We start from the raw sequence: 57,671 nt of genomic DNA on the forward strand, positions 1-57,671 counted from the left end.
ACTTTTTACCAACACATTTTGTCCACCCTCTAAGTTTATCAAAAGAACTTAAAATGGCGATGGAAGCAGTAATTTACTGGCTCCATCCCCTATAAAACCAACACGTTTTGTCCTATAACCCATATTTTGTTTATTTTTAGAAAGTCAATAGAGAGTTTAAACTATAAAACCACCTACCAAAGATAATAAATGTATCTTCGATAGGTGGTTTATTTTATTCACCCTTAGCAATACGGTCTAAGAGTTCAATATAGCTTTGTTTATTTAATGCTGGTGTAAAGTTGTCTAATACGTCTTTAGCACCTGCTGCATCATCGTATAATAAGTCTACGATAGTCATAGCCAATGCTTGTGCTGTTTTGATGTATGCTACATCAGGTACAGAGATTTCGTATTCTGCGCTGTGCAGTACACCATTAATACAGCCAACCCAAGGATGGATAACCGGCATCAAGTGAGATACGTCGCCCATATCTGTACTAGCAGTCATGTGATCGCCTTGGAATACATTTTCTTCACCAAATAATGGATTAGAGTTTTGGCGTAACATTTCATTCATACGAGCATCGTTTCTCATCGGTAAGTAACCTGGCAAATCCTTAATTACACAAGTGGCCCCAACTGCATCGCCACCAGCTTTTAAGGCGCGGTTAACACGATGATTGCCATTCACGATAGCATCGATATTAGAGGCGCGAACGTAACTTTCAACTTGAACATAATCAGGCACACAGTTAACCAATGTACCACCTTGGTTGATAATCGGATGGAATCTAAAATAGTCGCTTTCTTTGAAAGTTTCACGAATGGAGTTAACCCCCATTACGCCCATCAAGGCAGCATTAAGAGCATTGATACCTTCGTGAGGCGCCGCCGCTGCATGAGCTACTTTACCATGGTATTCAATCAATTTAGCTACAAAACCATTTGATGTACTACCTAACCCCATTTCCCCTGCCGGAGTTTTAGCAGTTTCTACATGCATTTGCATAGCCATGTCGATATCGTCAAAAGCACCTTCGTAAATGAGTTGTTGTTTACCGCCCATGTATTTAATCTTGCCTTGTTCACGCAATTTATTGCGGTAATCAACTTCAATCATTTCTTCGGCTGGAACAGCAAATAAAACTACATCGCCAGCAAGTTCATCCATAACTGATTGCAAGCCCATAGCTACAGCAAACATATTCGTAATTTGAATATTGTGACCACAGCAATGTGCTGCACCCGTTAAATCATCAGCACGAGGATGGCGCGGACAAAGAATGGCATCTAGTTCACCGATCATAGCAACTGTATATTTGCTATCACGGCCTTTCATACGACCTTTTACGCCAGTAAGAGCGTGTTCAGTAGTATAGGGAATGCCGAGCTCATCAAACATATCCCGTACTTTCTTAGAGGTCTTTATCTCTTTGTAACCGAGTTCAGGCTCAGCCATAATAGACTCAGCTATTTCGCGTAAACGTGGTTGTGCCGCAACGATAGCCTCACAAACCCTTTGTTTTACTTCTTCCTTTGTCATACGGCTCATCAGCTCCTAAATTAAACCTTCTAAGTGAAGTACTAATTGTGCTAATGCTGTGGCACAGATGAAAGTACCTGCAGTTACAGCTAGTGCAACTGGGATAATTCGCCAAGATAATCGACGGAAGGCACCAAGGTCTTTACCTAAGGATAGACCTGCATAAGCAAGTACAGGTGTTGTAGTAGCAAGGAATGTTACTTGGCTAGTTTTAGCGATAATCCATTCTTGGCCAGGCATACCTGGTAAGGATGCGACAACACCGACTAAGGAAACCCAGAATACCATAGGCAATTTATTTGCATATGGCAAGTAAGAGATCAAAGCACCAATAGTAGCAAGACATGCTAATACGGCAACGCCGATTAAGCTGTCCCCAAATAGATGTTTACCGTCCATTACATTACCTACTGCAGTAATGATAGCAGCAATACAAATAACGATGACAAATTGTGTAATTTTTTCGCTTTTACTCATGATTTGCTGCCTCCTCTGCTAAATCTTGTTCACGGGTACGACCAGTGAAGAAGTTGTAAGCTTTTTCCATTACCGGTAAGGAAATAAATAGGCCGAAGTATACGCCTAATACTGTAGTCAACAAGTTTGCAGCCCCTGCAAGAGCCATAATTTGTTGTTCAAACTCAGGGTATACCGCAACGATAGGCGCTGTAGCAGCTGCCATCATACTAGCACTACCTACGCCAGCGCCCATGGCAAGTGCTAACGGATGGAACCAACCAGATTGAGCTAACATACCTGCTAATACGGAGGACCACATAGCACCAATTAAAACGCCACAGATGTACATACCCATAACGCCACGGCCCTCTGGAGAGCTAAAACCGAATTTATCGATGATAATCGCTACGTTTGGCTCGCGGTCTACAGAGTAACAAGCACCTACTGCTTCACGGCGCATGCCAACTAATAAAGCCACCGGTAAACCGAAGATGATAGTGCCGAAGAAGTGGCCAAGTTCTTGTAATAATAATGCCCAACCAGCACTTGTTAGAATACCAAGATTTGGACCGATACCAAGTCCTACTTTTACCATCAAGATCATAACGGCAATACCGATATAATCAGCGGATTTTTCCATTTGTTCAATCGTAAGAATCTTGAACTTAGGAATCGAAATTAATAAACCTAGAATCAATGTGTACAATAATGGTAAAAGTACAACAGGACCTAGTTTCTTGATGCCCACATATTCAGCGGCTACGGTTAATACGAGCGCTAAAAAGTGGATTTTGAGATTACCCAAAAGCTGCATAATGACCTCCCATAAAACATATAATATAAATATTATTTCATTATAAATAATATTTATTTATATAGTCAACTGTAAATGTACATTTGTCTATTACTATTATATTTTTTCATATGTGACCATAGATACAGAAAAAGCACCAATACTATGATTGGTGCTATTTAACTTAAATTATAGAGTTCAAAAACTTTACGCTTTGTAATGGTTTACCTATTTCTTGCTCACAGTATGCAAATAGTAGTTTTTCTAGTTCCTTCCATATTGTTTTAGGAAGTTCTATAGGCATATCTTCTCCCCACTGGTAACCAAGAATTTGCGGTAATCCAGCTTTTACAGAAGGAGAAATACTAAGATTCGTCGTTTCTCGTACCTGCAACCAGAATGGATCGATACCATCTTGATGAGTAAAAGCATTAGCACTTGGCACAATACCGGCAAGAGATAATAGTTGCCACCCAAGCATGATCGTTCCCAATTGTACATTGCGGCGGCGAATTTGCTTGGAGTAATTAACAACGGTATCAAAGACCTTACGGTCTACATCATACATAGCAAATAGCTCTTGAATAAGCTCGCTCGCTACGGCAGCATAAGCGATGTTATCGAGATTTACGTCTAACGATTCCACCACATAGGAACCATCGATTTGCGTAACATTTACATATTCTCCATCAGGTACGACTGTAATATACATAGCGCTAAAAGGACGTAGATATGAACTGTTGCGCATGGTCATCATTCGCTTATGTGGTATTGATGCTCTAATAATCCCCAAACTAGGGGTAATAAACGTAAATACGGAGTATAACTTATACTTTTTTCGACTGATTACGATGGCCGGTGTATTGAAGCCACCATTAAGCTTCTTCATTTTCTTCTTCCGTTGATTCCTCTACTGGTATAGGTGTTACTTTAATGCGAGAAATACGATAGCCTTGCATTTGTGTAACTTCAAAGGTATAACCATGAGCATCCACCGTATCACCAACGATTGGTGTACGTTGTAACAATCCAAATACATAGCCCCCGATCGTATCAGAGTCGGAATTATCTATTTCAATATCCATAATCTCTGCTACTTCGTCTACGAGGACCTTCCCATCAAATTCGAAGGAACCATCTGCATAGGACATGGTAGCCGGTAAATGCGGCTCATGCTCGTCTTGAATATCCCCAACTAATTCTTCGATAATATCTTCTAAGCCTACGAGACCAACCATGCCACCATATTCATCTACTACAACAGCTAGATAAATACGGCGCGTTCTCATATATTGCAACAAGGTAGATAATTTCATTACTTCTGGCACAGTAAGGATATCTCGTTTAATATTGCGCAAATCTTTACGTGCTTGGTTAGGACGTTCCATTAAATCTTTAATGTGAACGAGACCGATGATATGATCCTTATCCTCTACGCAGAGTGGATAACGTGTATGTACTTTAGAGCGAATAACCTTCATCGCTTCATCGTAACCGTCCTCAACGAATACGCAGTCTACGTCTTGACGAGGCACCATAACCTCTTTCGCCATGCGATCAACGAAGTTAAAAACATTATCGATTAACTCAGACTCTACTTGGTCTAACTGGCCTTCCTCGTGACTTCGAGAAATCATCATTCGAATTTCTTCCTCAGAGTACACAAGGTCTAGCTCTGTTAAATATTTTGTTTTGTAAAAGCCTAAAATAACATTGGAGATCTTACTAGCAATCCAAATAAATGGATATACTAATTTACCTGCTGCTACTACGATACGGCTATAGGTGTTTACGTACTTTGTTGGGAACGATAAGCCCAAAGCTTTAGGTACGATTTCACCAAAGATTAAAACGATTAAGCTAATTAATAGCAATAATACGATATCTAGTACAAGATGCATCCACTTGCTATGTACATTAAGAACAGCAGCTAGCTGATCCACGATATTATCGAATACAAATGTACCAGTGCCAGCAAGGGCTAAGATAAAGAATAGAATCAAAAACTGTGTAGTATTCAAGAAATACTCAGGGTTTTGATATAGCTTTAATAAAAACTCTCTATCCTTTTCTAAGAGAATATCCATATCCTCTACATGTTCTTTACGAAGACGGGCAAAGGAGAACTTTGCGACCACAAAAAAGTTGATTAAAAAAATACATAAAAGACCAAACCCTATGGGTAACAGGCCATCTACACTATCCATTACTATTCCTTTCATCTAACTATGGAAATACCTTATTTCTATATTATATCAAATTATTTACGATACCCCAGTTCGGATAACATACCAGATTTATTGCGCCAATCCTTTTTAACTTTAACCCAAAGATCTAAGTATACCTTTGTAGCTAATAGCTTTTGAATATCTGCACGCGCCTCAGCACCTAGTTGTTTCAATAGAGCACCTTTTTTACCAATAATGATACCCTTTTGAGAGTCTCGTTCGCAATAAATGGTAGCCCGAATATAAGTCGTACCATCATCGCGTGTTTTCATTTCATCTACGTCTACAGCGATAGCATGAGGAATTTCATCACGAGTAGCTAACAAGATTTTTTCTCGAACGATGTCAGAAATAATAAGGCGTTCTGGTTGGTCAGTAATCATGTCCTCTGGGAAGTATTGTGGACCTTCAGGCAAGGTTTCTTCTAGTACCTTAAGAATCTCAGGTAAGTTTTCTTTATCTTTTGCAGAAATAGGAATGACCCCTGCAAAAGGATATGCATTTTGATAAGACACGATGGCTTCTAAAAGCTCTTCTTTTTTAAGAGTATCGATCTTATTAACTACCAAGAATACAGGAACCTTTACGCGTTGTAATTGTTCAATAATAAAGTTGTCCCCAGGACCGCGTTTTTCATTGCCTGCTACTACAAATAAAACGGCTTCTGTTTCTTTTAAGGACTCGATAGCAGCATCTACCATGAATTCACCAAGCTTATGTTTTGGTTTATGCACACCAGGTGTATCCATGAATACGATTTGTTTTCTTTCATCTGTATATACGCAGATGATACGGTTACGAGTTGTTTGAGCCTTATCGGATACGATAGCGATTTTATCACCAATAAGAGCATTAATTAAGGTAGATTTACCAACATTTGGTCGACCTACAACGGCTACAAAGCCAGATTTAAAATGTTCGTTGTTATTCATTATATGGTGCATCCTCCCGCACATAACCGAGATTGCCAAGGATAAATTCTTCCTCTGTACGCATCTCTTTTTTATCTTCGTCATTCATATGGTCATAGCCTAAAATATGTAAACAACTATGAGTCGTTAAGTACGCTAATTCACGTTCAAAACTATGTCCATATTCAATAGCCTGTTCACGAGTGCGTTCCAAGGAAATAATCATATCACCTAGTAAATGATGTTCCTCTTCACTACCTTCGTAATCGTCCCCTTCATTGAGTGCAAAGGACAATACATCTGTAGGTCTATCGATACCGCGATATGCTTTATTAAGCTCGTGAATCTTTGCATTATTACAGAGTAAAATACTCATTTCATCTTCTTCTAGGCCATATACGCGACTCACTTCGTCACAAACTTTACGGATAATGGCCTCTATATTAGAATCCTCTTGAATTCCTTCATCATAGCTAATATGTATGTACATACTTACCCTTTCGCTACATTCTCTGCAGATGCATCAGTTGTTGTTTTAGTATCACCTGCTAATTTACGCTCATGATACGCATCGTATGCTTTTACAATGCGGCCTACTAAATCATGACGCACCACGTCTTGATCGCTAAAGTAAACCATATTAATGCCCGATACATGACGCAATACCTTTTCAGCCTCACCAAGACCTGATACAACTCGTGGCGGCAAGTCAATTTGCGTTTTATCGCCATTTACGACCATTTTAGAGTTGTTACCTAAGCGAGTTAAAAACATTTTCATCTGTTCAGCTGTCGTATTTTGCGCCTCATCGAGAATGACAAAAGCATTTTCTAAGGTACGACCACGCATATACGCTAGTGGTGCTACCTCGATAGTACCGCGCTCCATAAAGCGTTGTACTTGCTCGATGCCAAACATTTCATGTAACGCATCATAAAGAGGTCTTAAATATGGATCTACCTTATCTTGTAATTCACCAGGTAAAAAACCTAAGCGTTCCCCAGCCTCTACAGCAGGACGAGTCAAAATAATTTTATCTACATTTCTGTTCTTCAAATAGAAAGCTGCCAATGCTACTGCTAAGAAGGTTTTACCAGTACCTGCAGGACCGATACCAAAGGTTATGGTATTTTTACGAATGCTATCTACATAGTACTTCTGACCTTCCGTTTTAGGCGTAATATTTTTACCCCGCATATTAACGGATAGCGTATCTTCGAACATATTATGTACCGCATCGGCTTTACCATTAGCTACGAGTTTTGCGGCAATGCGCACTTGAGACTCTGTAATAGTACTGCCCTCGCGGTAGAGGAATACTAATTCTTCAAGAGTACGATAGAGGGCATTAACTTGGTCCTCATCACCCTTAATGACTACCGTATCTCCCCGAGCCACTACATCAGCAGAGATGACCTCAAGCATCATATGTAAATAACGATTATGTTGACCTAGTATTGATTGTGCTAGGTCATATGTAGGAAATGTAAATACTTGTTCGCTCATACAACCTCCTAATCTATAAACTTACGAACTGCTTTACCATTTAGGTAATCGCAAAGATCACCTTGATGTGCATCTAGTTCGTCTAACTTATCATCAATTAAATCTTGTACACGCCACCACCCCATAGACCAATTTGTAAAGAGCGTATTATCTTCAGGTGCGCGCCCCACAAGACGCTGCAAAACAATATCAGGGTGTAAATGACGGACAAAGTTGACTACCCGGTCAGCATATTCTTCTGCGCTGATTAAGGTGAACTGACCTTCTTGGTACCACTTGGCCATCAATGTATTTTTAACAATATATAAGGCATGTAATTTAACTTGATCAACACCAAGAGCTGATAAGATACGGGCCCCTTCGATGGTATCTTTCATGGTATCCCATGGAAGATTAACAATCATATGTGTGGTAACGTTAAATCCGTATCGTTTGATACGCAGTACGGCATCAATAAACTGTGCTAAATCATGACCGCGATTAATTTTCTCTAACGTATCATAATTAACCGTTTGTAGGCCTAATTCAATATAAATATCTTTTTGAAAACGATCACGAATATCCGCCAAGATTTCTAGGTATTCATCGGCAATACAATCTGGTCTCGTTGCAATGGCGATACCTACAGCTTCGTCGATACAACCTTGCTCCATATAACTTTTAAAATCATCAAGACTCAAGTAAGTATTACTGAAGTTTTGATAATAAGGTATAAATTTTTTCGCCTTATATTTGGGACCTATGTGGGCAATATTTTCCTCTAATTGCATACGCACTGTCATCCACGCAGGACGATTTTCATAACCGGCACCAATTTCTCCGCAGAAGGTGCAGCCCCCTATGCCAGCCGAACCGTCCCGATTAGGACAAGTCAGGGGCAACGCAACAGGCAGTTTATAAACCTTTTCCCCATAGGTTTTTTTATAATATTTAGATACCATACGGTATCGTTTTGGTCTCGTTGTATCGGTCATAACACTCCTATTTAACTAACCAATCATCGCTTGTAATATTTAACAAGCCTCTATTTCAGGACGTATAAAGGGTTTTACCTCTTTATTAACATCGATAACTACTGTAAATGGTGTATTAGGTACATTTTCTATGCCTAATACATGTGCCGTGTCCTCAGACATTGGCATTTCCACATATTGTTGGCGAATCTTACGCCATTCTTTAAATGTATAGTTTGGAATATACTGAGATGCAATTTCTTCGTTGCGCCAGAATGCTTCTCCTTCTTGTAAAAGTTCTTTTGTCTGTTTCGGCAAACCAACGGCTTCGCTCCGAACCTTACCACGATAGCTAACAAGTGTATCATACTGTAGTAATTCAGCCGCAACAGTATCGCCCTTAGACAAGAAGAAATTATATAAGAACTCGATCTGGTCGATATCTTTTAAATTAACCTTGTGATGACTAGCGTCAAGCCAAGCCTGTGTCATTTCACAGAAATAAGAAAAGGCATCTTTTTTAGGTTCTACTTTAGAAGGATTATACTTTTTCATAGGTGGTACATGATTTGTTGCTGTATCTTCGCCAGTTATGGATGTATCAGTATGTTCCTTTATAAGCTTGCTACCAATATAGCCAAAGACAGTTCTAAAACGCTCACTATTATAGAAGCGTTCAAATACATCTTCAAAGTACTTTAGGAAGCGTATATCTTTATACGGTAATACATGAGTGGTTAATACCTCATATGGCGCTAAAGGATCACTAATATATTGGTATTCCTCCATGCGGCGCACACCAGATCCTTTTAATAGTTTCAAGAAACCTATTTGTAGCGCATGAGGTTGTAAGCTAAATAAATCGTTAAAGGATAATCCAAATCGCGCTTTATTTTCGTAAGGTAAGCCTACAATTAAATCCATATGAACATGTGTGCGTCCCGCCTCAATAATTGGACGAATTGCCTTTTGAATGTACGGCCAATCGTTATATCGATTGATGGCATCTAAAGTTTTCTTATGTGTACTTTGTACGCCCACTTCGATTTGAATACGCCCTGGAGGTGTTTCACAGAGAATATTTGTTTCCCATTCCGTCATGAGCTCAGGTTCCATTTCTAAATGGAAGTTAGTCTCTGTATCAGCATCTCGCATAAATTCCATCAATGGACGATGATGATGTGGTGCACAGTTAAAAGTTCGATCTACAAATTTAACTTGCTTTACATTGTGGTCCATAAACCATTGTAACTCTTTTAATGTTCTTTCTTGTGGAAAGAATCGAACTGTATTCTTGTTGCCAGATAAACAATACTGACAGGAGAATGGACATCCTCGAGAGGATTCATAGTAGATGATTTTATGTTCTAAATCGACCATATCCTCTTCCACATATGGGAATGGTATAGTACTGAGATCCTTAACCTCTACGGTCTCAGTAGAGCCCATGAGTTGGCCAGATATATGACGGCCACGAACGCCAGCAATTTCCTCTGTAAGGCCATCTTTTTCATTTTTTAAGGCCCTAATAAGTTGATAAAAGGCTTCTTCCCCTTCACCTTGTACAACATAATCTACAGCATGGCAACGATTTAGAATTTCATCGGCAGTAAAGGAAACCTCTGGACCGCCTAAGATAATTTTAATATCTGGTCGAACAGCTTTCACCATGTCCACCACATGTAAGGTCATTTCAATATTCCAGATATAGCAAGCAAAGCCCAATACATCTATATTGCGCTCTGTAATATCGCTAAGAATATGTAAAACAGGCATATTAATAGTATATTCTACTATATCGTATGCCTGTCCGTGAGCCTGCCCATAGGCTTTGAGATAACGCAAAGCCAGGGAGGAATGTATAAATTTTGAGTTTAATGTGGATAAAACTACGTTCATATGTCCCCTTTACATCATCGAATGGCTCAGCCACCGTCTAGTCATAATATATGTATTATACCATTAAAAGAGGCCAAAGATAAAGGAAACAATAGCACCCACTAAAATGACAACACCTACTACGGATAGGATAATGCCGCCAAAGAAAACTACTGCCGCCAAAATAACGGCTAAAACGATAATCAAAATGATGCGACTAAGCCAGCTTGTACTATTAAAGCTATACACCTTAACTTGCGGTCCATATTGATTATACTGTTCGTAACGCTGACGCTCTTCATCCATATAAGTTGGCGTTGAATCAACGTGTACAGAATCACCTACCTCTTCGATGGTTACACCATCAAAGTCACGGCGTTCATCATCAGATAGTACTCGTGTGTTAGGCTCTGCAGAACGAGCATTACTACCAAAGCTATCGCTACGTTCATTACTTCTATATGTATTTTGATTGTTATGTATATTCTGTTGATCAGACATAGTTAATTCCTCTATATGACCAAAATAATAATTAATTTTATACAACCTATTATATCATATTTTAACTAAAAAAATACAAATAAATATCCCCTATAGATATAAATTCATATATCTATAGGGGATGTATTGTATTGGTATTGTTTATAGCTAATGTATGCTAACGCACAGATTAGTCATTCAAGAATTTTTGAAGTAATTCATTAACCATACCAGGGTTAGCACGGCCTTTAGATTCCTTCATAACTTGACCAACTAAGAAGCCAATAGCCTTGCCATTACCACTCTTGAAGTCTTCTACTGGTTGTGGATTGTTAGCGATAACTTGCTTAACGATTTCTTCAATAGCGCCTGTATCTGTGATTTGAACAAGCCCTTCTTCTTTTACGATAGTATCTGCATCCTTGCCGGATTCCCACATGGATACAATAACTTTTTTCGCAATTTTACCGGAGATAGTGCCTTTATCGATAAGGGCAATCATACCAGCTAAGTTTTCAGGGCTTACTTTAGATTCAGCAAATGTTAAGCCATTTTCATTGATCATCTTGGACAAGTCACCAAGCATCCAGTTAGCAACAGTTTTAGGATCTGCACCAGCTTTTACAGTTGCATCTAAGAAGTCTGCAGTCTTACGAGCTACTGTAAGGATCGTTGCATCTTCACGAGGCAAGCCGTATTCAGATACAAAGCGTGCAATTTTAGCATCTTGTAATTCTGGTAATGCACGGCGTTCTTCTTCAATTTTTTCGTCTGTAATTACGATTGGTACCAAATCTGGTTCTGGGAAGTAGCGGTAATCATTTTCTGCGTCTTTTTTACGCATACCAAGAGTAATGCCTTGAGCATCATCCCATGTACGAGTTTCTTGGTCTACTTTACCACCAGCTTCGATTAATTTTGCTTGACGCAATGCTTCGTACTCGATAGCTTTTTGGATACCAGTTAAGGAGTTAACGTTTTTTGTTTCTGTACGTGTACCGAACTCTGTAGTACCACGAAGGCGTACGGATACGTTACAGTCACAACGCAAAGAACCTTCTTCCATACGACCGTCAGATACTTCTAAATATTGCAAAATAGAACGTAACTTTTCAACGTATGCTCTCGCCTCTGCACCGGAACGAATATCTGGTTCAGATACGATTTCAAGAAGAGGTACACCAGTACGGTTGTAGTCAACATTAGAAGATTTGGAATCGGAAATAGTGTTGCCACTATGAACGAGTTTACCTGCATCTTCTTCCATATGAATACGCGTAATACCAATGCGTTTAGTTTCACCATTTACTTCGATGTCTAAGTGACCATTCAAGCAAATTGGCAAATCGTATTGAGATGTTTGATAGTTTTTAGGTAAATCAGGATAGTAGTAGTTTTTACGGTCAAATTTGTTAAAGTTAAGAATTTCGCAGTTCAATGCTAAACCTACTTTAATAGCAAATTCTACTACTTGTTTATTTAACACAGGCATCGCACCAGGCAAGCCAAGGCAGACTGGGCATACATGTGTATTTTGATCGCCGCCGAATTCAGTGGTACAACCACAGAAGATTTTAGACTTCGTCTTAAGCTCTGTATGAACCTCTAAACCAACGACTGTTTCGTATTTACTACTCATAGAGAAACCTCCCCAGTTGGTGCTACTAATTGACAGTCTGGACGCGCTTGTTCAAATGTGAAAGCCGCACGTAACAATGTTTCTTCACCCATGGCAGGACCAAGCAATTGCATACCGATTGGCAAATTGCTACTGCTCATACCTGCTGGAATGCTGATACCTGGGATACCTGCAAGGTTAGCTGGTACTGTACAAATATCTTCTAAGTACATTGCTAATGGATCATTTGCTTTTTCACCAAATTTATACGACGTATTAGGTGCAGTTGGTGTTAAGATTAAATCCACTTTGGAGAAAGCTTCATCAAATTCATTTTTAATGAGGCGGCGTACTTTCAATGCTTTCAAGTAGTAAGCATCATAGTAACCAGCACTCAATACATAGGTACCTAACAAGATACGGCGTTGTACTTCAGGACCAAAACCTTCTGTACGAGTTTTAGTAGACATTTCTACTAAATTGTCAGCAGCAACGCGCATACCATAGCTTACACCGTCATAACGAGCCAAGTTAGAGCTTGCCTCTGCCAATGCGATGATGTAGTACGCAGATAATGCATATTTAGAGTTAGGCAAGGAAACCTCTACAATTTCAGCACCTAATTTTTTATATGTTTCGATAGCCTCTTCCATAGCTTTGCGAACTTCGCTATTGAGACCTTCACCGAAGAATTCTTTTGGCACGCCAATTTTAAGATTTTTTACATCATTTACAAGCGCTGTAGTGTAATCTACACGAGCACCTGGAATAGATGTAGAATCTTTCGCATCATAACCAGAGATTGCATTCAATACTAAAGCAGCATCAGTTACGTCCCGTGTAATAGGGCCAACTTGATCCAAAGAGGATGCAAAGGCGATAAGGCCATAACGAGATACATTACCGTAAGTTGGTTTCAAACCTACAACGCCACAGAAGGACGCTGGTTGACGGATGGAACCGCCTGTATCAGAGCCAAGAGCCCAAATAGCAGTACTACTTGCTACAGCAGCAGCACTACCGCCAGAGGAACCACCTGGTACACAATCAGTGTTCCAAGGGTTAGTTGTTTTTGCTAATGCAGAATTCTCTGTAGAGCCACCCATAGCAAATTCGTCCATGTTAAGTTTACCAAGGCTAATATAATGATTATCTTGTAAACGTTCGATAACAGTCGCATTATATGGAGGAACAAAGTTTTCTAACATTTTAGACGCGCATGTTGCAGGCTCGTCTTTAATGCAAATATTATCTTTGATGGCACCAGGAATACCTGCTAATGGAGAAATAGCTTCGCCTTTAGCAATTAATTCGTCTACAGTTTTAGCTGTAGCTAAAGCGCGGTCATGAGAATCGGATAAGTACGCATGTACAGTCGGTTCCACTTTCGCTTTATGTGCAATGATAGCATTCGTCAATTCAACGGCGCTGATTTCTTTATTCACTAGTTTCTTGTGTAATTCATGAATTGTTGCCACAGCGAAACCTCCTATTCTTGTACAACGCGAGGTACTTTAAAGTACCCATCCTCTGCTTCTGGAGCATTAGATAAAGCTAAATCATGATCGAGAGATGGTTTTGTTTCATCCTCTCTAAGTACATTATGTAATGGTACCGCATGGGCCATAGGCTCAACACCATCAAGCTCTAATGCATCTAATTCAGCAACATAAGACAAGATATCGGACAACTCTTTCTCTACATGTGCCATATGTTCTTCCTTAACTTCCAAGCGTGAAAGCAAGGCGATTTTTTTTATTTCCTCTTGGCTGATTTTCATCGGAACACATCCTTTCATAATTATTTATTATAAAGCAAATAATATATATTTTCAAAACATTATAAGAATGTATATCTATTGGATTTCTCCGAGATTGCGTAAAAGCTCTACAAACTCTTCTTCGTTCATGACGCGAATGCCCAATTCATTGGCTTTAGTAAGCTTACTACCGCTATCTTCACCGGCTACAACAAGTGTAGTTTTCTTTGACACAGAGCCTGTAACCTTTGCCCCATGAGCTTCAAGAATTTTACCGGCTTCACTGCGGCCCATAATCTCAAGCTTACCTGTGAGAACAACGATTTCCCCGTCCATTTGATTGCCTGCAGCTTCTACAACATCTACAGTCATCTTAAGGCCGGCTTGTGTTAACCCTTCAATAATAGCAACATGAGCGGGATCTTGACGATATTCTACGATACTATCTGCCATTGTGGGACCAATCTCTTCCACCGCAACAAGTTCTTCCTTAGTAATAGTCATGAACCGTTCCATAGATTTCACAACATTAGCAATTGTTGCAGCTGCTTTAGAACCAATTAGACGAATACCAAGACCATATAATACGCGGTCCAAACCACGGGATTTAGAATCTCCGATAGCTTTTACTAAGTTTTCTGCCGATTTCTTGCCCATTCGGTCCATCGTAACTAGTTGATCTATCGTTAAATGATATAAATCCACCACATTAGCAATCAACTTATTATTGATTAAGTTTTCTACAATGCTAGGGCCTAAACCGTCGATATTCATAGCATCTCGAGAGGCAAAGTGAATGATTTGCTCTTTCTCAATAGCAGGACAGTGTTTATTCGTGCAACGTACAGCCGCTTCTCCTTCGCGACGAACTGTAGGAGATTCGCATACTGGACATGTGTTAGGAATTGTGAAAGGCACTTCAGAACCAGTACGTTTTTCAGGAACTACGCGAATAACTTCTGGAATGATTTCTGCTGCCTTGTGAATGATGACATGGTCACCAATGCGGATGTCCTTTTCATTGATAAAGTCTTGATTGTGTAATGTTACACGACTCACATTGGTACCAGACACGAATACAGATTCAAGCTCACCAGTAGGAGTGAGAACGCCTGTACGACCTACATTAATCGTAATATCTCTTAGAATGGTTTCTACCTCTTCTGGAGGATATTTATAGGCAGTAGCCCACTTAGGATCTTTTGCAGTACTGCCAAGTGCCTCTTGATCATCAAAGCTATTTACTTTAATAACCATACCGTCAGTATCATATGGCAAGTCATGGCGTTTTTCATCCCAATAATTAATAGTTTCAATAACTTCATCAATAGTTTGACACACGCGATAGTGAGGATTTACAGAGAACTTAAAGTTTTCTAAGCTTTTAAGTAATTCCTCTTGACTATGAATACTAGCACCTTCCTCAGAGCCAATAGCATAGGCAAAGAAGGCTAGGTTACGACTTGCTGTAATGGCAGGATCTTGTTGGCGCAAGGAGCCTGCCGCAGCATTACGAGGATTCACAAAGGTTGGTAACCCCTCTTCATCACGTTCTTCATTTATGCGTTTAAATTCGCTATGAGGCATATACGCTTCACCGCGAACCTCGATAAACTCTGGTGCATTCTCTAGGTATAAAGGAATAGATTTAATAGTACGTACATTAGCGGTTACATCTTCCCCAACGCGACCGTCACCTCGCGTTACGGCACGTACAAACATGCCATTTTCATAGTGCAAATTGACAGCCAATCCATCAATTTTTAACTCTACTACATACGCAGATGGCTTATGTCCTAATTCCTTTTCTACGCGACTAGCAAATGCTCGAACTTCATCAGCATTGAATACATTGGAAAGACTCAACATAGGACGTCCATGAACAACCTTTTCAAAGGAGCCTTCCACCTTAATACCTACACGTTGTGTTGGAGAAGACGGCACAATATATTCTGGATGAGCTGTTTCTAAATCTACAAGCTCACGATATTTTTTATCATATTCAAAGTCACTCATCGTAGGAGCATCTTTTACATAGTATAAATACTGTGCATGAGTAAGCTCTTGTTGTAACTCTTTAATTCTATCTTTCGGATTCATATTACATCCCTTTTACTGTGCAGTAACACTCTATACGTTTCTTACAAGCAAGGTAGAGAGGTTAACTGCTATACACAAGTTTTATCCCTTTTTGACAGGTGCAAATTTAGCCATAACCACACGTACACCTTGGGTTGGGAATTCAATAGTCAGCTTCATGCCAGCCCCCTCACCAGCAACGTTGATAACCTTGCCATTGCCCCACTTACTATGAATGGCTGTATCGCCAATCTTCCAGTCAGCAATCACTTCATTGCGAACAATTGGCTTCGTAACTGGTCGACTTGTGACACTCATATGTTGCGGCACATGACGCTTAATATCATCAGGTACTTTACGCTTAGCACGCAAACCATCTACTAACTCTTCAGGAATTTCATCGATAAAGCGAGATGGTAAATAACTACTTGTACGACCAAATACGGTCCGCGTCGTAGCATTAGAAATATATAATTCCTTCTCTGCCCGTGTAATACCTACGTAAGCTAGACGACGCTCCTCTTCAACCTCCTCAGGGTTCATTAAGGTTCGACTATGAGGGAATAAGCCTTCCTCCAAGCCTCCTAAGAATACAATAGGGAATTCTAAACCTTTAGCAGCATGCAATGTCATCAATGTTACCTTAGACTCTTCTTGCTCGAAGGAATCAACATCATTAACAAGGGCCACTTGTTCTAAGAAATCCTCTACAGTACCAGATGGATTTGTATCTTGGAAGTCTTTAGCTACAGATAAAAGCTCACCGATATTCTCCGCGCGCGCTTGATCTTGTGGATCTGTACTTTCTTCCAACTGAGCTAAATAACCGGTTCTATCTAAAATGGACTCTAGAATATCTAGTACTGTTCTATCTTCCATTTCAGCTACAAGTGTGAAAATAAGAATGCCAAACTCTTCTAACTTTTCTTTTGTCTTCCCCTTAATAGAATCTACCAAGTGTAGCTGCGTTAAGGTCATAAATAAAGACGTTCCATTAGCGCGGGCATAGTCCTGTAGTTTGGCCACAGTAGTAGCACCGATACTTCGTTTAGGGACATTGATAATACGTAATAGACTCAAATCATCAAAAGGATTATATAACACGCGCAAGTACGCTAATACGTCCTTAATTTCTTTACGATCGTAGAACTTTGTGCCCCCTACCATTATGTATGGCAAAGCACGTTTAATAAGTGCCTCTTCAAGTACACGAGACTGAGCATTTGTACGATATAAAATGGCCATATCCCCATAAGGAACACCGTGAATATCGTGCTTTTTAGCTATTGTATCGCCGATGAAAGCCGCTTCTTCATGTTCAGATTGAGCTGTAAAATGCTGGATTTTAGCGCCTTCCGTCTTGTCTGTCCACAGATTTTTCTTAGGTCGTCCTTCGTTATTTTCGATTACTGCATTAGCTGCATCAAGGATAATTTTTGTAGAACGGTAGTTCTGTTCTAATTTAATAGATGTACAGTTCGGATAGTCCTTTTCAAAGTCCAAGATATTTTGAATATCTGCACCACGCCAAGCATAAATACTTTGGTCAGCATCACCTACTACGGCGATGTTCTTCCAATGTGAAGCCAATAATTTAGCCAATAAATATTGTGCATGATTCGTATCTTGATACTCGTCGATCATAACATAACGGAAACGTTTACTATATTTATCTAGGACAGCCTCATTAGATTGTAATAATTTTACGGCTACCAATAATAGATCATCAAAATCTAACGCATTATTCTTACGCAATTCACGTTCGTAATACTCGTAAACGTCGGCAACCTTTTGCTGGTAAAAGTCTCTCGCTTGTTTTCTAAAATCTGAAGCAAAGAGTAATTTATTCTTTGCATCTGAAATAGCTGCAATCATAGCACCAACGGGATAGTATTTATCGTCCAAATTTAATGCTTTCAAAGCAGCCTTAATAACAGCTTGCGAGTCAGATGTGTCATAAATGGTAAAGTTACTGTTATACCCCAAGAAATTATCTAACTCAAAACGTAAAAACTTAGCACAGAAACTATGGAACGTACTGAGCCAAATACAATTAGCTACATCCCCTACTAAACCTTCTACACGACTTTTCATCTCTTTAGCCGCTTTATTGGTAAAGGTAATGGCTAAAATTTCATAAGGATTCACACCTTGTGCCAACAAATGTGCAATACGAACTGTTAAAACCTTTGTTTTACCAGATCCGGCACCAGCTAAAATCAACAAAGGGCCTTCCGTATGTTGTACGGCTTGTTGTTGCTCTTTATTTAAACCTGTTAATAATGAATTCATCGGAACACCCCTAACGCCCTTACATAATGGTTATAAAAATAACTCAAATAGAACTTAATGAGCTAAAGCTATATATAAATAATAACATTTGTTATGGCTACATATATAACTAAAGTCATGTAAACTCTATACATAGAGAAGAAGAACGTTGCAAGCAACGTTCTTTTCCTTTGTATACTATTTCATAGCACCAAGGATTGGTGGTACGATTTGTTTTTTACGAGACATAGTGTTTGGTAAGAATACACCATTGTCTTTAACTTCTTTTTCAAATGCTTTTGTAACTACAGCTTCTACATCACCGCTGAATAACAATGTAGTACTTTCATCAAGAATATTTGTAATCATGATGTAAGATGCATCGTAGTTATTAGCACTGCGAAGAGCTTCTAAAGCTTGTACTAATTCACCTTGTTTAGCCAATACGTCTGTTGTATCCATAACGGAAATTTGACCGATAGAAATCGTTTTACCAGCTTCGGAGAATTCTTTCATATCTGTACGAACGATATCATCATTAGTCAAATCAGAAATATCTGCACCAGCTTTTAACATATCAAGGCCATAGGACTCGATATCTACACCGGCGATTTCAGCCAATTTGTGAGCCATTTCTTTATCTGTTTCTGTGCATGTAGGAGAACGGAATAATACAGTATCAGAAATGATAGCGGATAACATCAAGCCTGCAATAGCTTTAGGAATTTCTTGATTATTTTCCATATACAATTTAGTGATAATTGTATTGGAGCAACCTACTGGTTCTAAGCGCATGAATACAGGACCATCAGTTTCAAAATCACCAATGCGATGATGATCAACTACGCCGCACATATTCATAGATTTATAACCATCGATGATTTGCTTAGATTCATTGTGGTCAGTTAGGTATAAGTTGCCACCTTCTGGCGCAAACTCTTCCCAGTTCTTAACGATTTGTGGATGTTCAAAACCAAAATGGTTCAAAATGTATGTTGTTTCTTTGTTTGCTTCACCGGCACATACTGGAGTTGCTGGTGTACCCATTTGTGTTAATAAATTTGCAAAGGAAATAGCAGAACAAATAGAATCTGTATCAGGGCTTTTATGACCTGCTACATATGTTTTTACGTCACTCATAATATACCTCTTTTATTTTTAGTTTCACATTTTATATTGACCTAGGTCAATCCGATTTTTAACTCTATTATTATACCATAAAATATACAAAAAAACACGCCACTACTAAGTAATGACGTGTTTTTTATCTGCCTATATTAATAGCTAATATAGAGAATTATTCATGGTCTTTTTTACGATTTGTTAACAAACCAGGACCAAATGTTTCAACGATGATAAACAACATTGGAATGATAAAGATACCAAATAATGTTGCTGTTGTCATCCCTGCTACTACTGTAATACCCATAGATGTACGAGCGCCAGAGCCAGCACCACTAGAGATAGCTAATGGGAATACACCAAGAATAAAAGCAAAGGATGTCATCAAGATTGGACGCAAACGAATTTTTGCAGCCTCGATCGCAGCATCAACTACGTTCATACCGCGCTCATCAACACGAATCTTCGCATATTCGATGATCAAAATTGCATTTTTTGCTGCTAAACCAACCAATGTCAAAAGACCGATTTGCATATAAATATCGTTAGCTAAGGCATATCTACCAGTAAAGTTCAACAAGAATGGTACTAAAGCGGCACCAATCATACCAGATGGTACGGAGAACAATACGGCAAATGGAACCTTCCAAGATTCATACAAGGCCGCCAAGATCAAGAATACAAATACTAGACCTAAACCTAAAATCATCATAGTTTGAGAACCAGCTTTTAACTCTTCACGAGATTGACCAGCCCAGTCATAAGTATATCCAGCAGGTAATGTTTTAGCTGCCGCCTCTTTCAATGCAGCAATAGCATCACCAGAGGAGTAGCCTCTCGCTTGAGAACCACCGATTTGTACGGCCATCGCATTATCAAAACGTGTAATACTAGATGGCATACCAGTTTGTTCCTTCGTAATGTAGTTAGAAACAGGTACCATTTGACCTTTACTATTACGAACAGCAAGCATATTAAGGCGATCTGCATTTTGACGATACGCATCTTCTGCTTGAACTACTACTTTATAGTTTTTACCGTACATAGTAAAGTCATTGACTTGAATACTACCGTAGAAACCTTGTAATGTAGTAAAGATATCAGCTAATGCCACACCATCTTGAGCCGCTTTTTCACGGTTTACATCAAATTGTAGGGATGGTGTAGATGTATCAAAGGTAGTGTAAATAGATTGAATTGCTGGACTCTTACGAGCTTCTGCTAAGAATTCATTAGCACGCTCAGACATAACTTGTGGGCTGTCACCAGCTTTGTTGATGATGTACATGCTAAAGCCACCAGTATTACCAAGACCTGGGATAGATGGTGGATTCAAAGCAATTACTGTAGCTTCTGGTACGCCTTGAGCGGCAAAGCCAAATGTTTGGCCAACCATAGCATTAATAGATGTAGCTTGTGTAGTACGATACTTCCAATCAGACATGGTTGCAAAGATTACACCCGCACTAGACTTTTGACCGCCACCTAAAAGGTCAAAACCAGCTACTGTAAATACTTCTTGGAACAATTGTTCTTCCTTAGGTTTTTCTGGATCATTTTTGCCTTCTAAGAAAGATGCAATTTTTTCAAGTGTTGCCATAGTACGCTCAGATGTAGCACCTGGCGGTTCATTAACGGCAATCATAAAATAACCGCTATCCTCTGCTGGTACGAAAGACGTAGGTAAGAAGTGGAATACTAAGCCTGTACCACCCGCAAAGATCAACAATGCAATAACGGTTAAGCTCAAACGATGACTTAAACGGGCTAATTGGATACCATACCAATTGCTGAAACGTTCAAGACCTTCATTAAACTTGTTTAATTGACGATGCAACCAATCTTCATGCTCCTTAGGAGTATGAGGTTTTAACATAGTAGCACACAAGGCCGGTGTTAAAACGAGGGCTATAATGGCAGAAATAACAACGGAAACCGCAATGGTCAAGGCAAACTGTTTATAAAGAATACCTGTCATGCCACCCATGAAGGCAACTGGAATAAATACGGCGGACAACACAAAGGCGATACCGATTACAGGACCTTGTACATTTTCCATCGCTTTAATAGCTGCCTCTTTTGGAGGTAAGCCATTATACTTCAATTCATATTCAACAGCCTCAACTACTACGATGGCATCGTCTACTACGAGACCGATGGCCAATACCATGGCAAAGAGTGTTAATGTATTAATAGAAAAATCTAACAATATGAATGCACCAAATGTACCGAGCAAAGATACTGGTACGGCAATCATAGGAATGATTGTGGAGCGCCAAGATTGTAAGAATACATATACTACTACTAAAACCAATAGTAATGCTTCTACAAAAGTATGTTCAACCTCTTTAATAGATGCACTTACGAATTTAGTATTATCTACAACTACGTTGTATTGCATATCTGGAGGGAAGGATTTAGATTGCTCATCTAATACCTTCTTAACATTCGCAATTGTTTCTAATGCGTTCGCATCATTTTGTAAGGAAATAGCAAAGCCTGCTACCTCTTTATGAGCAGATTTCGCAATAAAATTATAATCCTTAGCCCCAATTTGAATGCGAGATACATCTTTTAAATGCAGAACCGTACCATTGGAGTTTTTAATCGCAATGTTACCAAATTGTTCAGGCGTTACAAGACGTCCATCAATTTTGATAGGATATTGGAACGCTTGTTGACCGTTTGTAGGATTTTGACCAACTGTACCTGCTGCAGCTTGTAAGTTTTGGCCCTTAATAGCTGCTGTTACTTCAGAAATAGTAACACCAAGCTTTTGCATTTTCGCAGGATCTAGCCAGATACGCATGGAATAGTCGGAACCGAACTCCTGCACAGAACCTACACCCTTAATGGATTTAATGGCATCCATCATATAGTTGGAACCATAATTCTTCAAGAATGTAGAATCATATGTACCATTAGGAGAGCTCAAGGAAAATATCATAGCCATATCGCCAGACGATTTAGTAGTAGTAACACCTACTGCTTGTACCTCTGCAGGCAATTGTGAAAGTGCTGCTTGAACACGGTTTTGTGTATTAACCGTATCCATATCAGCATCTGTACCTTGATTGAACTGAACAGTCAAGGAATAACTACCAGAACTGGAGCTATTAGACGTCATATAGTCCATATCTTGTACGCCTACAATCTGTGTTTCAATAACACTAGCCACTGTATCATTAACAACTTGTGCTGTTGCACCAGTATAGGCCGTGTTAACACGCACTGTAGGAGGAGAAATTTGTGGATATCGAGCTACCGGAAGGTTCATCATAGAAATGAGACCCACCAAGGTAATAACAATGGCTATTACAATGGCAAAGATAGGTCGATTAATAAAGAATTTCGACACGATCTAGCCCCCTTCTATTTTGTAGCTTTTAACTGATCTTTTGTAAGCTCTTTAGCATTTACTTTCATACCATTCTTAACCTTAGTTAAGCCATCAACAATGATTACATCACCAGGAGCAAGACCAGCTTTAATGATAACTTCATTACCTTTTGTAGCGCCAACTTCAACTGTTTTTTGTTCAACTACACCAGCAGCATTCACAACATAGATAAAGTTTTTATCCATAATTTGAAGAATCGCACGACTTGGTACGAGAATAGCTTTTTTAAGCTTTTCACCTGGAGAAATAACTGTTGCATACATATTTGGCAACAATAAATGATTAGGATTTGGGAAAGAAGCTTTCAAAACAAGTTTACCTGTAGATGGGTCTAAGCTCTTCGCCGCTTGTACAATAGAGCCTAACTCATTATACGTATCTCCATCAGCAAGTTGTAATTGAATATTTGGACCATTGGAATCATCCCCATTTGGATTTTTCATGAAGTCAAGATATTCTTGCTCAGTCATGCTAAACTCAACAAAGATTGGATCAATAGAATCAATAGTCACTAATGTAGTGGAACCAGCTTGAACAAATGTCCCCATATCTACATCATCCATGCGCAATGTACCAGAGTATGGTGCATATACCATAGTATCACCATAGTTATCTTGAGCAATCTTAAGAGATGCTTGATATGCTTCATAAGCTGCTTTAGCTTGTTCATAAGTACTGCGTTGTGTGTCTACACGTTGTTGTGCAATAGCATCTTGTTGAGCTAATGTTTCATAACGTTGCAAATCAAGTTCAGCATTTTTCATATTTGCATTGGCTTGAGCTGCTTGTGCCTCTGCATTGGCAACACTAGCTTCGTATTGACGAGAATCAATACGATATAGTGGCTGACCTGCTACTACTTGTTCCCCGCCTTTAACAAACTTCTCAACAATGTAACCAGATACACGAGCATGTACCGCCACAGAATTCTCTGCTACTACTGTGCCTGCAAATGTTTGATCTACTTGAGTATCACTTGCTGTGATTTTATATGTATTGACATTAACCTCACCGGCTTGCTGTTGGTTGTTACCGCAACCGGCCACCATGACAGCAGACACTACAAGAGCCGCCAACATGCGGGAATAACGATACTTCATTACCTGTACTCCTTTACACGAAACTAATCATTTATGTTACATAATTTCATAAATATCTCTATATATTTTACAGGATTCTATAGACAAAGTCAATTTTTAAGCACCCTTTCCACCTTTGTAAAACACAGATAAAATCTAATCAAATCACTATTCATTGTATACAACAAAAAAGATAAAAAACCATTGACTTTTATATTTTTTTGTGAACACTTTTTCATGATTTATGGAGAGCAATTTTCATATTTTATTGTGTAGTGTTCTATGGGGAAATCGTGGGGAAAAAAGGGGAAATTTTAATGAAATAAATACGATATTTAACGATTGTATAGGAACAAATAAAAAAACTAGAAGATTAGGTAACTACTGCATTCGAACAGTATTTACGTATCTTCTAGCTTTAGCTTGAATATTGGTGGAGATGAGGGGAGTCGAACCCCTGTCCAGAAGTGTTGCCATATAGACTTCTCCGAGCACAGTCTATGATTTAGATCTTAGGTTGCTATCGCTCACAGACAAGCTACACAACCCCAGTTCATATTGTCTCGCCTAATTCATATGAACAACTGAATTAAGCCAGCCTACGGTTTGACGTCCATTCACACTTGGTAGGCACAAGTATGAGGGACGTAGCTTATGCAGCTAATGCAAAATTTTCTTCTGCGTTTAAATGTTTTCCCACCGTTTAACGGCCTCATGGAACGCCGACTCGCTATCTATACCACACGCACCCCTGTCGAAACCTTTACATCCCCGTGCGTTGGTCTAATAATTATAAGCCTATTTAGTATTACTGTCAATTATAATAAGCCTTACCACCCCTTGTATATCTTTGCTTTTTGCAGCAATTTATGACAATTCTTTTATAGCTTTATACAACATATCACACACATAGTCAATTTGAGCTTTACTGTGTGCTGCTGTAACAGTCAAGCGAATCCGACTTTCACCAACAGGGACTGTAGGCGGACGAATGGCTGTGCCAATGATTCCAGCCTCATATAGATAATTAGATACAGCTAAGGCATCTTCATTCTTGCCAATAAGAATTGGAAAAATTGGCGTATCATCTGTAGCATCTATGCCCAGAGAATTTAATCGGTCTGACATATAGCCTACATTGTGTTGCAAATGTTCCAAAACAGATGTATCAGAATCAATAATTTGTAGTGCAACGAGAGCAGCCCCAATATCTGCTGGAGACAATGCGGTAGAGAATATAAAACTACGGCTCGTATTAACAAGATAATCAACAATTGTACTATTAGCAGCCACATAGCCCCCTACTGATCCAAGGGATTTGCTCAATGTGCCAAGTTGTATATCTATCTCTTTTTCAAGACCGAAATAGGCAGCTGTACCATGGCCATTGCCGATAGTCCCTGTAGCATGTGCATCATCCACCATGAGCAATGCATTATATTCACGACTCAGTTCATATAGCTTATCTAATGGTGCAATATCACCATCCATGCTAAAGACACCATCAGTAATGATGAGTTTTCGTGCACTACGATCTGCTTGTTTTAGTAGATACTTTAATTTCTCTACATCGCAATGACCATACGCCTTTATGGATGCATTACTTAAACGACAGCCATCAATGATACTAGCATGATTTAAAGCATCGCTAAAGATAATAGTGTTCTTATCTGCAATAGCCGAAATTGTTCCTACATTAGCCATATAACCTGTATTAAATACTAATGCTTTTTCTGTATTCTTAAATGTTGCCAATGCATTTTCAAGCTCTGTAAATAATGGAAATGTTCCAGACACAAGTCGAGACCCACCTGAACCAGTACCATATTGTTGTGCCCCTTTTACAGCCCCTTCTATGACACGAGGATCAAAGGTAAGGCCTAAATAATTATTAGAAGCCATCATCAAGTATTCTTTATCATCTCGCTTCACGCGCACTGCATCTATAGGGCAGTATTCTTTTAAGGTCCGCAAATTATGATTGTCAATTTTATGATTTAGTTGTTCTTTAAAAAACTTATACATTATGTCTCCGTTGAACAAGTACTGGAGTCTTCTCCAAGTACTCAATTATACTGTCTCTATCTATGTCTGACCGCACAAAAAATACACGGCCTCCTATAGCCGAGCCCAATTCTTTCATGTTAGGAATGCGATGGTATATTCCGTTACATGCAACATATCCTACCGTATAATCTGGATCATCAGACCAACATAATTCACCTACGATCCCCTTACCGGATTGCACCTTAGATGCTAATACTAAAGCCTCACGCATATGATCATTGTCCCCTAATGCTTCAGAATCAAAGGAGTCCATATGACTAACGCGAACACCTCGATTACCTACATCAATTCGTTTCCCAGTTGTAGCATCTACTAACATAGCACCACGTATAGAAGAATCTAATTCTTTTAAGAGAGTAATAGCATTTTGAATAGCTACCTCCGTAATCTCAGGACCTTGTAAAAACTCGATAGCTAATTGATGAGCCTCTGCAATCGTTTTGGCCCTATGTTCTTCTACTTCTAAACAATCGATATATATTATCTCATTAGATGGGATTAGATCTACTATAATATTTATAAAATCAGCTGTTCCTTTACTGTGATGCAAGGCGCGGTCAGCTAAGGATTGAGCTATAACCCCTACTTCTTCTAATTTCACAATACGCTCTGCCCCAGAAATATGGTGGCCCCCTTTTTCATGGGGACCACCTTGAGCTGCACGCATGCGTACACTATATAGTTCACTCATTATGACACCTTGCCTTTAAGAAGATCATTTTGTGGTACTTGGCTGTGAATTTTACGGAATACTTTCACAAATACAGGTGCCATAATAACAGTAAAAATCATACCTGGAACGGCTAAGGCAATCATTGGTAAAGCAGCCTTGCCAATATATAAGGACAAAGACAAACGTGCCAAAGCAGATGCAATTGGACCGGAAATCATAATGCCAATCATATGGTTTTGGCACATCCATAGGATAAGACCTACAATGAGGCGGAATTGCATGGCAATCATAACATTTAAAATAGATTGAGTACCTAAAGCTAAACCAATCAAACTAGATAAACAACCACTGATAATATATTTTTTGAAACCAAACACGGCACATATAGCTACCGCTAATGGCGCAGATAATTGAAACTCTATGCCAGGAATAATATTAGGTATTTTGATAGCTCCTAGTACTGTAATCATCGCTGTTAAGATGGCAATTTCTGTAATGTACCGAATGTTCTGATTCATAGTTTTCTCCTCTACTTAGATAATGTTAACTACAAACACCTCTTCTTGTTTACATTATAAATTCTACATGTATTTTTATCAACTTAAAATTGTGATTAAGTTAACAAATAAACAACAATACACATCTAAACATGTAGCACCTTAAAAGTACAAAGTATGTTCCAACAAAAAAAGAATCGAGTACTAATGACTCGATTCCTTTTAGTTTAATATTTTTGCTGCTCTTTAATTCGTTTAGCAATGTCACGCTTAGCATCGCGTTCTGCCATATCTTGACGTTTATCGTATAACTTCTTACCAGTTACAAGGCCTACTGTAACCTTCACATAGCCATGGCTAAAATGGAAGTTAAGTGGCACTAAGGAGAACCCCTTTTCCTTAACTTGAGCGTGTAATTTATTGATTTCAGATTTATGCATCAACAACTTACGTGTACGCTCTGGCTCATGGTTAAAACGGTTGCCTTGTTCATAAGGACTAATATGAACGCCATACAACAAAATTTCCCCTTTATCTATACGACAAAAACTATCTTTTAGATTAAGCTTGCCTTGACGGATAGATTTAATTTCAGTACCTGTTAAAGCAATACCTGCTTCATAGGTTTCATGAATATGAAAATCATGACGCGCTTTACGATTGTCAGCAATAAGGGATGGACTTGATTTCTTTGCCATATTTACCTCTATCGTTTACGTTTACTTTTAGATTTCTTGGATTGACTACGTTTTGTGGATTTATTCGACTTCTTACGGCTTGACTTACCTTTTCCAGATTTTTTACTGAAAGCATCATATCTAGAACGACTTGATTTTGAATCATCTCTTCTAGAAGACTTTCTGCCTTTCTTACTAGAAGATTTACGATCTTTAGGACTACCAAATCCATCTCGACTAGATGCATAATCAGAACCATTGCGCAATTGCTCTTGAATAGCAATCAAGTTATCTACTTCACCTAGAACAAAATCAATTTGTTTCTTTTCTACATCGGCTTTTACAAGGGTAACAGTAACCTTATCACCTAGGTGATATGTTTTACCAGTACGTTTGCCAACGAGAACAAAATGTTCTTCGTCAAAGAAATAGTAATCATCGTTCATCATGCTAATATGAACGAGACCATCAATACCGTTTGCTAACTCAACAAACATACCAAAGGATGTAATACTTGCAATACGACCTTCAAAGACTTCACCAACGAATGGCACCATATATTGTGTCTTTTTAAGATCTGTCGTTTCTCGTTCAGCCTCAGTAGCCACTTGCTCTTGAATGGAAGAGTGTTCCACCGCATCAGCTAAAAAGGCTTCCTCTACATCACGCTTGGAGTACCCATTTTTCCAATGCATATCTGCTTTTAACAGACGATGAACCATCAAATCCGGGTAACGTCGTATTGGAGATGTAAAATGCGTATAACATGAAGATGCCAAACCAAAGTGACCTGCATTTTCTATGCTGTATTTTGCTTGTTGCATAGATCGTAAGGTCATAATTTGAGCTACTTGCTCAATATCCTGTCCCTTCACTGCATCTAAGATTTTTTGGAAATCTCGCGGTGTTACGCCATCTGCACTAAGAACGAGATTTTGACCTAAGTAATTTAATACCTTTTGGAATAAATCTAACTTTTCTTCACTTGGACTTTCATGAATACGATATACGGAAGTACGATTTGTATTCTTCAAGTGAGTCGCAACCGTTTCATTGGCGATAAGCATACATTCTTCGATAAGACGCTCTGCCATTGTGCGATCCCGTTTAACGATACGCAACGGCGTACCATCCTGGTCAAGTAAAACCTTATATTCAGGAAAATCAAAGTCTAAAGCACCTCTACGACGTCGCATACGATTTAAAACCTTCGAAATCTCTGCCAAATCCCGTAGCATAGGCATAAAGTCTTGTAAATCATCGGGAATGATATTTTCTTCCAGTGCTTTATATACTTCTTTATAGCTACAACGTCGTCCAACATGGATAATAGATGGTCTAATACGATAATTAACTACCGTACCAGCATCATCAATTTCCATCATACAGGTCATCGCATAGCGATCTTCATGGGCATTTAAGCTACAAATACCATTTGATAATACCTCAGGTAACATCGGTACTACACGGTCTACTAAATAAACAGATGTTCCTCGCTTATAGGCCTCATTATCGATAGCTTGGCCAGACGTTACATAATGGCTTACGTCTGCAATATGTACGCCTAATTCATAATTACCATTTGGTAATTTACGACCACTCACAGCATCATCGAGATCTTTTGCATCCTCACCATCGATAGTAACCATTTGTAAATCTCGAAGGTCCCAACGTTTTGGGTCTTCATGGATAATAGTATCGATTTTCTTACTAGCCTTAATAACCTCATCAGGGAAAGCAAAAGGAATCTTATGATTCGCCATAATGCAGTTAATATCAAGGCCTACATCGCCTTTATAGCCTAGAATTTCTGTTATAACACCTTCTGGCTTTTTATCGCCTTCAGGCCATTTTGTGATGTTAACTAATACTTTAGCGCCACTACGAGCATCTAAGGTATTTTTTAACTCTACAAAGATATCTGTACCGATACGTTCATCATCAGGTATAACAAAGCCAAAGTGTTGTTGTCTATCATAGGTGCCAACTACAGTTTCATTAGCACGCTCAATAACATCAACAATAATGCCTTCTCGTTTATGTTTTGTATAGTCAGATGGCACTACGCGAACACGCACCTTGTCATTATGCATGGCAGTGCCTTTATTTTGTTCAGCCACATAAATATCTTCATCATCGAGCATGATAACAAAGCCGTAAGATTTACGATATCCTTTGTAAATGCCTTCATATTCTTCATGCTGTTGCTCTTCATATTGATATACATCAGGTCGCGTACAAGTTAATACGCCTTCCCGAGCAAGCATTTTAGCAGAACGAATAAACATTTCTAGGTCCTTACCACCTCGAATATGGTTATCCATTGCTGCATCTTCAATATGATATGCATGTGGTTGGATAGATTTATAAAAGTCCAATACTTTTTTCTTCAAATTTTCACCCCCTTAGGATATAAAAAGAAAAAGCCTGCAATGCAGGCTTTCATCATTAGAATTGATTAATCATTGCCCCTAATACTAAGCTCAACACAGCAAAGATAATCCCTAAAATAATTGTACATCTAGATAAGAAACCGTCTACACCACGGGCCTTGCCACCAAAAGAGGAGTCTGCCGCACCAGAAACAGCACCACCCATGCCAGAGCTTTTGCTATTTTGTGCCACAACTACAACGATTAATAAAATAGATACGATTACTTCTAGGATCATTAAAAAATTTGTCACGACTGTCATCCTTCCTGTGAGGCTCTAGGCGAACCCAATACACGATGTTCTAAATACTTCTCTAATTTACGTTTAACCCTTTGCAGTGCATTGTCAATAGATTTAACACTGCGATCTGTGACCTCAGCCATTTCTTGATAAGAACGTCCGTCTAGATATCCTTCCAAGACCTCCCACTCGAGATCACTTAAAATATGACCGATATTGCGCTCAATATCATCCAATTCCTCTTGGCTGATAATGAGATCCTCAGGGTTTGTAACCTTTGCGGATGATAGCATTTCGATCAATGTACGCTCTGATTCCTCTGTATATACCGGTTTATTAAGAGATATATAGGAATTTAAAGGCGCATGTTTTTGTCTTGTAGCCGATTTAATGGCCGTTATGATTTGTCTAGTTATACACAATTCTGCAAAGGCTCTGAAAGACGCTAATTTATCATGTTTAAAATCGCGCGTCGCCTTGTAGAGTCCAATCATACCTTCTTGGATAATGTCCTCTCGATCCGCACCTACTAAAAAATAGGAACGGGCCTTAGCTCGAACAAAGTTCTTATATTTATTTACAATATAATCGATTGCAAACACATTTTGCTCTTCTTGAGCTATGACCACAACTTGCTCATCGGTCATTTCCTTGAAATTGTAATCGGACTTGCGTGTATGAATTAGTTCCATAAGCTCCTCCTTACAATTGAGCGTGAAAAACCAATATATTTATTATACTGGAAGTGTATTTGATTTTCAACTATCAATGGCCACGTCGCAATTTCTCTAGCTTTTCAGCCACTTCAGGAGATAATAAGCCCCCTACTTCATTACGTCGTAAGCTAATTTGATCTCGTCTATGTTCATGAGCATATTGCTGTCGTTCCTCTTCCTTAGCAAGACGAATCATATTCTGTAGTTCTCGTGCAGGGATTCGCAACCCGCCAGACCCAAGAATTTGATTCTGTTCTGCCCCATCAGAAGTCACAACATATACATTGGTATATTTGCCTTTACGCAAAAATACCTCTCGTTCTATAAAGGAGTCTGCCGTTTCTCCATCATCAGTATAGACTTCTATGAAACCATCAGTAATAACTTCAACGGAACCACCAGATTTCGTATATTTACCGTCAAATACAAGGATTACTTCATATCCCTTAAATTTTCCGTAATTTAATAGCTTATCTCTCAGTTCCATTCGAGCATGCTCTAATGATTCATGTGCTAATTTCTTTAGATGAGTCCAGGCGAAGATCACATTATAGCCATCTACAATTAAGATATCTTTTAACATAGTTATTTCGCTTGGCGTTGACGTACCGCCTCATACATGAGAACAGCAGCTGCAACAGATGCATTTAAGGAGTTTAAATTCCCATACATAGGGATCGTTACAAGGAAGTCACAAGCCTCTTTTACAACGCGACTAATCCCCTTTCCTTCGTTACCAATGACGATAACCGTAGGAATCGTCATATCCGCCTCATACAAGGTACGATCACCTTCCATATGGGCCCCCATAACCCAAAAACCTTGTTTTTGTAGTTGCTTAATAGTTTGAGCCACGTTGCCGACTTGTACTAGGGGAATTTGTTCAATAGCCCCAGCAGAAGTTTTAGCAACTGTCGCATTAATAGGCGCATTATGACGCTTAGGAATGAGTACAGCCGTAGCCCCTACACATTCTGCAGTACGAATGATAGCCCCCATATTATGAGGATCCTCTACACCATCTGTTAAGATGAGCAACGGTACTTCATGTGTAGTTTCTTGTAATACTTCGCCCAATTCCTTAAATTGTACCGCCGATACTAGGGCAATAACCCCCTGATGTGGCACATCTAAGTCGTACTTATTCATCTGTTTAATAGGTGTTGGTCTAACTTCAATACCTTGGGATTTAGCAAGACCAACAATATCAGCTAAACCAGTTTTCACCTTATCTTCGCTGACCATAATACGTTGAATTGAACGACCACTTTTAAGGGCTTCTTTAACCGCATTGCGGCCTACAATATAATTGTCCATACTACATACCTCGAAGAGTTATAGAAAAGGCTTGCCCCATAATATGTTGTAAGCGCTCATCTTGACGCGTTTCATAAAGAAAACCTAGTACAGCTTCAAAGGCCGTACTACTGCGATATTCTTGAACAGAACTGCTCTTTGGTACATTGACATTACTATTTCTAGCTCGTCTAGCAATAGCTTGTTCTTGTTCTGTGAAAGTATCTTCTATCTCAAACAACACTTTCGCTTGTGACTTAGCACAAATAAATTCAGTAACAATAGTGTGTAACACTTGTACCTTCGTAATATTCATTTGTACTACTCGCTCACGTACATACATGGAGTACACTGCATCACCAATATAGGCAAGCATGACTGCGTCAGCACTAAGGCACTCCTCAATAGTTCTATTACGCAAACGAAGCGGCTCTTGTTTAAGAGCCGTCAGTTTTTTTATCGCTTCATTCTTTAAGAATTGAAATTGTTTAAACTTCACGTTTTTTCCACCGTGCACCTTGAGGGGAATCCTCAATAGTAATACCGATTTCAGCCAAGCGATCGCGGATGCAATCAGCTAATGCCCATTGTTTTTGTTCACGGCACGCTTGACGTACAGACAAGATAACTTGCATTAATTCTTCGTATTCAGCAGCGTTAGCACCAGTGTTGCCTTCCCATGCTTTTTCAAGAACGCCAATCACATCTGTCATGAATTTGAAGATGCGTTTAACTTCGGCAATCGCTTCTTGGCAAACAACGCCTTCTCTGCTTGTTACAGCTTGGTAATAGATATTGATTTCCTTTGCGAGACCAAACATGCTAGATGTTGCTAAAGCAGTGTTAAAGTCGTCGCTCATAGCAGCCTCAAATTCTTCTTCGTATTCTTTTGCTTTTTCTAATAAACGCTGAGCTTCATCACATGAACCTGGTTCACATTTTTCAAGGTAAAGAAGGTTTTCAATAGCTGTACTTAAACGTTCTAAAGATTTATTTGCTTCTTCTAAGCGCTCATCAGAGAAGTCCAATGGGCTGCGATAATGCGTACTCAACAAGAAGTAACGCAAAGCGTCAGGGCTATATTGTTCTAAAATATCTTTTACCAAGAAGAAGTTATTCAAAGATTTAGACATTTTTTCAGAGTTGATAGTAATAAAGCCATTGTGCAACCAGTAACGAACTGCTGGATGTTGGCCAGAACAACCTTCGGATTGAGCGATTTCATTTTCATGGTGTGGGAAGATCAAATCACTACCACCACCATGGAAATCAAATTCTGTACCTAAGTATTTTTGGCTCATAGCAGAACATTCGATATGCCAACCTGGGCGACCATTGCCCCATGGGCTTTCCCAATATGGCTCACCTGGTTTTGCCGCTTTCCACAATGCAAAGTCCATAGGATTTTTCTTGCGACCGTCTACTTCAATTCGAGCGCCTGCTTCCATATCGTCTAATGTACGACCAGACAATTCGCCATAATGTTCAAATTTATCAACACTATAGTACACATCGCCATCGAGTTCGTAAGCATAGCCTTTTTCAATCAATGTATTAATCATAGCAATGATATCTTCAATATGTGTAGAAACACGAGGATAAATGTCAGCACGTTGTACGCCTAATGCATCCATTACTTCAAAATAACTATCGATATAACGATTTGCAATAGTATCCCAAGATACGCCTTCACCATTAGATGTATTGATGATTTTGTCATCTACGTCAGTAAAGTTTTGTACATAAGTTACTTTATAACCAACATGTTTCATGTATCGACGAATTACATCCCATGTTACGAAAGGACGTGCGTTGCCGATATGAGGATGATTATATGGTGTAACACCACATACATACATTTTTGCCTCACCTGGTGTAACAGGATTGAATACCTCTTTTTGGCGTGTCATAGTATTATAAACTGTAATTTCTCTCATCGTTACCGATGCCTCCATTTTTGTAAATAAAAAAGACCTCTCATCTCATACAGAGACGATGGTCCGCGGTTCCACTCTGTTAGGTACCAGCAGTGGCACCCACTCATCGCATAACGGCGCGTCACCGGACAAACCTACCTATAATCGGAGTGTCAGCTCGTGAATGCATTTCGTCTACCTATCCATGAACCCTCCCACCATCGGTTCTCGCTAAAAAGTTAGTTGTAGAGTACTTCTTTCAGTCCTAGCTTTTAATTTTATCTATATTTAGATTTAGAGTTATTTTACCAAATAATGCTATAGAAAGTCAATATTCATAAGAAAAATCCTCATCATTTAAAATTAGTTATTAGCTTATTATACATAGATTTTCAGCTAATTAATTTTTAAATGATGAGGATTAGTATAATCAAAATATTTGACTGCTATTATCACTATTAACAATAACGTTTATATAAAACACGTTAATAGTAATTGCTATAATCTAAATCAATTAAGACTAAGCGTTCTCCAACTTCTCTTGATCGTCATGTTTACGGCAAATACCAGCAAAGATAGAGCCTGTAAAGTTATGAATAATAGAGAACACTGCACCTGCTACCGCAGCTTGTGGTGTAAAATGTTTAAGTGCAAGAGAAACGGACAATGCAGAGTTTTGCATCGCTACTTCGATTTGCATTGCACGACGAGAAGAAATATCAATGCTTAATGCTTTACATATAAAGTACGTTACAATATAACCACTCACATTTTGCACTAAACAAGCAACGAAAATGATGAAACCTGTTTCAGCAATTTGTTTTTGGTTTACTGCTGTAACAGCAGCTAAAATGAGCAATACTGCAATAGCTGCAATTGTTGGACATACATCTTTAACAGGTTCAATTTTAGATCCAATGAAGTAATTCAATACGATACCTAGAACGATTGGTACTAATACGATTTTTACGATAGACATAAACATCGGCATGAATTGAATATCAATAGAGGAAGTGGCCCCTGCATACAAAACAACAAATAAAGGTGTTAAAATTGGCGCTAACAACGTAGATACAGTCGTTGCAGATACGGATAATGGCACATTACCGTTGGCAAGGAATGTCATTACATTAGACGCTGTACCACCTGGACAAGCACCTAACAAGATGAAACCAATACCAATTTCTGGTGGGAAATTAAATAGTATGGCAACCAAGAAGCCTGCCAAAGGCATCCATAAGAACTGAATAACAGATACGAGGATGACCTTCATTGGTTGTTTGAATACATCAAGGAATACTTGTGCGGTCAAAGTTAAACCCATTGCAAACATGACGAATTGTAACATGTACGCAATGTAAGGCGTCATCCAAGAGAAAACTGTCGGTAATAAATAGGCTAATACAGCCATCAATAGTACAATCCAAGATAAGTAACTATTGAATAAGTGGTTAATAGAACGAATAACACTCATAAAAACACTCACTTTCATAATATATAAAATAAAATACGCCGACTATTATAACATTTCTATAGAATAATCTCAATATACATAAAAAAGCTCTCATAACTACAGTTATGAGAGCTCTCTGCGATTCTCTATAAAGATTATTTTGCTAAAGCACCTATGATCTCTATAAAGATTATTTAGTTAAAGCACCTACATTGTCTAAATTATGTAAGCATTTTTCTTTACCAAGCAAGGTAACGATATTGTTCAAATCAGGACCATGCATTTGACCTGTTAATGCAACGCGGATTGGCATGAATACAAATTTACCTTTCAAAGCAGTTTCTTTCATTACCGCCTTAATAGTTGCTTTTACAACTTCAGGTGTAATTTCATCAAGTTCAGCTAATGCATTGCGGAAAGCGCTGAGAACTGTAGGAGCTGTTTCTTCATTCAATACAGCACGCAATTCCTCTTCGTGACCTTCTTCAAGGAATACAGTTTCACCCATGAACATGCCTACGTAATCTTTAATTTGAGCACCATAGCTAATATGGTCGCGGAATGTAGCGCATAACAATGTCAACCAATCGATATCAGCTTGATTTAAGCTATCTGGAGCCAAACCAACCTCTTTCAAATGTGGCAAGCAAAGATGGAATAAATCTTCGTCGCTCAAATTTTTCATATAGTGGAAGTTGATATGGTTTAATTTATCAATATCAAATACTGCTGGGTTCTTAGCTACGCGATCCATAGAGAAGGCTTGAATCAATTCATCTGGTGTGAAAAACTCTTCTTCCCCTTCAGGCGCCCAACCAAGAAGTGCTAAGAAGTTTACAAGTGCTTCCGGCAAGTAACCCAATTGTTTGTATTGTTCAACAGATGTAGCGCCGTGACGTTTAGACATTTTCTTGTAATCTTTACCGAGAATCAAAGAAATATGACCAAATTTAGGAATATCCCAACCAAGAGCTTCGTAAATAGCCATTTGACGTGGTGTATTAGATAAATGTTCCTCAGCGCGAATAACATGAGTAATGCCCATCATGTGATCGTCCATTACTACCGCAAAGTTATATACAGGAATACCATCGGATTTAACGATAACGAAGTCACCTACACCGTTGGATTCAAAGGATACGCGACCACGTACCATATCGTCGAAAGTATATGTTTTATTCAAAGGCACGCGTAAACGAATTGTCGGTTTACGACCTTCTGCAATATATTTAGCCTTTGTCTCTTCATCTAAGTGATCACAATGACCATTATATTTAGGTGTTTCGCCGCGATCCATTTGATCTTGGCGTACAGCGTCTAACTCTTCAGCAGAGCAGTAACATTCGTAAGCATGACCTTCATCTAATAGACGTTGTGTTACCTCTTTATATAGTTCAAGACGTTCTGTTTGACGATACGGGCCATTTTCACCACCTACGTCTACACCTTCATCCCAGTTCATACCAAGCCATTGTAAAGAAGCCTTGATATTTTCTTCACTTTCACGGGTAGAACGAGATAAATCTGTATCTTCAATGCGCAATACAAATGTGCCTTTTTCTTTACGTGCTAATAGCCAGTTAAATAAAGCAGAACGAGCGCCACCAATATGGAATGGCCCCGTAGGGCTTGGAGCAAAACGAACTTTCATGGAACTCATGATTATACCTCTCCTTCATATACAGAAACGACAGCTTGTGCAGCAATGCCTTCACGGCGCCCAATAGCACCAAGCATTTCATTCGTTGTCGCTTTAATACTAATGCGATCTAATGGTATTTCCAATACAGACTGTAAATTAGCCTTCATCGTATCAATGTGAGGTTTCAATTTAGGAGTCTCAGAAATAACCATAATATCAATATTATAGGCTTGTAACCCACGTTCTTTCAATAAGGAATTTACCTTTTCTAGTAAAAGCATACTAGAAATCCCTTTATATTGGTCATCTTCAGGGGGGAAGTAATAACCAATATCTCTTAAACCGGCAGCACCTAACATAGCATCCATTAAGGCGTGAATGAGAACGTCCGCATCGGAATGACCATCTGGGCCAAGCTCAGATTCAATTTGAACGCCCCCTAAGATGCATGGACGGCCTGCTTTTAATTGATGAATATCATAACCAAATCCAACGCGCATATGCTTATCCTCAATTCCTAAATATCGTTTTGCTACGGCAATATCATTTGGCGTTGTCACCTTGATATTACAGTAATCACCTTCTACTATATGTACGGACTTTCCTAAAAATTCCACAAGAGATACATCATCAGTCCCTAAATGGTTTAAATCATGAGCCCTTTGATGGGCCTCTTTAAACAAATCTTTTTGAAAGCCTTGCGGTGTTTGAATTTGGTATAGCTCACTGCGTTTTAATGTTTCAATAACAGTATGTTCTGTATCAACACGTTTAATCGTATCTGTAGCAGGCACACCAACTGTAGCAGCACCATATGTGTTAGCTGCCTCAGCGACAGCACCAAACATTTCTGTAGAGGCTAATGGACGTGCTCCATCATGAACAAGGACGATGTTACTAGATTCATCAACCGCCTTAAGGCCGCAAGCAACGGAGTCTTGACGCTCAGCACCACCAAGAACGATGTGCACAGGTACTGTAAGGTCCAAGACCTTAATGTGTTCAGCCATATAGTCTTGTTCACCATCAGCTACAACGAGAATAATTTCGTTTAAGCCAGATAAGTTAGCAACATTCTGCAAAGTACGTTGAATAATAGAATAACGGCCAAGGGGTATAAATATTTTATTTTCTTTATATGCCATACGGCGTCCCGCCCCTGCAGCGAGAACGATACAGCTAATTACCTTGTCCATTTTGTCCCCCATCTACACGAGCAAAGATCATGCGACCTGCACTCGTTTGTAGTATAGATGTAACCATAACTTCAACATTTTGCCCTACATAAGGTCTACCGTCTTCTACGACAATCATCGTACCATCATCAAGATACGCTACACCTTGGTGTACTTCCTTACCTTCCTTCATGACTTGTACGCGAATCCACTCACCTGCAATAAGAGCTGGTTTTAACACATTTGCTAATTCATTGAGGTTAAGCACTTCAATACCTTGTACGCGAGCTACCTTATTCAAGTTAAAATCATTGGTCATCAACTTCCAATGTTTATCTAAGGCAAGGCGCATCAACTTAGAATCGACTTCTTTAAGATCATCATAATCGTCTTCTACAACTTCAATAGCAACCTTATTAGCATCTTGCATATCTTTCAAAATATCGAGGCCTCGACGACCGCGGTTGCGTTTTGTAGCATCTGCAGAGTCCGAAATAATTTGTAACTCGTTTAATACAAAGAGTGGAACCATTAGAGGTCCTTCAATAAAGCCTGTATTGCAGAGTTCTTTAATACGACCATCAATGATAACAGATGTGTCTAATAATTTAGGCGTACTAGAAGCTTTATCTGATTTATGGGTGGAGAACATTTTAAAGCGACTTGTTTTTTTAGTGCCGTCTCCACCCCATTGTTGTACGTAGTTATTGTACATTTCAGGACCTTTACGGGCCATGAGCTTAAGCCCACTATAACCAAAAATAGCGCTAAGAATTATAGGAATATAAGGTCCTATAATAGGCACTTGATTGAATGCAACACCAATTAAATTTGCAATAATAAGACCGAATAATAAACCGATGGTGCCTGCAATCAATTCTTGATTTGGAATATGAGTGAGAACGCGCTCTAAACGTTTAGCAATTACTAACCCTTGTTTCAAAATAAATGATGAAATCAAATAGCCAATAATAATACCTAATAATGTACCAATAATTAATACTGCAATACGTGCAACTGTTAATGACATATCCCCGAAAGACTCAAATTGAGATACCAAATACGGGTCGATAATAGGCGCCAAAGTATCCATCCCTACATAGGCAGCTGTACCTACAAGAATGGCTATTACATAGCGCAAGATCCGATAAATCATCAAATCACCTCCTAATTAAGAAAACACGAGTTGCATCGCCTCTTGAATAGATTTGACGCCTCTAATCTTGATAGAACTATCATTATCCTTGATTTGCTTATAATTGCCTTCAGGAATAATAAACTTTTTAAAGCCTAGTTTTTTAGCTTCATTGATACGCTGCTCGATGCGTGGAATGCTTCGAACGTTTCCAGTTAAACCGACCTCTCCTAAGATAACCATGTCCGTAGGAACGATACGATTTTTTAAATTAGATACTATTGCTACAGCCATAGACAAGTCACATGCTGGCTCGTTTACTTTAAGTCCACCAATAACGTTAACATACACGTCCTTATTACCCAATGTAAAGCCACAACGTTTTTCTAATACCGCTAAAAGTACAATCAAACGGTTTAGATCATAGCCTATTGCCGTTCTTCTAGGCATACCAAAGGCCGTGGTAACCACCAAACTTTGCACCTCTACTAAGATGGGACGAACCCCTTCGAGGTAAATCATGACAGCGCTGCCGCTTTCCTCATCAGACCGTTCTGCCAATAATGAAGCTGAAGGGTTGGATAATTCTTGTAAGCCTTCTTCAACCATGGCGAAAATACCAGTTTCAGATGTAGAGCCGAAACGATTTTTGATGGATCGCAATATGCGAAACTGATAGGATCGTTCCCCTTCAAAGTAAAGCACTACGTCTACCATATGCTCTAACATACGTGGGCCAGCGATATTACCTTCTTTTGTGACATGACCAATAATAACCGTAGGAATATTGCGTTCTTTACAAAATCGAAGGAGTCGAGATGTACATTCTCGAACTTGACTTACACTGCCTGGAGCAGCATCAATATCGCCAGTATACATGGTTTGAATAGAGTCAATGACAAGTAAAGACGGCGTCATTGCATCAGCTTGCTCAAGTATATGATCTAAGTCTGTATCTGCAATAACTTGTAAACGTTCACTATTGATATGTAGTCGTTCTGCCCGAAGCTTGAGTTGTAACTGAGACTCTTCCCCTGATGCATAGAGAACTGTACCAACAGTATCTGCTACCTTTTGGGAGACTTGCAATAATAGTGTAGATTTACCAATACCTGGATCGCCACCTAAGAGCATTAATGCACCAGGTACTATGCCACCGCCTAATACGCGATCAATTTCACCAAAGGTTGTAGACACACGTGCAATAGATGAAATTTCAATATCTGGTAAAGCTGTAGGCTTAGTGGTTTGATTCCCTACACCACGGGAAGGAGTACGGCTATGTTTAGTTTCTTTAATAATTTCTTCAACTAATGTATTCCATTCGCCACATTGTGGACAACGGCCCATCCACTTAGAAGATTCAGCCCCACAATTTTGACAGAAGAATACTGATTTTGCTTTTGCCATAATGCCTCAAAATGTTTTAATAAGAAAAGAAAGGTCATGAATGATAACCATTCATGACCTTTTATGCATAATTTTACTACATGGTTAACTATCATTATTTTATAGTATACCATTTAACCCATATTTTTTATATGAAAGGTAGTCATTAACTGTATATTTTGTATTTTTTTATACGCTGACAACGATCTCGTTATCCTTCACATCTGCTTTTATAGTTTTTCCTTCTGTAGCATCTCCTTTCAAAATAAGGTCTGATACAGGATCTTCAATCAATCGTTGAATAGCTCGTTTTAGTGGTCGAGCCCCCATTGTAAAATCAGAACCTTCCTTAACGAGTAATTGCATCGCCTCAGATGTGATTTCTAATTGAAGCTCACGCTCTTTAAGTCGTTTTATAACATCACTCATCAAGATAGAGACAATTTGTTGTAAGTCCTCTTCAGTTAATGGTTCGAAAACAATCATTTCATCAATACGATTTAAAAATTCAGGTCTGAAATGACGTTTTACTGCATCCATCACAGATTTCTTAGCTTCTTTAAAATCTATACTATTAGATTGATTTGCAGAAGATTCAGATTTTTTAGGAGCTAAGAATCCAAGCTCTGGAGAGTTCTTATGTAAAGCTTTAGCACCTAAGTTACTCGTCATGATGATAACTGTATTTCTAAAATCTACAGTTCTACCTTGGCTATCAGTAAGGCGACCATCATCAAGAACTTGTAACAAGATATTAAAGAAATCTGCATGTGCTTTCTCTACTTCATCGAGAAGAATAACACTATATGGTTTACGACGTACCGCATCTGTTAGTTGACCACCTTCTTCATAGCCCACATAGCCTGGAGGGGCACCAACTAAGCGTGATACAGTATGCTTTTCCATATATTCAGACATATCAAGTCGAATCATAGCAGATTCATCGCCGAACAAGGAGGATGCAAGTGCTCTTGCTAGCTCAGTTTTACCTACCCCTGTTGGCCCTAGGAATAAAAATGAACCAATAGGACGTTTCGGATCCTTTAATCCAGCCCTTGCACGGCGCACAGCTTTAGCTACAGCAGTAACAGCATCATCTTGACCTACTACACGTTTATGGAGTTCTTCTTCCAAATGGAGCAACGTTTCAGATTCTTCTTCTGCTATTTTAGCCACTGGAATCCCTGTCCATTGTGCCACTACTGCTGCTATATCGTCTTCCGTAACTACTAACTTTTGATCACTTTCTTCTTTTGCTACAGATTTTTTATCATCAATATCTTTTACTAGAGTTTTCTCTTCATCACGTAATTTAGCAGCCTTTTCAAAGTCTTGTGACGTAACGGCCGCTTCTTTCTCGTTTTTGACTACCTTTAGACGTTCTTCTAGAGCCTTAACATCAGGTGCTGCAGAAAATACTTCCATACGCACCTTAGATGCAGCTTCATCCACTACATCAATAGCTTTATCAGGCAAGAATCGGTCTGTAATATATCTACTTGATAAGGACACAGCTGCTTTTAACGCTTCATCGGTTATTTTAGCCTTATGGAACGCTTCATAGCGATCGCGTAAGCCCTTTAGAATTTCAAGGGCATCCTCTTCGTTAGGTTCTCCTACTTGAACAGGTTGGAAACGACGCTCTAAAGCAGCATCCTTTTCAATATGTTTTTTATATTCATCAAGGGTTGTAGCACCAATAACTTGGAACTCCCCACGTGCTAAAGCAGGCTTTAAAATATTGGCCGCATCCATAGCACCTTCAGTGGCACCGGCACCAACTAAAGTATGAATCTCATCGATAAAGATAATCATGTCGTCATGTTGTTGTACTTCATCGATAGCTTTTTTCAACCGTTCTTCAAATTCACCACGGTATTTAGCACCAGCAAGCATAGCGCCAATGCTAAGGGAAATAATTCTCTTATTCCGTAAAATCTCAGGTACATTACCGGTAACAATGCGCTGCGCTAAACCTTCGGCAATGGCAGTCTTACCTACCCCTGGCTCACCGATGAGAACAGGATTATTTTTGGTCCTACGGCTTAAAATTTGAATAACCCGTTGAATCTCAGTATCTCGACCGATAACAGGGTCAATTTTACCTTGTTTAGCATACTCATTAAGATCTGTAGCAAAATCAGATAAATCACCTAATTCGCCATCTCCATGAGAGCCTTCTTGACCATCATTATGGCCCTTGGAATTAGAACCTAGAATACTACGAATAGCATCTACTACATCATTAGTTCTAACATCCATGGATTGTAATATGGCAGCTGCCACACCGCTACCATCACTTAGTAAGCCTAGTAGAATATGCTCAGTACCTACATAATTATGGTTCATACGGTTTGCCATTTGAACTGCAAGTTCAAGTATATATTTAACGCGAGGGGTCATATATATAGAGGTCGCTTTTTTATTACCCCGACCTACATGGTCCTCTACAGCTTCAAAAATATCTTCTGTAACTATGCCAAGCTCTTCTAACGCCTTAGCTGCTACACTATTTTTAACCTTTGTAAGGCCGATGAGTACATGTTCAGTTCCCACATAGTCGTGCCCTAGCTCTAAAGCAGCCTCTTGTGCTAAAGAAAGGACTCGCTGTGCATCGTCTGTGAACCGTTGCATCATAATATCACCTCATCTATCTATGTAAATTGTAATTGTATCTCTTCAAATATATGTAAACAATGGTGGGAAACACCATTGGAATATCAATTGATAATTTGTAAATTTAATATTATTTTAAAAGTTTTTGACGTATTACTTTAGCTCGATAGCTATCGCGATCGGCTTCTGTTAAATCTTCGTTACCTAAATATTTAGTAAGGAAATTAGGTCGAGTTATGGCCACCAACTCATTGAAGGTATCATTCCCCCAAGGTGGTAAGATATCTAAATCTACGCCTAATTGAATATCGCTAAGTTTTGTTAATGCTTCTTTACCATTAACACGGCGTGCATATTGTAGAACGCCATAGGATCTCCACAGAACATCTTCTAAACCTTCTTTATCATTATGCAATAAAGACTGACGAGCTTTACGCTCTTCTGCAATTATGCCTTCTACAATCTTGGTTAATTGCTCAATCGTTGCTTCTTCACTTATGCCCATAGTACGTTGATTTGAAATTTGGTATATAGCGCCTAAAGCCTCGGAGCCTTCACCGTACAAACCTCGTACAGAGTATCCTAATTGAATAATACTGCGAATGAGTCGTGTAATTCGACCAGACATCGTTAAGGCTGGCAAATGTAGCATTACAGACGCTCTTAATCCGGTTCCTACATTTGTAGGGCATGCCGTCAAATACCCAAAGCGTTCATCAAAAGCATACGGATGCTTTGCTTCAATAGCCTTATCAATTTGCACTGCATGGTTATAGGCCTGTTTCAATTGAAGTCCAGAAGCCATTGATTGAATCCGTAAATGATCCTCTTCATTCACCATAATTACAATAGATGCATCATTAGATACAACCAAGTTACGATATGGTAATTTTTCTTCAAGAGCAGGGCTCATTAAGTGTTTCTCTACTAATACAGCCCGCTCACTTTGACTTAACTGCTCTAGACTAATATTGGAATATTGATGTCCGTCTGCCTCTTTCAAAGGTTGTAACAATCCTCTAGAAATGGCATTAACTTTTTCTAAAGCAGATATATCATTACGATTTGTAAATAATAGACCATCAAAGTTCCGTGCCAAACGAATACGACTAGAGATTACAATGTGATCTGTCGCATCTGTATCATGTCGCAACCACTGACTTAAAGGAGAGTCCAATATAGTATCTAACATAAGAACCTCCTACTCTTTATCGCCATCGATAATGGCTTCTAGTTCTTTAATTTTATCTCTTAAGATAGCAGCCTCTTCAAAGTTTTCAGATTGAACTGCTGTATCTAATTGATGACGCAATCGCTTCACTTCATATTTAGCTTTAAACACATTAGTTCCACGACTAGGTACAGTTCCTTCATATTCAGAACTACCTTGAATACGTTGTAATAAGGGATCTATTTCACTATTAAAAATCTCATAACATTGCCCACAGCCAAATTTACCTACACGATTAAATTCGTCATAAGTAATACCACACTGAGGACATCTTTTAGATTGATGAGATTTTAATAAGTTATCTGGGTAAACCATATTTTTAAAAAAATCATTGGTAAAAAAGCTATTATCCCACATATCATTCATAAAAGAACTATAGGGGGATAATTTGCCCTCTTGCTGTAACTCGGTAGCGCAAGTACCGCAAAGATGTTGTTCCGTCTTTTGATTATTGACGATATTAGTCATATGAATGGTAGCTTCATTCTTATGGCAATGATCACATAGCATCGATCATCACTCCTTCCGCAGTGTATCCACCATTGTTGCGTAAAGCTGACGAATAGCCTCATTGCGCTCTTCAATATCTACATTCTCAATCAAAGTAGCAAAAGAGTTATGCATTAATTGAGCTTCACGACGAGTAATCTTTTCAGATTGAAGCAATTGGAACAAAGATTGATCTACATCTCGAATATCAATTAATCGTTCCACTGTATTTTGACCTTCGTAAATACGATATGTCGTTACGGCAGGTAAAGAATCAGAGCTTTCTGGATTTAATTTTTTGATGCGAATATAACCACCTAAACCACGTCTAGATTCAACATCGAAACCGCGCTCATTAGAAAAACGTGTACTCAATACGTAACTAATTTGGGATGGTGCACAATTTAGTTCATCAGCTAATTCGTTACGTTTTAAAATTAGCTTTTCTTGTTCTTCACGCATACGGTCTAATATAAATTTTTCTATTTTATCAGCTATCATACTCATAAAAGACACCCCTTTAAAATTTTATTTACTATAGCTTTTGACTATTTGTTCTTTGATATAATTCTATTATATTTGACTATTTGACCTTAGTCAATATAAAAGTCAAATTTAATAGTATTCATATTTGACTTTTTTAACTCCTTTTACGTATCAAAATAAGTATTATCGTGATATTAGGCGCATTTTCTTTACAAAATTAATAAGTCAATTTACGCTAAAAAATTTTGACTTTTCTTTTACTTTTTAATTCATTCTCCGATGATTGGACTTAATCATTAATTCTATGTATAATAAATGAGATATTATATTCCGAAAGAAGGTGTTATTATGGCAGAAGCATTAGGACAAGAACTATTAATTGATTTATATTCCTGTGATGAAGATGCAATTTCATCCGCTACGGCTGTACAAGAAAGTGTAGCTACTGCATTTGATTTAGCTGAACTTGATGTTGATGAAATCAGTTGTCAGGTTATGGATGAGGAAATCGCCCTCCTTTCTGTTGCACCAGGCTTTCACTTTACATTGCACACATATCCTGCATTAGGTTATGTAGCAGTTGATTTGTACTCCTTTGAGCAATCTTTACCGCTTACATTAATTATGAAAGCATTGCGTAAATCTTTCAGAGCAGAAAAGGTAAAAGCAACGAGTGTACAACGCGGTGACTTTGGTAACGAACGAGACATGAAGCCTCGTCGTAAAACTAAAATCACAACTCTTGGTCGCGTATCTCGCACAAGAATTCAACTCAAACAAACAGGTGGCAAATTGAAAAAACAAAGTGCTAAGGTTATTAAAACATTAGCTAAAAAAAGTGGCTTAAAAAAATAGCACAAAAGGACTGACCTCATGGTCAGTCCTTTTATTATAATCGTGAATGCAGTTATTCTTACATATTAAATTATGAGAAAACAATATGACAAACTAGAAAATTAATAAATAATATTTACAAAGAAAGCTAGAGGTAATCCTCTAGCTTCTTTATCTATTATTATCTACTTATCTACGAACCATTAATGCTTCAAGATCAAGAACATCTGCAATTTCATCAACGTCATCACAGAGGTATTCAGCATCAGCTTCTTTTAGTTCAGCTTCTGTACCATAACCATAAGTAACACCGATGGAGATACAACCAAGTTCATTAGCTGCTTCGACATCATACTTACGATCCCCAACCATGAATGCCATACGATTACCATTTTCATCAGTTAATGGATTACCACAAAGTTCAAGAGCTTTTTCAAGAATCTCCTTCTTGTGTAACAATCCACTTTCATAATTAGCACCAACGATTACATCAAAGTAAGGTGTCAATTCAAAATGATCTAAAATATCCTTAGCATAATGTTCTGGCTTTGCCGTAGCCAAAGCAATCGTATATTGCTCAGTTTTACATTTAGCCAATAAGTCTACAATATTTGGATATACTGTATTTTCAAACTTACCAATCGTTCCATACCGTTCACGAAACTTAAAGTATGTTTCTTCAGCTTGCTCAAAAGTCATACCACAATATTCTTGGAAAGCATCTACCAGTGGTGGACCTAAGAACAATTGCAATGTTTCTTCATCAGGTACGTCATAGCCAAAATGTTCTAAGGCAAACTTAATACTTTTTAAAATGCCTTCTTGAGAGTCTGTCAAAGTACCATCTAAGTCAAATAATATTGTCTTTTTCATATTACTTCTTTAAAGCCTCTTTTAATGTATGCCATGCAAGAACTGCACATTTAACACGTGCTGGCATGTTAGAAATATTTTGTAATGCCATAGCATCTTCTAATTGTTCTAACTCGTTTTCATCAGTAATTTCTTTTTTAATCATACCTAAGAAAACTTCAACCAAGCGTAGAGCTTCCTCTACGGATTTACCTTTAATGATATCAATCATCATAGATGCAGAAGCTTGGCTAATAGCACATCCAGAGCCTGTGTAAGCAGCATCTTTGATAATGCCATCTTCTACGTTGAGTTGTAATGTTAGATCATCACCACAGCTAGGGTTATGACCATGTTCAGAAGTTGTGAATTCAGTTAACTCATGTTTATTACGTTTATCTTGGTTATGTTCCAAAATAAGTTCCGTATATAGTTGATCCATTTCCATTGATGGTAATCTCCTAATCTTTAAAGCCCATGACTGAACGAACAGTCTTCAATACTTCGAGGAAGGCATCAAGGTCTTCCTTACGAGTGTACAAGTACATACTTAAACGAGTAGATGCAGATACATTGTAGAATGCACCTAATGGTTGTGCACAATGGTGACCAGAGCGCACACAAATACCTTTTGCATCTAAGATAGTTGCTACATCGTGAGGATGTACATCATCTATAGTGAAAGCAATTACACCATGTTTCTCTTTCGGATTTGTAGAACCGATTACATGAACATGAGGTAGCTCTAACAATTTAGGCAAAATATAAGCAACCAATTCTTCTTCATACGCTTCAATAGCATCCATACCAAAGGATTCTAAATAATCGATAGCAGCATGTAAGGAAACAGCACCGTCAGCATTAGGTGTACCAGCTTCGAACTTATATGGCAACTCATTGAACGTAGCAGATTGCTCTTTTACATATTCAATCATATCACCGCCCAATAAGAATGGAGGCATTGCTTCTAATAATTCTCTTTTACCATAGAGCACACCAATACCTTGGGATGCACACATTTTATGGCCAGAGAATACAAAGAAATCACAATCAAGTTCTTGAACGTCAATTTTTTTATGAGGCGTAGATTGAGCACCATCAAGAACGACAACAGCACCAACAGAATGTGCTTTTTCTGTCAATTCTTTTACAGGGAACTCCATACCCAAAACATTACTAATGTGCGCAAAAGCAACAATCTTAGTAGTTTCATCAATTTTATTGATTTCACCGTCTTTTAAGTGACCGCTTTCATCAAGGTACATATATTCCAATGTAGCTCCTGTCTTTTCAGCCACATATTGCCATGTAACAAGGTTTGCGTGATGTTCAGCTACAGTAATAATGATTTTATCGCCAGCTTTAAGGTTATTAAGACCATAGCTATGGGCAATTAAATTCATAGATTCTGTTGTATTACGTGTAAATACAACCTCTTCTCGCTCACGGGCATTGATAAATTCCACAACACGATCACGAGCGTTTTCATATGCTTCAGAGGCTTCAATAGCCAAAACATGGGAACCACGATGTGGATTACCATTGTGCTGAGTCATATGCTCCACTACACGATCCACTACAACTTGAGGGATTTGTGCAGTTGCACCGCTATCTAAATAGATAACGCGGTGCCCATTATGCTCTTTATGTAATATAGGAAAATCTTTATATGCTTCTGCAATAGGTCTCATAAAACGCCTCTTTAAATCTTATTACGTACAGCTGCTAATGCTGCTTCTTCAATCGTTTCATCACCAATGCGATCAATAATAGGACGAATCATAGATTCAACGATGATATGTTTAGCTTCTACTTCACTGAAGCCACGGCTCATGAGGTAGAACAATTTATTATGATCAATTTGGCCTGCACTTGCCGCATGGTTACCTACTACATTGTCCTCTTTACACAACAAGAGTGGCAAAGAAATAGATTTTACAGTAGGGTCTAACAACAAGCAAGTATCTTCTTCCGCACCTTCAGATGCAGTTGCACCATGTAGGAAATCAAGGGTACCACGGAAGGATTTTTTAGCATTACCACTAAGAGCACCTAAGTTATGAATATCGCTGACAGATTTTTTACCGCCATGGCTCATAACCATAGAAATATCAAACTTTTGCTCTTTACTACCAAGATAAGCAATGTCGTGAATAATGCGAGATTCTTTACCTACTAAATCATGATAGTAGTTCAAGATATTTTCGCTACCGCCAATTTCGATATTGATATATTCAACATCAGCATTATCTTCTAATTTAGTGTATCGATGCTCGATATGTTGTACATGTTCAGGTAAAAGATTTACCTTTTTCACTACAACTTTACCAGTTGCCTTTACATCATATTCGTTAAGGTAGCTTACATTAGTTACTGCATCACCAGAACCAGTCACAAAAAATTGAACTTCTAGTTCAGCACCTTCACCAACGATAAATTGGAATCGATTTGCTACGCGAGCTGTAGCATCTATGCGGATACCTACAACTTCTTTTGCATTTGCAGGAACGTTAATAGCGTAACCTTCTGCTTTTTCCACCAAACCTTTAACAGCTTCTTTATTAGCGCCTTCATATTTGCCTTCTAATAATGCTGTGCCTACAGGCAATGGTGAAAGTATATTTTCATTCGCTTCCACAGCGATAGATTGTACTGCTGTATCTTCTCCAACTAGAGAGCCTACAGTATGGTTAACACGTAACCATCTGAACGTCGGTCTAGGGAGTTCATTAAATAGTAATTCGCTCATAATTCCTCCTTAACCGATAGAACCTTCTAATTCAAGATTGATTAGGTTGTTCATTTCTACTGCATATTCAAGTGGCAATTCTTTAGAGATTGGCTCTACGAAGCCACGAACAAGCATTGCACGAGCTTCTTCTTCACTAATACCACGAGTCATGAGATAGAAAATCGCTTCGTCAGAAATACGACCGATTTTTGCTTCATGACCTAAGTCCACATTATCGTTTTCAACAATAATTGCTGGAATTGTATCGGATTGAGACTCAGCATCAAGCATCAAGGATTCACAAGAAACTGTTGCTTTTGAATGCTCAGCATTAGGACCAATTTTCAAAAGGCCACGATAGATAGCTGCGCCACCGGATTTCGAAATAGATTTAGAGTTTACATTACTTGTTGTATATGGTGCGTTGTGAACCACTTTACAACCTGTATCAAGGAATTGACCTTCACCAGCAAATGTTACACCTGTAAATTCAGCATGTGCACCTTCACCGTTAAGGATACTCATTGGATACAAGCAAGATACTTTAGAACCGAAGGAACCAGATACCCACTCAATAGTACCACCTTTACCTACAACACAACGTTTTGTATTAAGGTTGTACATATTTTTAGACCAGTTTTCAATTGTAGAATAACGCAATGTAGCATTATCTTTTACGAACAATTCAACGGCACCTGCATGAAGGTTAGATACGTCATATTTAGGAGCAGAGCAACCTTCGATAAAGTGCAATTTAGCACCTTCTTCTACGATGATCATCGTATGTTCGAACTGACCAGCACCTGGTGCGTTTAAGCGGAAGTAGGATTGCAATGGAATATCTACTTGTACGCCTGCTGGAACATATACGAAGGAACCACCAGACCAAACAGCACCATGAAGAGCCGCCCATTTATGGTCAGTTGGAGGAATCAATGTCATCCAGTATTTTTTAACGATTTCTTCATGCTCGTGAAGAGCTGTTTCAATATCAGTATAGATAACCCCTTGTTTTACAAGATCTTCTTGAATACTGTGATAAACAACTTCAGAGTCATACTGAGCACCAACACCAGCTAGAGATGTTTTTTCCGCTTCAGGAATACCTAAACGGTCAAAAGTGCTTTTAATTTCTTCTGGAACTTCGTCCCAGTTTTCTTTCATATCTACTTTTGGCTTAACATACGTATGGATATTAGCCATATCTAAGCCAGAAATATCAGGGATCCAGTTAGGAATGCCCATACGATTATAGATTTCTAAAGATTTCAAACGAAACTCTAGCATCCATTCTGGTTCATTTTTATTAGACCAAATCTCACGGATAATGTCTTCAGTTAAACCAGCATCAGCGATATAAGAATATTCAAAGTCATTCTTAATGTCGTAGACACCACGGTCCATATCCGCGACTTGGGTTTTCTTTCTTTCTTCCATTGTGCCTCCTATGCTAATGCTTTGTATGCGTCGTAACCTTTTTCTTCGATTTCACGTACAAGAGAAGCATCACCAGTTTTAACGATTTTACCGTTGATCAATACATGAACATAGTCAGGGTTCAATTTTTGTAAGATTTGGTTGTGGTGAGTGATGATTAAAACAGCGTTTTCTTCGTTGTGGAAGCGTTGTACGCCTTCGGACACAATACGAACCGCATCTACATCAAGACCGGAGTCAGTTTCGTCAAGAATAGCCAATTTAGGATTCAAAATGGACATTTGAAGAATTTCATTTTTCTTGCGTTCACCACCAGAGAAACCTTCATTAACATAACGTTGTGCATAAGATGTGTCGAAGGACAATTCATCCATCTTTTCTTTCAATTCTTTTTTGAAAGATAAAGCGCGAACGTTTTCACCTGTAATTGTGGATTTAGCTGTACGAATGAAGTTTTCTACAGTAATGCCAGGGATGGAGATTGGATGTTGGAAGGACATAAAGATACCTGCTTTCGCACGATCATTTACTGCATCTTCCGTAATATCTTTACCATCAAAAATGATAGAACCGCTATCTACTGTATATGTAGAGTTACCCATGATTGCATTGGCAAGTGTAGATTTACCAGCACCATTAGTACCCATTACTACGTGAATTTCACCTTTTTTAATTGTTAAGTCGATACCTTTCAAGATTTGTTTATCTTCAACGGATACCTTTAAATCTTTTATCTGAAGTAATTCAGCCAAAATGTTCACTCCTTTTTAATTGTATGTACCATAGGAACATACATGCGTTATATGTAAAACGTATATACTGACACATATAAAAAGGCGGTAAGCACTAACGTGAATACCGCCGTAATTCTCGCCAACTTAGCAAGTATGTGCATAACAATCTACAATTATTATACATTCTTATCTAAATGATAGCAAGATATTCCTACTAAAATATACAGGAATTAAAAGAATATCAAGTATTACATATATTGATAGGTTTTACTTAATATTCATTCTCATCCTATTCGATTCTCAATATTAAATTATAGATTAGAGAAATCGAGAGTGCCAAACAAATCATCATATGTTTCAGCACGACGAATTTGTGTAACAGAGCCATCTTTATGTAACAATAACTCTGCAGAACGCAATTTACCATTATAATTAAAGCCCATAGAGTGACCATGTGCACCAGCATCATGAATGATGATGCGATCGCCAATATCAATTTTTGGCAACTCACGTTGAATAGCAAATTTATCGTTGTTTTCACATAAGGAACCCGTTACATCATATACATGATCCTTAGGTGCATTTTCTTTGCCCATTACTGTAATGTGATGATAAGAACCATATAAAGCTGGACGCATGAGGTTTGCCATACAAGAGTCCAAACCGATATATTGACGGTAAATATCCTTTTTATGAATAGCTGTAGAAACTAGGTAACCAAACGGACCTGTTACCATACGACCACATTCATAAGCTAAAGCAACATCACCAAGACTATTAGCTACGAGAATTCTATTATAAGCTTCTTCTACACCCTTGCTAAGAGCCTTGAAGTCTACAGGCGTTTGTTCTGGTTTATAAGCAACACCTACACCACCACCTAGATCAATAAACTCAACATTGATACCTAGTTCATTTTTAATATCTACAGCAAGATTAAAGCAAAGTTCTGCAGTACCTACTAAACCATCAATATCAAGTTCGTTAGATACAACCATTGTATGGATACCAAAGTGTTTTACACCTTTTGCTTGTAATTGTTTGTAAGCTTCAAAAATTTGGTCACGGGTCATACCATATTTAGCTTCTTCAGGAAGACCAATAATTGTATTACCACCTTCCTTTAAGGAGCCTGGATTATAGCGTACGCAGAATGTATCAGGCAAGGAGCCGTGATTCTTTTCTAAGTATTCAATATGAGTAATGTCATCAAGATTGATGATGGCACCCATTTCAAGTGCTTTTTTATATTCCACATACGGTGTGTCATTAGATGTGAACATAATATCGTGGCCTGTGATTCCTACTTTTTCACTTAACAACAACTCTGCCAAGGAAGAGCAGTCTGCACCTACCCCTAATTTTTGTAGTACACGCATGATATATGGATTTGGAGTTGCTTTTACAGCAAAATATTGCTTAAAGCCCTTATTCCAAGAAAATGCGTTAATGAAAGATTTCATATTCTCAATTATGCCTTCTTCATCATAAATATGAAATGGAGTCGGATATTGAGCAATAATATTTTCTAATTGTTCAGCCGTAAAGGGAATAGTTTTTTTGTTCATAACAACCTCTCTACATAAATAAAAGACTCATCAAGGGATGAGACTATTATCTAAATTATTATCTAAATTATTATTTAAATTAGCTATATAAGCCAAGTCGAACTACATCATATAGAACCGTAGAACTGCATATAATAATTTATTATATCAAATAAAACTAAATTTAAATTCTATAGAATTATATCATAGTTTGTATACAAAATCAATTTTCTCGATACTTGTATGGTAAATATAAAAATAATCCTAATGAATAGAAACCATGTTGTTTCTAGTTCATTAGGATTATTATAGATCTATTTATTATGCCTTAAGCAGTTGATTACATCATACCGCCCATGCCACCCATTGGAGGCATTGCTGGAACTGCAGCATTTTCTTCTACTTTGTCAGCTACGATTGTTTCAGTAGTCAACACAAGAGATGCGATAGATGCAGCGTTTTGAAGAGCAGAACGAGTAACTTTAGCAGGGTCTACAATACCAGCTTTAACCATGTCGATATATTCTTCAGTCAAAGCATTGAAACCGATACCAGAGTCAGTATTTTTAACTTTTTCTACTACAACAGAACCTTCAAGACCAGCATTGTAAGCGATTTGACGAAGTGGTTCTTCTACAGCGCGTTTTACAAGATTGATACCAGTTTGAACATCACCAGTAGCTTCCAATGTATTTAATGCAGGGATGATATCGATGAATGTAGTACCACCACCAGCTACAATACCTTCTTCAACGGCAGCACGAGTTGCATTCAATGCGTCTTCGATGCGAAGTTTTTTATCTTTCATTTCGACTTCTGTAGCAGCACCTACTTCGATAACTGCAACACCACCGGACAATTTAGCAAGACGTTCTTGTAATTTTTCGCGGTCGAATTCAGAAGTTGTTTCTTCAACTTGTGCACGGATTTGATTTACGCGTTTAGCAATTACTTCTTTATCGCCTACACCGTCGATGATTGTAGTTTCATCTTTAGTAATACGTACTTGACGAGCTGTACCAAGATCTTCAAGTTCCACGGAATCAAGCTTACGGCCCATATCTTCAGTGATTACAGTACCACCAGTCAAGATTGCGATGTCTTCAAGCATAGCTTTACGACGGTCACCGAAACCAGGAGCTTTAACAGCTACAGCTTTGAATGTACCACGCAAGCGGTTAACTACTAAAGTAGCCAATGCTTCGCCTTCTACATCTTCAGCGATGATAAGAAGTTCTTTACCTACTTTTACCACTTTTTCAAGTGTTGGCAACATATCAGCAATTGCGCTGATCTTACGGTCTGTAATCAAGATGAATGGATTATCCATAACAGCTTCCATACGATCAGGATCAGTTACCATGTAAGGAGAAATGTAGCCACGGTCGAATTGCATACCTTCTACTACATTTAATGCAGTTTGCAAGCCTTTAGATTCTTCTACAGTAATAACGCCATCATTACCAACTTTTTCCATAGCTTCAGCAATTAAGCCACCGATTTCTTCGTCAGCAGCGGATACGCTAGCAACTTGAGCGATTTCAGCTTTACCAGAAACTTTGATAGAGCGTTTTTTGATTTCTTCAACCAAAGTTTTTACTGCTGTTTCAATACCTTTTTTCAAGATCATTGGATTTGCACCAGCTGCTACGTTGCGCATACCTTCTTGAATCATAGCTTGAGCCAATACAGTTGCAGTAGTAGTACCGTCACCTGCTACGTCATTAGTTTTAGTAGCAACTTCTTTTACTAATTGTGCACCCATGTTTTCAAATGGATCTGGAAGTTCGATATCACGAGCAATAGTTACACCATCATTTGTAATTGTTGGGGAACCGAATTTTTTATCTAACACAACATTACGACCTTTTGGACCTAATGTAACTTTTACAGCATTTGCCAATTGATCAACGCCACGGCCTAAAGCGCGACGAGCTTCTTCATTAAACAAGATTTCTTTTGCCATATGTATTACCTCCTAGATAGTAACACTATCGAATGTAACGAAATATATGTGCCCTTAAGCAATATAGAATGTATCATCAGTATTTATAGTCTTAGTAGACTACAAATTAGTTATTATAGTACTGCTAAAATATCGCGCTCGCTGATAATCAAGTGAGTAGCGCCATCGATTTCTAATTCGCTACCAGCATATTTTGCGAACATAACAGTGTCGCCAACTTTAACTTCTGGAGCTACACGTTGACCATTGTCATATACTTTACCAGCACCTACAGCTACGACTACACCTTCTTGAGGTTTTTCTTTTGCTGTATCAGGAAGGAAGATACCACTTTTTGTTTTTTCTTCTTTTGCTTCTAAACGGATAAGAACGCGGTCAGCTAATGGTTTTAACATATGATGTCACTCCTTATTTACTAGATATTATTTATACTTTATTAGCACTCTAACTCATCGAGTGCTAATCACATGTATTATTATAACCTATGTCAAAATAATTGCAAGTAAAAATTTTGATTTTTTGACTTTTTAGTTTTTATGTGAATTAGAAGCAAAAAAACTAGTATAAGTTTTAATCCTTATACTAGTCTTTTCTACTATTTTGAAACTTGATGAATCAAGGCTTTGCAGATATTAACAATACTATCTCGTTTCTTCATACTTAGGGCGCGAATGCGATTATAGGCTTCCTCTTCAGATATGGAATATAACTCCATTAATAGGCCCGTTCCCTTTTGAATGATTTTACGATCTTCTAAGGACTGTTCTAATTCAGCCATCTTCTCACGTAGCTGAGCATCACTTTTATAACGTCCTAATGCCATTTCTAAAGTAGGTACCAATTGCTCTTCTCGTACAGGTTTAATTAGGTATCCATATACACCGGAGTCTCTAGCTTTATCGATTAAATCTTGTTGACTATAACTGGTTAACAACACAACAGGTGCTTCATGGTGAAAGCCAATCTGCCGAGCAGCTTCAATACCATCTAATTCTGGCATTTTAACATCCATTAAAATGATATCTGGTTTATGCTGTTTACAGAGTTGTATAGCTTCAACGCCATTGGTTCCCTCTGCTACGACCTCATGACCGCAAGACTCAATAATATCTCGCAAATCCATGCGTATAAGGGATTCATCATCGACGATTAAAACACGCATTTACGCCTCCTTCTTCATATGTATTGTGGCCAATACACCATGACCAGTATTTTCTATGGATAAACTTCCCTTTAATTCATGAGTAACTAAATTATTTATAATTGTAAGCCCTAATCGTTTATTAGAGGAAATAGAAAAATCACTAGGCAATCCTTTGCCATTATCTGTGAAAGCTAATTTAATGTTTTCCCCTATGTCATTAACATGAAGATGAAT

At 38.4% G+C, this 57,671-nt stretch carries 51 protein-coding genes, 1 other RNA gene and 1 other annotated feature (1 of these 53 running past the window's edge); of the genes, 1 reads left to right on the top strand and 51 read right to left on the bottom strand.

The window, feature by feature from the left end; translation table 11 throughout:
* Window positions 1–214: 214 nt before the first annotated feature.
* The 40 genes from VEHSUH06_RS06515 to VEHSUH06_RS06710 form a co-directional block, all read right to left on the bottom strand.
* The gene (locus VEHSUH06_RS06515) at window positions 215–1,534 is read right to left on the bottom strand and encodes an amidohydrolase (RefSeq protein ID WP_105098233.1); all 1,320 of its coding nucleotides are present in this window, start codon (window positions 1,532–1,534) and stop codon (window positions 215–217) included.
* A gap of 6 nt (window positions 1,535–1,540) precedes the next feature.
* Window positions 1,541–2,002: a hypothetical protein gene (locus tag VEHSUH06_RS06520; protein WP_105098234.1), complete on the bottom strand. Its 462-nt coding sequence runs from the start codon at window positions 2,000–2,002 to the stop codon at window positions 1,541–1,543.
* The gene (locus VEHSUH06_RS06525) at window positions 1,995–2,798 is read right to left on the bottom strand and encodes a DUF3100 domain-containing protein (protein WP_105098235.1); all 804 of its coding nucleotides are present in this window, start codon (window positions 2,796–2,798) and stop codon (window positions 1,995–1,997) included. The genes VEHSUH06_RS06520 and VEHSUH06_RS06525 overlap by 8 nt, the downstream gene beginning before the upstream one ends.
* A 163-nt stretch (window positions 2,799–2,961) precedes the next feature.
* Window positions 2,962–3,666, bottom strand: coding sequence for a DNA repair protein RecO (locus VEHSUH06_RS06530; protein WP_105098236.1), 705 nt, complete (start codon window positions 3,664–3,666; stop codon window positions 2,962–2,964).
* The gene (locus VEHSUH06_RS06535; protein ID WP_105098237.1) at window positions 3,653–4,984 is read right to left on the bottom strand and encodes a hemolysin family protein; all 1,332 of its coding nucleotides are present in this window, start codon (window positions 4,982–4,984) and stop codon (window positions 3,653–3,655) included. The genes VEHSUH06_RS06530 and VEHSUH06_RS06535 overlap by 14 nt, the downstream gene beginning before the upstream one ends.
* A gap of 53 nt (window positions 4,985–5,037) precedes the next feature.
* Window positions 5,038–5,937: a GTPase Era gene (era, locus tag VEHSUH06_RS06540; RefSeq protein ID WP_105098238.1), complete on the bottom strand. Its 900-nt coding sequence runs from the start codon at window positions 5,935–5,937 to the stop codon at window positions 5,038–5,040.
* Window positions 5,930–6,406: an rRNA maturation RNase YbeY gene (ybeY, locus tag VEHSUH06_RS06545; RefSeq protein ID WP_105098239.1), complete on the bottom strand. Its 477-nt coding sequence runs from the start codon at window positions 6,404–6,406 to the stop codon at window positions 5,930–5,932. The genes era and ybeY overlap by 8 nt, the downstream gene beginning before the upstream one ends.
* A 2-nt stretch (window positions 6,407–6,408) precedes the next feature.
* Complete coding sequence (locus VEHSUH06_RS06550) at window positions 6,409–7,422, bottom strand: PhoH family protein (protein ID WP_105098240.1); 1,014 nt, start codon at window positions 7,420–7,422, stop codon at window positions 6,409–6,411.
* Between the two features lie 8 nt (window positions 7,423–7,430).
* Window positions 7,431–8,396: a TIGR01212 family radical SAM protein gene (locus VEHSUH06_RS06555; RefSeq protein ID WP_105098241.1), complete on the bottom strand. Its 966-nt coding sequence runs from the start codon at window positions 8,394–8,396 to the stop codon at window positions 7,431–7,433.
* 39 nt (window positions 8,397–8,435) lie between these two features.
* Window positions 8,436–10,274: a B12-binding domain-containing radical SAM protein gene (locus VEHSUH06_RS06560; RefSeq protein ID WP_105098242.1), complete on the bottom strand. Its 1,839-nt coding sequence runs from the start codon at window positions 10,272–10,274 to the stop codon at window positions 8,436–8,438.
* A gap of 63 nt (window positions 10,275–10,337) precedes the next feature.
* On the bottom strand, window positions 10,338–10,754 hold the full coding sequence (locus tag VEHSUH06_RS06565; protein WP_105098243.1) for a transcriptional regulator: 417 nt from the start codon (window positions 10,752–10,754) through the stop codon (window positions 10,338–10,340).
* A gap of 169 nt (window positions 10,755–10,923) precedes the next feature.
* A complete protein-coding gene (gene gatB, locus VEHSUH06_RS06570; protein WP_105098244.1) occupies window positions 10,924–12,372 on the bottom strand; it encodes an Asp-tRNA(Asn)/Glu-tRNA(Gln) amidotransferase subunit GatB in 1,449 nt (482 codons plus the stop codon).
* Window positions 12,369–13,829: an Asp-tRNA(Asn)/Glu-tRNA(Gln) amidotransferase subunit GatA gene (gatA, locus tag VEHSUH06_RS06575; RefSeq protein ID WP_105098245.1), complete on the bottom strand. Its 1,461-nt coding sequence runs from the start codon at window positions 13,827–13,829 to the stop codon at window positions 12,369–12,371. The genes gatB and gatA overlap by 4 nt, the downstream gene beginning before the upstream one ends.
* An 11-nt stretch (window positions 13,830–13,840) precedes the next feature.
* Entirely contained in the window at window positions 13,841–14,131 is a 291-nt protein-coding gene (gatC, locus tag VEHSUH06_RS06580; protein WP_105098246.1) for an Asp-tRNA(Asn)/Glu-tRNA(Gln) amidotransferase subunit GatC, read from the bottom strand.
* 75 nt (window positions 14,132–14,206) lie between these two features.
* Window positions 14,207–16,210 (bottom strand): NAD-dependent DNA ligase LigA, encoded by a 2,004-nt coding sequence (gene ligA / locus VEHSUH06_RS06585; protein ID WP_105098247.1) that lies wholly within the window; start codon window positions 16,208–16,210, stop codon window positions 14,207–14,209.
* Between the two features lie 81 nt (window positions 16,211–16,291).
* A complete protein-coding gene (gene pcrA, locus VEHSUH06_RS06590) occupies window positions 16,292–18,481 on the bottom strand; it encodes a DNA helicase PcrA (protein WP_105098248.1) in 2,190 nt (729 codons plus the stop codon).
* 177 nt (window positions 18,482–18,658) lie between these two features.
* Complete coding sequence (locus tag VEHSUH06_RS06595) at window positions 18,659–19,600, bottom strand: manganese-dependent inorganic pyrophosphatase (RefSeq protein ID WP_054747599.1); 942 nt, start codon at window positions 19,598–19,600, stop codon at window positions 18,659–18,661.
* Between the two features lie 157 nt (window positions 19,601–19,757).
* A complete protein-coding gene (locus tag VEHSUH06_RS06600; RefSeq protein WP_105098249.1) occupies window positions 19,758–22,940 on the bottom strand; it encodes an efflux RND transporter permease subunit in 3,183 nt (1,060 codons plus the stop codon).
* A gap of 14 nt (window positions 22,941–22,954) precedes the next feature.
* Entirely contained in the window at window positions 22,955–24,082 is a 1,128-nt protein-coding gene (locus tag VEHSUH06_RS06605; RefSeq protein WP_105098250.1) for an efflux RND transporter periplasmic adaptor subunit, read from the bottom strand.
* A gap of 410 nt (window positions 24,083–24,492) precedes the next feature.
* Window positions 24,493–24,834: a transfer-messenger RNA gene (gene ssrA / locus VEHSUH06_RS06610) on the bottom strand.
* Window positions 24,835–24,928: 94 nt separating this feature from the next.
* On the bottom strand, window positions 24,929–26,086 hold the full coding sequence (gene bioF / locus VEHSUH06_RS06615; RefSeq protein ID WP_105098251.1) for an 8-amino-7-oxononanoate synthase: 1,158 nt from the start codon (window positions 26,084–26,086) through the stop codon (window positions 24,929–24,931).
* The gene (locus VEHSUH06_RS06620; protein ID WP_105098252.1) at window positions 26,079–26,819 is read right to left on the bottom strand and encodes a 6-carboxyhexanoate--CoA ligase; all 741 of its coding nucleotides are present in this window, start codon (window positions 26,817–26,819) and stop codon (window positions 26,079–26,081) included. The genes bioF and VEHSUH06_RS06620 overlap by 8 nt, the downstream gene beginning before the upstream one ends.
* Window positions 26,819–27,319, bottom strand: a complete 501-nt coding sequence (locus VEHSUH06_RS06625; RefSeq protein ID WP_105098253.1) for a hypothetical protein — start codon at window positions 27,317–27,319, stop codon at window positions 26,819–26,821. Before VEHSUH06_RS06625 ends, VEHSUH06_RS06620 begins: the two co-directional genes overlap by 1 nt.
* A 206-nt stretch (window positions 27,320–27,525) precedes the next feature.
* Window positions 27,526–27,996, bottom strand: coding sequence for an SsrA-binding protein SmpB (gene smpB, locus VEHSUH06_RS06630; protein WP_004695987.1), 471 nt, complete (start codon window positions 27,994–27,996; stop codon window positions 27,526–27,528).
* An 8-nt stretch (window positions 27,997–28,004) separates the two neighbouring features.
* A complete protein-coding gene (rnr, locus tag VEHSUH06_RS06635; protein ID WP_105098254.1) occupies window positions 28,005–30,368 on the bottom strand; it encodes a ribonuclease R in 2,364 nt (787 codons plus the stop codon).
* A 55-nt stretch (window positions 30,369–30,423) separates the two neighbouring features.
* Window positions 30,424–30,660 (bottom strand): preprotein translocase subunit SecG, encoded by a 237-nt coding sequence (gene secG, locus VEHSUH06_RS06640; RefSeq protein ID WP_009351331.1) that lies wholly within the window; start codon window positions 30,658–30,660, stop codon window positions 30,424–30,426.
* 5 nt (window positions 30,661–30,665) lie between these two features.
* Window positions 30,666–31,340 carry an RNA polymerase sporulation sigma factor SigH gene (sigH, locus tag VEHSUH06_RS06645; RefSeq protein WP_105098255.1) on the bottom strand — a complete coding sequence of 225 codons (675 nt, stop codon included), beginning with the start codon at window positions 31,338–31,340 and terminating at the stop codon, window positions 30,666–30,668.
* 73 nt (window positions 31,341–31,413) lie between these two features.
* A complete protein-coding gene (locus VEHSUH06_RS06650; protein WP_105098256.1) occupies window positions 31,414–31,947 on the bottom strand; it encodes an NYN domain-containing protein in 534 nt (177 codons plus the stop codon).
* 2 nt (window positions 31,948–31,949) lie between these two features.
* Window positions 31,950–32,681 carry a 23S rRNA (guanosine(2251)-2'-O)-methyltransferase RlmB gene (rlmB, locus tag VEHSUH06_RS06655; protein ID WP_105098257.1) on the bottom strand — a complete coding sequence of 244 codons (732 nt, stop codon included), beginning with the start codon at window positions 32,679–32,681 and terminating at the stop codon, window positions 31,950–31,952.
* A 1-nt stretch (window position 32,682) separates the two neighbouring features.
* Complete coding sequence (locus tag VEHSUH06_RS06660) at window positions 32,683–33,159, bottom strand: Mini-ribonuclease 3 (RefSeq protein WP_105098258.1); 477 nt, start codon at window positions 33,157–33,159, stop codon at window positions 32,683–32,685.
* On the bottom strand, window positions 33,149–34,597 hold the full coding sequence (cysS, locus tag VEHSUH06_RS06665) for a cysteine--tRNA ligase (protein WP_105098259.1): 1,449 nt from the start codon (window positions 34,595–34,597) through the stop codon (window positions 33,149–33,151). The genes VEHSUH06_RS06660 and cysS overlap by 11 nt, the downstream gene beginning before the upstream one ends.
* A 48-nt stretch (window positions 34,598–34,645) precedes the next feature.
* Window positions 34,646–34,852, bottom strand: a binding site (T-box leader).
* Between the two features lie 244 nt (window positions 34,853–35,096).
* On the bottom strand, window positions 35,097–36,050 hold the full coding sequence (locus VEHSUH06_RS06670) for a bile acid:sodium symporter family protein (protein WP_233187900.1): 954 nt from the start codon (window positions 36,048–36,050) through the stop codon (window positions 35,097–35,099).
* 169 nt (window positions 36,051–36,219) lie between these two features.
* Window positions 36,220–37,689: a glutamate--tRNA ligase gene (gene gltX / locus VEHSUH06_RS06675; protein ID WP_105098261.1), complete on the bottom strand. Its 1,470-nt coding sequence runs from the start codon at window positions 37,687–37,689 to the stop codon at window positions 36,220–36,222.
* Window positions 37,690–37,691: 2 nt separating this feature from the next.
* Entirely contained in the window at window positions 37,692–38,867 is a 1,176-nt protein-coding gene (ispD, locus tag VEHSUH06_RS06680; RefSeq protein WP_105098262.1) for a 2-C-methyl-D-erythritol 4-phosphate cytidylyltransferase, read from the bottom strand.
* Window positions 38,851–40,002 (bottom strand): PIN/TRAM domain-containing protein, encoded by a 1,152-nt coding sequence (locus VEHSUH06_RS06685; RefSeq protein ID WP_105098263.1) that lies wholly within the window; start codon window positions 40,000–40,002, stop codon window positions 38,851–38,853. Before VEHSUH06_RS06685 ends, ispD begins: the two co-directional genes overlap by 17 nt.
* A 15-nt stretch (window positions 40,003–40,017) precedes the next feature.
* Entirely contained in the window at window positions 40,018–41,391 is a 1,374-nt protein-coding gene (gene radA / locus VEHSUH06_RS06690) for a DNA repair protein RadA (RefSeq protein ID WP_024065771.1), read from the bottom strand.
* 168 nt (window positions 41,392–41,559) lie between these two features.
* Window positions 41,560–44,007: an ATP-dependent Clp protease ATP-binding subunit gene (locus tag VEHSUH06_RS06695; protein ID WP_105098264.1), complete on the bottom strand. Its 2,448-nt coding sequence runs from the start codon at window positions 44,005–44,007 to the stop codon at window positions 41,560–41,562.
* Window positions 44,008–44,116: 109 nt separating this feature from the next.
* Entirely contained in the window at window positions 44,117–45,178 is a 1,062-nt protein-coding gene (locus VEHSUH06_RS06700; protein ID WP_105098265.1) for a protein arginine kinase, read from the bottom strand.
* A gap of 9 nt (window positions 45,179–45,187) precedes the next feature.
* On the bottom strand, window positions 45,188–45,727 hold the full coding sequence (locus VEHSUH06_RS06705; protein WP_105098266.1) for a UvrB/UvrC motif-containing protein: 540 nt from the start codon (window positions 45,725–45,727) through the stop codon (window positions 45,188–45,190).
* 6 nt (window positions 45,728–45,733) lie between these two features.
* Complete coding sequence (locus VEHSUH06_RS06710; protein WP_105098267.1) at window positions 45,734–46,213, bottom strand: CtsR family transcriptional regulator; 480 nt, start codon at window positions 46,211–46,213, stop codon at window positions 45,734–45,736.
* Between the two features lie 327 nt (window positions 46,214–46,540).
* Between VEHSUH06_RS06710 and VEHSUH06_RS06715 the strand changes: the two genes are divergently transcribed.
* On the top strand, window positions 46,541–47,047 hold the full coding sequence (locus VEHSUH06_RS06715; RefSeq protein WP_009351352.1) for an S-adenosylmethionine decarboxylase family protein: 507 nt from the start codon (window positions 46,541–46,543) through the stop codon (window positions 47,045–47,047).
* A 168-nt stretch (window positions 47,048–47,215) separates the two neighbouring features.
* Here VEHSUH06_RS06715 and VEHSUH06_RS06720 read toward each other — a convergent pair whose 3' ends face one another.
* The 11 genes from VEHSUH06_RS06720 to VEHSUH06_RS06770 form a co-directional block, all read right to left on the bottom strand.
* Window positions 47,216–47,899, bottom strand: coding sequence for an HAD hydrolase-like protein (locus VEHSUH06_RS06720; RefSeq protein ID WP_105098268.1), 684 nt, complete (start codon window positions 47,897–47,899; stop codon window positions 47,216–47,218).
* Window position 47,900: 1 nt separating this feature from the next.
* Window positions 47,901–48,326, bottom strand: coding sequence for a Fe-S cluster assembly sulfur transfer protein SufU (gene sufU / locus VEHSUH06_RS06725; protein ID WP_105098269.1), 426 nt, complete (start codon window positions 48,324–48,326; stop codon window positions 47,901–47,903).
* Window positions 48,327–48,339: 13 nt separating this feature from the next.
* Window positions 48,340–49,569, bottom strand: a complete 1,230-nt coding sequence (locus VEHSUH06_RS06730; RefSeq protein WP_105098270.1) for a SufS family cysteine desulfurase — start codon at window positions 49,567–49,569, stop codon at window positions 48,340–48,342.
* Between the two features lie 11 nt (window positions 49,570–49,580).
* Window positions 49,581–50,627 carry a SufD family Fe-S cluster assembly protein gene (locus VEHSUH06_RS06735; protein ID WP_105098271.1) on the bottom strand — a complete coding sequence of 349 codons (1,047 nt, stop codon included), beginning with the start codon at window positions 50,625–50,627 and terminating at the stop codon, window positions 49,581–49,583.
* A gap of 9 nt (window positions 50,628–50,636) precedes the next feature.
* A complete protein-coding gene (gene sufB / locus VEHSUH06_RS06740) occupies window positions 50,637–52,046 on the bottom strand; it encodes a Fe-S cluster assembly protein SufB (protein ID WP_009351348.1) in 1,410 nt (469 codons plus the stop codon).
* An 8-nt stretch (window positions 52,047–52,054) separates the two neighbouring features.
* A complete protein-coding gene (gene sufC / locus VEHSUH06_RS06745; protein WP_105098272.1) occupies window positions 52,055–52,798 on the bottom strand; it encodes a Fe-S cluster assembly ATPase SufC in 744 nt (247 codons plus the stop codon).
* Between the two features lie 293 nt (window positions 52,799–53,091).
* A complete protein-coding gene (locus tag VEHSUH06_RS06750) occupies window positions 53,092–54,348 on the bottom strand; it encodes a diaminopimelate decarboxylase (RefSeq protein ID WP_105098273.1) in 1,257 nt (418 codons plus the stop codon).
* Window positions 54,349–54,667: 319 nt separating this feature from the next.
* On the bottom strand, window positions 54,668–56,293 hold the full coding sequence (groL, locus tag VEHSUH06_RS06755) for a chaperonin GroEL (RefSeq protein ID WP_105082038.1): 1,626 nt from the start codon (window positions 56,291–56,293) through the stop codon (window positions 54,668–54,670).
* Between the two features lie 113 nt (window positions 56,294–56,406).
* Window positions 56,407–56,688 carry a co-chaperone GroES gene (gene groES / locus VEHSUH06_RS06760; protein WP_004696047.1) on the bottom strand — a complete coding sequence of 94 codons (282 nt, stop codon included), beginning with the start codon at window positions 56,686–56,688 and terminating at the stop codon, window positions 56,407–56,409.
* Between the two features lie 200 nt (window positions 56,689–56,888).
* A complete protein-coding gene (locus VEHSUH06_RS06765) occupies window positions 56,889–57,455 on the bottom strand; it encodes an ANTAR domain-containing response regulator (protein WP_105098274.1) in 567 nt (188 codons plus the stop codon).
* A protein-coding gene (locus VEHSUH06_RS06770) for a sensor histidine kinase (RefSeq protein ID WP_105098275.1) crosses the window boundary here: on the bottom strand, window positions 57,456–57,671 show its final stretch. Its footprint extends 1,173 nt past the window's final position; 216 of the gene's 1,389 nt are visible here — the last part of the coding sequence; the start codon falls outside the window, past its right edge — the gene reads right to left on this strand; the stop codon is at window positions 57,456–57,458.

Origin of the sequence: Veillonella sp. S13053-19 (genome assembly GCF_002959835.1) — a bacterium.
Lineage (GTDB): Bacteria > Bacillota > Negativicutes > Veillonellales > Veillonellaceae > Veillonella > Veillonella rogosae.

What these genes read in the sequence shown, in the direction of transcription:
- VEHSUH06_RS06515 (WP_105098233.1), bottom strand. Translation starts at nt 1,534, where the DNA reads ATGAGCCGTATGACAAAGGAAGAAGTAAAACAAAGGGTTTGTGAGGCT.
- VEHSUH06_RS06520 (WP_105098234.1), bottom strand. Translation starts at nt 2,002, where the DNA reads ATGAGTAAAAGCGAAAAAATTACACAATTTGTCATCGTTATTTGTATT.
- VEHSUH06_RS06525 (WP_105098235.1), bottom strand. Translation starts at nt 2,798, where the DNA reads ATGCAGCTTTTGGGTAATCTCAAAATCCACTTTTTAGCGCTCGTATTA.
- VEHSUH06_RS06530 (WP_105098236.1), bottom strand. Translation starts at nt 3,666, where the DNA reads ATGAAGAAGCTTAATGGTGGCTTCAATACACCGGCCATCGTAATCAGT.
- VEHSUH06_RS06535 (WP_105098237.1), bottom strand. Translation starts at nt 4,984, where the DNA reads ATGGATAGTGTAGATGGCCTGTTACCCATAGGGTTTGGTCTTTTATGT.
- era (WP_105098238.1), bottom strand. Translation starts at nt 5,937, where the DNA reads ATGAATAACAACGAACATTTTAAATCTGGCTTTGTAGCCGTTGTAGGT.
- ybeY (WP_105098239.1), bottom strand. Translation starts at nt 6,406, where the DNA reads ATGTACATACATATTAGCTATGATGAAGGAATTCAAGAGGATTCTAAT.
- VEHSUH06_RS06550 (WP_105098240.1), bottom strand. Translation starts at nt 7,422, where the DNA reads ATGAGCGAACAAGTATTTACATTTCCTACATATGACCTAGCACAATCA.
- VEHSUH06_RS06555 (WP_105098241.1), bottom strand. Translation starts at nt 8,396, where the DNA reads ATGACCGATACAACGAGACCAAAACGATACCGTATGGTATCTAAATAT.
- VEHSUH06_RS06560 (WP_105098242.1), bottom strand. Translation starts at nt 10,274, where the DNA reads ATGAACGTAGTTTTATCCACATTAAACTCAAAATTTATACATTCCTCC.
- VEHSUH06_RS06565 (WP_105098243.1), bottom strand. Translation starts at nt 10,754, where the DNA reads ATGTCTGATCAACAGAATATACATAACAATCAAAATACATATAGAAGT.
- gatB (WP_105098244.1), bottom strand. Translation starts at nt 12,372, where the DNA reads ATGAGTAGTAAATACGAAACAGTCGTTGGTTTAGAGGTTCATACAGAG.
- gatC (WP_105098246.1), bottom strand. Translation starts at nt 14,131, where the DNA reads ATGAAAATCAGCCAAGAGGAAATAAAAAAAATCGCCTTGCTTTCACGC.
- ligA (WP_105098247.1), bottom strand. Translation starts at nt 16,210, where the DNA reads ATGAATCCGAAAGATAGAATTAAAGAGTTACAACAAGAGCTTACTCAT.
- pcrA (WP_105098248.1), bottom strand. Translation starts at nt 18,481, where the DNA reads ATGAATTCATTATTAACAGGTTTAAATAAAGAGCAACAACAAGCCGTA.
- VEHSUH06_RS06595 (WP_054747599.1), bottom strand. Translation starts at nt 19,600, where the DNA reads ATGAGTGACGTAAAAACATATGTAGCAGGTCATAAAAGCCCTGATACA.
- VEHSUH06_RS06605 (WP_105098250.1), bottom strand. Translation starts at nt 24,082, where the DNA reads ATGAAGTATCGTTATTCCCGCATGTTGGCGGCTCTTGTAGTGTCTGCT.
- bioF (WP_105098251.1), bottom strand. Translation starts at nt 26,086, where the DNA reads ATGTATAAGTTTTTTAAAGAACAACTAAATCATAAAATTGACAATCAT.
- VEHSUH06_RS06620 (WP_105098252.1), bottom strand. Translation starts at nt 26,819, where the DNA reads ATGAGTGAACTATATAGTGTACGCATGCGTGCAGCTCAAGGTGGTCCC.
- VEHSUH06_RS06625 (WP_105098253.1), bottom strand. Translation starts at nt 27,319, where the DNA reads ATGAATCAGAACATTCGGTACATTACAGAAATTGCCATCTTAACAGCG.
- smpB (WP_004695987.1), bottom strand. Translation starts at nt 27,996, where the DNA reads ATGGCAAAGAAATCAAGTCCATCCCTTATTGCTGACAATCGTAAAGCG.
- sigH (WP_105098255.1), bottom strand. Translation starts at nt 31,340, where the DNA reads ATGGAACTAATTCATACACGCAAGTCCGATTACAATTTCAAGGAAATG.
- VEHSUH06_RS06650 (WP_105098256.1), bottom strand. Translation starts at nt 31,947, where the DNA reads ATGTTAAAAGATATCTTAATTGTAGATGGCTATAATGTGATCTTCGCC.
- rlmB (WP_105098257.1), bottom strand. Translation starts at nt 32,681, where the DNA reads ATGGACAATTATATTGTAGGCCGCAATGCGGTTAAAGAAGCCCTTAAA.
- cysS (WP_105098259.1), bottom strand. Translation starts at nt 34,597, where the DNA reads ATGAGAGAAATTACAGTTTATAATACTATGACACGCCAAAAAGAGGTA.
- VEHSUH06_RS06670 (WP_233187900.1), bottom strand. Translation starts at nt 36,050, where the DNA reads ATGAGTGTTATTCGTTCTATTAACCACTTATTCAATAGTTACTTATCT.
- gltX (WP_105098261.1), bottom strand. Translation starts at nt 37,689, where the DNA reads ATGAGTTCCATGAAAGTTCGTTTTGCTCCAAGCCCTACGGGGCCATTC.
- ispD (WP_105098262.1), bottom strand. Translation starts at nt 38,867, where the DNA reads ATGGACAAGGTAATTAGCTGTATCGTTCTCGCTGCAGGGGCGGGACGC.
- VEHSUH06_RS06685 (WP_105098263.1), bottom strand. Translation starts at nt 40,002, where the DNA reads ATGATTTATCGGATCTTGCGCTATGTAATAGCCATTCTTGTAGGTACA.
- radA (WP_024065771.1), bottom strand. Translation starts at nt 41,391, where the DNA reads ATGGCAAAAGCAAAATCAGTATTCTTCTGTCAAAATTGTGGGGCTGAA.
- VEHSUH06_RS06695 (WP_105098264.1), bottom strand. Translation starts at nt 44,007, where the DNA reads ATGATGCAACGGTTCACAGACGATGCACAGCGAGTCCTTTCTTTAGCA.
- VEHSUH06_RS06700 (WP_105098265.1), bottom strand. Translation starts at nt 45,178, where the DNA reads ATGTTAGATACTATATTGGACTCTCCTTTAAGTCAGTGGTTGCGACAT.
- VEHSUH06_RS06705 (WP_105098266.1), bottom strand. Translation starts at nt 45,727, where the DNA reads ATGCTATGTGATCATTGCCATAAGAATGAAGCTACCATTCATATGACT.
- VEHSUH06_RS06710 (WP_105098267.1), bottom strand. Translation starts at nt 46,213, where the DNA reads ATGAGTATGATAGCTGATAAAATAGAAAAATTTATATTAGACCGTATG.
- VEHSUH06_RS06715 (WP_009351352.1), top strand. Translation starts at nt 46,541, where the DNA reads ATGGCAGAAGCATTAGGACAAGAACTATTAATTGATTTATATTCCTGT.
- VEHSUH06_RS06720 (WP_105098268.1), bottom strand. Translation starts at nt 47,899, where the DNA reads ATGAAAAAGACAATATTATTTGACTTAGATGGTACTTTGACAGACTCT.
- sufU (WP_105098269.1), bottom strand. Translation starts at nt 48,326, where the DNA reads ATGGAAATGGATCAACTATATACGGAACTTATTTTGGAACATAACCAA.
- VEHSUH06_RS06730 (WP_105098270.1), bottom strand. Translation starts at nt 49,569, where the DNA reads ATGAGACCTATTGCAGAAGCATATAAAGATTTTCCTATATTACATAAA.
- VEHSUH06_RS06735 (WP_105098271.1), bottom strand. Translation starts at nt 50,627, where the DNA reads ATGAGCGAATTACTATTTAATGAACTCCCTAGACCGACGTTCAGATGG.
- sufB (WP_009351348.1), bottom strand. Translation starts at nt 52,046, where the DNA reads ATGGAAGAAAGAAAGAAAACCCAAGTCGCGGATATGGACCGTGGTGTC.
- VEHSUH06_RS06750 (WP_105098273.1), bottom strand. Translation starts at nt 54,348, where the DNA reads ATGAACAAAAAAACTATTCCCTTTACGGCTGAACAATTAGAAAATATT.
- groL (WP_105082038.1), bottom strand. Translation starts at nt 56,293, where the DNA reads ATGGCAAAAGAAATCTTGTTTAATGAAGAAGCTCGTCGCGCTTTAGGC.
- groES (WP_004696047.1), bottom strand. Translation starts at nt 56,688, where the DNA reads ATGTTAAAACCATTAGCTGACCGCGTTCTTATCCGTTTAGAAGCAAAA.
- VEHSUH06_RS06765 (WP_105098274.1), bottom strand. Translation starts at nt 57,455, where the DNA reads ATGCGTGTTTTAATCGTCGATGATGAATCCCTTATACGCATGGATTTG.